Annotated in this window: 61 protein-coding genes and 2 pseudogenes (2 of these 63 only partly in view); 40 read left to right on the top strand and 23 right to left on the bottom strand. The window is 73.0% G+C overall.

What is annotated here, in order from left to right:
* Both BM051_RS04400 and BM051_RS04395 read left to right on the top strand, forming a co-directional pair.
* Window positions 1-185, top strand: partial view of an extracellular catalytic domain type 2 short-chain-length polyhydroxyalkanoate depolymerase gene (locus BM051_RS04400; protein ID WP_177216885.1) — the 3' end only. 1,087 nt of this gene lie to the left of the window's left edge; 185 of the gene's 1,272 nt are visible here — the last part of the coding sequence; the start codon falls outside the window, past its left edge; the stop codon is at window positions 183-185.
* A 112-nt stretch (window positions 186-297) separates the two neighbouring features.
* The gene (locus BM051_RS04395; RefSeq protein ID WP_092528161.1) at window positions 298-1,125 is read left to right on the top strand and encodes an SAM-dependent methyltransferase; all 828 of its coding nucleotides are present in this window, start codon (window positions 298-300) and stop codon (window positions 1,123-1,125) included.
* 61 nt (window positions 1,126-1,186) lie between these two features.
* Here BM051_RS04395 and BM051_RS04390 read toward each other — a convergent pair whose 3' ends face one another.
* Complete coding sequence (locus tag BM051_RS04390; RefSeq protein ID WP_092528159.1) at window positions 1,187-1,669, bottom strand: hypothetical protein; 483 nt, start codon at window positions 1,667-1,669, stop codon at window positions 1,187-1,189.
* Between the two features lie 134 nt (window positions 1,670-1,803).
* Here BM051_RS04390 and BM051_RS04385 point away from each other — a divergent pair, with 134 nt between their 5' ends.
* The 5 genes from BM051_RS04385 (at window position 1,804) to BM051_RS04365 (ending at window position 7,611) form a co-directional block, all read left to right on the top strand.
* Window positions 1,804-2,844, top strand: coding sequence for a LacI family DNA-binding transcriptional regulator (locus BM051_RS04385; RefSeq protein WP_166677721.1), 1,041 nt, complete (start codon window positions 1,804-1,806; stop codon window positions 2,842-2,844).
* Between the two features lie 108 nt (window positions 2,845-2,952).
* Window positions 2,953-4,242: an ABC transporter substrate-binding protein gene (locus BM051_RS04380; RefSeq protein WP_092528155.1), complete on the top strand. Its 1,290-nt coding sequence runs from the start codon at window positions 2,953-2,955 to the stop codon at window positions 4,240-4,242.
* A gap of 4 nt (window positions 4,243-4,246) precedes the next feature.
* Entirely contained in the window at window positions 4,247-5,203 is a 957-nt protein-coding gene (locus BM051_RS04375) for a carbohydrate ABC transporter permease (RefSeq protein ID WP_092528153.1), read from the top strand.
* Complete coding sequence (locus BM051_RS04370; protein WP_092528151.1) at window positions 5,196-6,026, top strand: carbohydrate ABC transporter permease; 831 nt, start codon at window positions 5,196-5,198, stop codon at window positions 6,024-6,026. Before BM051_RS04375 ends, BM051_RS04370 begins: the two co-directional genes overlap by 8 nt.
* 10 nt (window positions 6,027-6,036) lie before the next feature.
* Complete coding sequence (locus tag BM051_RS04365) at window positions 6,037-7,611, top strand: FAD-dependent oxidoreductase (RefSeq protein ID WP_092528149.1); 1,575 nt, start codon at window positions 6,037-6,039, stop codon at window positions 7,609-7,611.
* 138 nt (window positions 7,612-7,749) lie between these two features.
* On the opposite strand, the gene lexA is transcribed toward BM051_RS04365, so the two are convergent.
* On the bottom strand, window positions 7,750-8,412 hold the full coding sequence (gene lexA, locus BM051_RS04360; RefSeq protein WP_092528147.1) for a transcriptional repressor LexA: 663 nt from the start codon (window positions 8,410-8,412) through the stop codon (window positions 7,750-7,752).
* Window positions 8,413-8,607: 195 nt separating this feature from the next.
* On the bottom strand, window positions 8,608-9,210 hold the full coding sequence (locus BM051_RS04355; protein WP_092528145.1) for a TetR/AcrR family transcriptional regulator: 603 nt from the start codon (window positions 9,208-9,210) through the stop codon (window positions 8,608-8,610).
* A 134-nt stretch (window positions 9,211-9,344) separates the two neighbouring features.
* Between BM051_RS04355 and BM051_RS04350 the strand changes: the two genes are divergently transcribed.
* Complete coding sequence (locus tag BM051_RS04350) at window positions 9,345-10,577, top strand: FAD-dependent oxidoreductase (RefSeq protein WP_243859543.1); 1,233 nt, start codon at window positions 9,345-9,347, stop codon at window positions 10,575-10,577.
* Window positions 10,578-10,795: 218 nt separating this feature from the next.
* On the opposite strand, the gene BM051_RS04345 is transcribed toward BM051_RS04350, so the two are convergent.
* On the bottom strand, window positions 10,796-11,467 hold the full coding sequence (locus tag BM051_RS04345) for a TetR/AcrR family transcriptional regulator (RefSeq protein ID WP_092528141.1): 672 nt from the start codon (window positions 11,465-11,467) through the stop codon (window positions 10,796-10,798).
* 69 nt (window positions 11,468-11,536) lie between these two features.
* On the opposite strand from BM051_RS04345, the gene BM051_RS04340 reads away from it, so the two are divergent.
* Window positions 11,537-12,409 (top strand): alpha/beta fold hydrolase, encoded by an 873-nt coding sequence (locus BM051_RS04340; protein ID WP_092528139.1) that lies wholly within the window; start codon window positions 11,537-11,539, stop codon window positions 12,407-12,409.
* Here the strand turns inward: BM051_RS04340 and BM051_RS04335 are convergent.
* From BM051_RS04335 to BM051_RS04305, 7 genes are all read right to left on the bottom strand, one after another.
* A complete protein-coding gene (locus BM051_RS04335; RefSeq protein WP_092528138.1) occupies window positions 12,378-13,256 on the bottom strand; it encodes an ABC transporter ATP-binding protein in 879 nt (292 codons plus the stop codon). The genes BM051_RS04340 and BM051_RS04335 overlap by 32 nt on opposite strands.
* Before the next feature lie 16 nt (window positions 13,257-13,272).
* The gene (locus BM051_RS04330; RefSeq protein ID WP_092528136.1) at window positions 13,273-14,136 is read right to left on the bottom strand and encodes an ABC transporter permease; all 864 of its coding nucleotides are present in this window, start codon (window positions 14,134-14,136) and stop codon (window positions 13,273-13,275) included.
* A complete protein-coding gene (locus BM051_RS04325) occupies window positions 14,133-14,957 on the bottom strand; it encodes an ABC transporter permease (RefSeq protein WP_177216884.1) in 825 nt (274 codons plus the stop codon). Before BM051_RS04325 ends, BM051_RS04330 begins: the two co-directional genes overlap by 4 nt.
* A gap of 14 nt (window positions 14,958-14,971) precedes the next feature.
* Window positions 14,972-15,940, bottom strand: coding sequence for an ABC transporter substrate-binding protein (locus tag BM051_RS04320; RefSeq protein WP_092528132.1), 969 nt, complete (start codon window positions 15,938-15,940; stop codon window positions 14,972-14,974).
* A gap of 118 nt (window positions 15,941-16,058) precedes the next feature.
* Window positions 16,059-16,895, bottom strand: coding sequence for a helix-turn-helix domain-containing protein (locus BM051_RS04315; protein WP_134046164.1), 837 nt, complete (start codon window positions 16,893-16,895; stop codon window positions 16,059-16,061).
* Complete coding sequence (locus BM051_RS04310) at window positions 16,892-17,413, bottom strand: DUF6879 family protein (RefSeq protein WP_177216883.1); 522 nt, start codon at window positions 17,411-17,413, stop codon at window positions 16,892-16,894. The genes BM051_RS04315 and BM051_RS04310 overlap by 4 nt, the downstream gene beginning before the upstream one ends.
* Before the next feature lie 4 nt (window positions 17,414-17,417).
* Complete coding sequence (locus BM051_RS04305; protein WP_092528127.1) at window positions 17,418-17,621, bottom strand: hypothetical protein; 204 nt, start codon at window positions 17,619-17,621, stop codon at window positions 17,418-17,420.
* Window positions 17,622-17,803: 182 nt separating this feature from the next.
* On the opposite strand from BM051_RS04305, the gene BM051_RS04300 reads away from it, so the two are divergent.
* On the top strand, window positions 17,804-18,034 hold the full coding sequence (locus BM051_RS04300; protein ID WP_092528124.1) for a hypothetical protein: 231 nt from the start codon (window positions 17,804-17,806) through the stop codon (window positions 18,032-18,034).
* On the top strand, window positions 18,031-18,240 hold the full coding sequence (locus BM051_RS04295) for a hypothetical protein (RefSeq protein WP_134046162.1): 210 nt from the start codon (window positions 18,031-18,033) through the stop codon (window positions 18,238-18,240). Before BM051_RS04300 ends, BM051_RS04295 begins: the two co-directional genes overlap by 4 nt.
* A 258-nt stretch (window positions 18,241-18,498) precedes the next feature.
* On the opposite strand, the gene BM051_RS04290 is transcribed toward BM051_RS04295, so the two are convergent.
* Both BM051_RS04290 and BM051_RS04285 read right to left on the bottom strand, forming a co-directional pair.
* Window positions 18,499-18,801, bottom strand: a complete 303-nt coding sequence (locus tag BM051_RS04290) for a DUF3040 domain-containing protein (RefSeq protein WP_092528117.1) — start codon at window positions 18,799-18,801, stop codon at window positions 18,499-18,501.
* Between the two features lie 84 nt (window positions 18,802-18,885).
* Window positions 18,886-19,317 (bottom strand): VOC family protein, encoded by a 432-nt coding sequence (locus tag BM051_RS04285; RefSeq protein WP_092528114.1) that lies wholly within the window; start codon window positions 19,315-19,317, stop codon window positions 18,886-18,888.
* 159 nt (window positions 19,318-19,476) lie between these two features.
* Here BM051_RS04285 and BM051_RS04280 point away from each other — a divergent pair, with 159 nt between their 5' ends.
* Window positions 19,477-19,992: a hypothetical protein gene (locus tag BM051_RS04280; protein ID WP_134046160.1), complete on the top strand. Its 516-nt coding sequence runs from the start codon at window positions 19,477-19,479 to the stop codon at window positions 19,990-19,992.
* Window positions 19,993-20,064: 72 nt separating this feature from the next.
* On the opposite strand, the gene BM051_RS04275 is transcribed toward BM051_RS04280, so the two are convergent.
* The gene (locus tag BM051_RS04275) at window positions 20,065-21,324 is read right to left on the bottom strand and encodes a PucR family transcriptional regulator (RefSeq protein ID WP_134046158.1); all 1,260 of its coding nucleotides are present in this window, start codon (window positions 21,322-21,324) and stop codon (window positions 20,065-20,067) included.
* Between the two features lie 224 nt (window positions 21,325-21,548).
* Here BM051_RS04275 and BM051_RS04270 point away from each other — a divergent pair, with 224 nt between their 5' ends.
* The 8 genes from BM051_RS04270 to BM051_RS30275 all read left to right on the top strand — a co-directional run bounded on the left by BM051_RS04270 (window position 21,549) and on the right by BM051_RS30275 (window position 28,551).
* Entirely contained in the window at window positions 21,549-22,331 is a 783-nt protein-coding gene (locus tag BM051_RS04270; RefSeq protein WP_092528105.1) for an ABC transporter ATP-binding protein, read from the top strand.
* Window positions 22,325-23,029 (top strand): ABC transporter ATP-binding protein, encoded by a 705-nt coding sequence (locus BM051_RS04265; protein ID WP_092528102.1) that lies wholly within the window; start codon window positions 22,325-22,327, stop codon window positions 23,027-23,029. The genes BM051_RS04270 and BM051_RS04265 overlap by 7 nt, the downstream gene beginning before the upstream one ends.
* Before the next feature lie 34 nt (window positions 23,030-23,063).
* Window positions 23,064-23,942: a branched-chain amino acid ABC transporter permease gene (locus tag BM051_RS04260; RefSeq protein ID WP_092528099.1), complete on the top strand. Its 879-nt coding sequence runs from the start codon at window positions 23,064-23,066 to the stop codon at window positions 23,940-23,942.
* A 1-nt stretch (window position 23,943) separates the two neighbouring features.
* On the top strand, window positions 23,944-25,047 hold the full coding sequence (locus tag BM051_RS04255) for a branched-chain amino acid ABC transporter permease (RefSeq protein WP_092528096.1): 1,104 nt from the start codon (window positions 23,944-23,946) through the stop codon (window positions 25,045-25,047).
* Window positions 25,044-26,378 carry an ABC transporter substrate-binding protein gene (locus BM051_RS04250; protein WP_092528092.1) on the top strand — a complete coding sequence of 445 codons (1,335 nt, stop codon included), beginning with the start codon at window positions 25,044-25,046 and terminating at the stop codon, window positions 26,376-26,378. The genes BM051_RS04255 and BM051_RS04250 overlap by 4 nt, the downstream gene beginning before the upstream one ends.
* A 226-nt stretch (window positions 26,379-26,604) precedes the next feature.
* Window positions 26,605-27,081: a carboxylesterase family protein gene (locus tag BM051_RS04245; RefSeq protein ID WP_166677720.1), complete on the top strand. Its 477-nt coding sequence runs from the start codon at window positions 26,605-26,607 to the stop codon at window positions 27,079-27,081.
* A 146-nt stretch (window positions 27,082-27,227) separates the two neighbouring features.
* Window positions 27,228-28,145, top strand: a complete 918-nt coding sequence (gene bdeA / locus BM051_RS04240) for a bis(hydroxyethyl) terephthalate hydrolase (protein ID WP_424923278.1) — start codon at window positions 27,228-27,230, stop codon at window positions 28,143-28,145.
* A 283-nt stretch (window positions 28,146-28,428) separates the two neighbouring features.
* Window positions 28,429-28,551, top strand: a complete 123-nt coding sequence (locus BM051_RS30275) for a hypothetical protein (protein ID WP_279587044.1) — start codon at window positions 28,429-28,431, stop codon at window positions 28,549-28,551.
* Between the two features lie 19 nt (window positions 28,552-28,570).
* On the opposite strand, the gene BM051_RS04235 is transcribed toward BM051_RS30275, so the two are convergent.
* Window positions 28,571-29,350: a glucose 1-dehydrogenase gene (locus tag BM051_RS04235; protein WP_092528086.1), complete on the bottom strand. Its 780-nt coding sequence runs from the start codon at window positions 29,348-29,350 to the stop codon at window positions 28,571-28,573.
* An 83-nt stretch (window positions 29,351-29,433) separates the two neighbouring features.
* Complete coding sequence (locus BM051_RS04230; RefSeq protein WP_092528083.1) at window positions 29,434-30,300, bottom strand: helix-turn-helix transcriptional regulator; 867 nt, start codon at window positions 30,298-30,300, stop codon at window positions 29,434-29,436.
* A gap of 130 nt (window positions 30,301-30,430) precedes the next feature.
* Between BM051_RS04230 and BM051_RS04225 the strand changes: the two genes are divergently transcribed.
* The 9 genes from BM051_RS04225 (at window position 30,431) to BM051_RS04185 (ending at window position 39,783) form a co-directional block, all read left to right on the top strand.
* Window positions 30,431-31,054, top strand: a complete 624-nt coding sequence (locus BM051_RS04225; RefSeq protein ID WP_092528080.1) for a helix-turn-helix domain-containing protein — start codon at window positions 30,431-30,433, stop codon at window positions 31,052-31,054.
* A gap of 61 nt (window positions 31,055-31,115) precedes the next feature.
* Entirely contained in the window at window positions 31,116-32,303 is a 1,188-nt protein-coding gene (locus BM051_RS04220) for an NAD(P)/FAD-dependent oxidoreductase (protein ID WP_092528077.1), read from the top strand.
* A complete protein-coding gene (locus BM051_RS04215; RefSeq protein WP_092528074.1) occupies window positions 32,294-32,551 on the top strand; it encodes a (2Fe-2S)-binding protein in 258 nt (85 codons plus the stop codon). Before BM051_RS04220 ends, BM051_RS04215 begins: the two co-directional genes overlap by 10 nt.
* A complete protein-coding gene (locus tag BM051_RS04210) occupies window positions 32,548-33,903 on the top strand; it encodes an FAD/NAD(P)-dependent oxidoreductase (protein ID WP_092528071.1) in 1,356 nt (451 codons plus the stop codon). The genes BM051_RS04215 and BM051_RS04210 overlap by 4 nt, the downstream gene beginning before the upstream one ends.
* The gene (locus tag BM051_RS04205) at window positions 33,900-34,823 is read left to right on the top strand and encodes a dihydrodipicolinate synthase family protein (RefSeq protein ID WP_092528068.1); all 924 of its coding nucleotides are present in this window, start codon (window positions 33,900-33,902) and stop codon (window positions 34,821-34,823) included. The genes BM051_RS04210 and BM051_RS04205 overlap by 4 nt, the downstream gene beginning before the upstream one ends.
* A 1-nt stretch (window position 34,824) precedes the next feature.
* The gene (locus BM051_RS04200) at window positions 34,825-35,826 is read left to right on the top strand and encodes a proline racemase family protein (protein ID WP_092528065.1); all 1,002 of its coding nucleotides are present in this window, start codon (window positions 34,825-34,827) and stop codon (window positions 35,824-35,826) included.
* A complete protein-coding gene (locus BM051_RS04195; protein ID WP_092528061.1) occupies window positions 35,823-37,280 on the top strand; it encodes an alanine/glycine:cation symporter family protein in 1,458 nt (485 codons plus the stop codon). Before BM051_RS04200 ends, BM051_RS04195 begins: the two co-directional genes overlap by 4 nt.
* Before the next feature lie 29 nt (window positions 37,281-37,309).
* Complete coding sequence (locus BM051_RS04190) at window positions 37,310-38,797, top strand: aldehyde dehydrogenase (NADP(+)) (RefSeq protein ID WP_208325947.1); 1,488 nt, start codon at window positions 37,310-37,312, stop codon at window positions 38,795-38,797.
* A 110-nt stretch (window positions 38,798-38,907) separates the two neighbouring features.
* Window positions 38,908-39,783, top strand: a complete 876-nt coding sequence (locus BM051_RS04185; protein WP_092528055.1) for an alpha/beta fold hydrolase — start codon at window positions 38,908-38,910, stop codon at window positions 39,781-39,783.
* Between the two features lie 6 nt (window positions 39,784-39,789).
* Here the strand turns inward: BM051_RS04185 and BM051_RS04180 are convergent, their stop codons facing one another.
* The gene (locus BM051_RS04180; RefSeq protein WP_092528532.1) at window positions 39,790-40,545 is read right to left on the bottom strand and encodes a ZIP family metal transporter; all 756 of its coding nucleotides are present in this window, start codon (window positions 40,543-40,545) and stop codon (window positions 39,790-39,792) included.
* 170 nt (window positions 40,546-40,715) lie between these two features.
* Complete coding sequence (locus BM051_RS04175) at window positions 40,716-42,140, bottom strand: alpha/beta hydrolase (RefSeq protein WP_166677719.1); 1,425 nt, start codon at window positions 42,138-42,140, stop codon at window positions 40,716-40,718.
* A gap of 402 nt (window positions 42,141-42,542) precedes the next feature.
* On the opposite strand from BM051_RS04175, the gene BM051_RS04170 reads away from it, so the two are divergent.
* Together BM051_RS04170 and BM051_RS28325 are read left to right on the top strand one after the other, a co-directional pair.
* The gene (locus BM051_RS04170; RefSeq protein ID WP_092528049.1) at window positions 42,543-43,379 is read left to right on the top strand and encodes a metalloregulator ArsR/SmtB family transcription factor; all 837 of its coding nucleotides are present in this window, start codon (window positions 42,543-42,545) and stop codon (window positions 43,377-43,379) included.
* Window positions 43,376-43,477 (top strand): annotated as a pseudogene (locus tag BM051_RS28325) (dihydrofolate reductase family protein); the annotation flags it as partial. The gene BM051_RS04170 and the pseudogene BM051_RS28325, both read left to right, overlap by 4 nt.
* Before the next feature lie 36 nt (window positions 43,478-43,513).
* Here BM051_RS28325 and BM051_RS04165 read toward each other — a convergent pair.
* A complete protein-coding gene (locus tag BM051_RS04165) occupies window positions 43,514-43,864 on the bottom strand; it encodes a GatB/YqeY domain-containing protein (protein ID WP_092528046.1) in 351 nt (116 codons plus the stop codon).
* 279 nt (window positions 43,865-44,143) lie between these two features.
* Here BM051_RS04165 and BM051_RS30450 point away from each other — a divergent pair.
* Window positions 44,144-44,401 (top strand): annotated as a pseudogene (locus tag BM051_RS30450) (transposase family protein); the annotation flags it as partial.
* 462 nt (window positions 44,402-44,863) lie between these two features.
* Here BM051_RS30450 and BM051_RS04155 read toward each other — a convergent pair.
* Entirely contained in the window at window positions 44,864-45,454 is a 591-nt protein-coding gene (locus BM051_RS04155) for a TetR/AcrR family transcriptional regulator (protein WP_092528043.1), read from the bottom strand.
* A 135-nt stretch (window positions 45,455-45,589) separates the two neighbouring features.
* Between BM051_RS04155 and BM051_RS04150 the strand changes: the two genes are divergently transcribed.
* Together BM051_RS04150 and BM051_RS04145 are read left to right on the top strand one after the other, a co-directional pair.
* On the top strand, window positions 45,590-46,105 hold the full coding sequence (locus tag BM051_RS04150; protein WP_092528040.1) for a DUF2867 domain-containing protein: 516 nt from the start codon (window positions 45,590-45,592) through the stop codon (window positions 46,103-46,105).
* Between the two features lie 257 nt (window positions 46,106-46,362).
* Window positions 46,363-47,370 carry a TerC/Alx family metal homeostasis membrane protein gene (locus tag BM051_RS04145; protein WP_092528037.1) on the top strand — a complete coding sequence of 336 codons (1,008 nt, stop codon included), beginning with the start codon at window positions 46,363-46,365 and terminating at the stop codon, window positions 47,368-47,370.
* 144 nt (window positions 47,371-47,514) lie between these two features.
* On the opposite strand, the gene BM051_RS04140 is transcribed toward BM051_RS04145, so the two are convergent.
* Both BM051_RS04140 and BM051_RS04135 read right to left on the bottom strand, forming a co-directional pair.
* On the bottom strand, window positions 47,515-47,901 hold the full coding sequence (locus BM051_RS04140) for a VOC family protein (RefSeq protein ID WP_092528034.1): 387 nt from the start codon (window positions 47,899-47,901) through the stop codon (window positions 47,515-47,517).
* Window positions 47,902-48,012: 111 nt separating this feature from the next.
* Window positions 48,013-49,896, bottom strand: coding sequence for a toll/interleukin-1 receptor domain-containing protein (locus tag BM051_RS04135; protein ID WP_166677718.1), 1,884 nt, complete (start codon window positions 49,894-49,896; stop codon window positions 48,013-48,015).
* 85 nt (window positions 49,897-49,981) lie between these two features.
* On the opposite strand from BM051_RS04135, the gene BM051_RS04130 reads away from it, so the two are divergent.
* Together BM051_RS04130 and BM051_RS04125 are read left to right on the top strand one after the other, a co-directional pair.
* A complete protein-coding gene (locus tag BM051_RS04130) occupies window positions 49,982-50,434 on the top strand; it encodes a hypothetical protein (RefSeq protein WP_092528028.1) in 453 nt (150 codons plus the stop codon).
* Between the two features lie 22 nt (window positions 50,435-50,456).
* Window positions 50,457-51,152, top strand: coding sequence for a hypothetical protein (locus BM051_RS04125; RefSeq protein ID WP_208325946.1), 696 nt, complete (start codon window positions 50,457-50,459; stop codon window positions 51,150-51,152).
* 223 nt (window positions 51,153-51,375) lie between these two features.
* Here BM051_RS04125 and BM051_RS04120 read toward each other — a convergent pair whose 3' ends face one another.
* The gene (locus BM051_RS04120) at window positions 51,376-52,173 is read right to left on the bottom strand and encodes a maleylpyruvate isomerase family mycothiol-dependent enzyme (RefSeq protein ID WP_092528025.1); all 798 of its coding nucleotides are present in this window, start codon (window positions 52,171-52,173) and stop codon (window positions 51,376-51,378) included.
* Between the two features lie 75 nt (window positions 52,174-52,248).
* Here BM051_RS04120 and BM051_RS04115 point away from each other — a divergent pair, with 75 nt between their 5' ends.
* The 4 genes from BM051_RS04115 to BM051_RS04100 all read left to right on the top strand — a co-directional run.
* A complete protein-coding gene (locus BM051_RS04115; RefSeq protein WP_243859541.1) occupies window positions 52,249-52,836 on the top strand; it encodes a TetR/AcrR family transcriptional regulator in 588 nt (195 codons plus the stop codon).
* Window positions 52,837-53,180: 344 nt separating this feature from the next.
* On the top strand, window positions 53,181-53,303 hold the full coding sequence (locus BM051_RS30265) for a hypothetical protein (protein WP_279587043.1): 123 nt from the start codon (window positions 53,181-53,183) through the stop codon (window positions 53,301-53,303).
* Window positions 53,300-53,956, top strand: a complete 657-nt coding sequence (locus tag BM051_RS04105) for an alkylmercury lyase family protein (protein WP_092528017.1) — start codon at window positions 53,300-53,302, stop codon at window positions 53,954-53,956. The genes BM051_RS30265 and BM051_RS04105 overlap by 4 nt, the downstream gene beginning before the upstream one ends.
* Window positions 53,957-54,002: 46 nt before the next feature.
* A protein-coding gene (locus BM051_RS04100; RefSeq protein WP_092528014.1) for a phytanoyl-CoA dioxygenase family protein crosses the window boundary here: on the top strand, window positions 54,003-54,558 show its 5' portion. It continues 227 nt past the right edge of the window; only the first 556 of its 783 coding nucleotides appear in the window; its start codon is at window positions 54,003-54,005; its stop codon lies off the right edge, out of view.

The raw sequence follows: 54,558 nt of genomic DNA, 5'->3' as shown, positions 1-54,558 counted from the left end.
AGCCCCCGCCGACCACGCCCGACTGTGTCACCGCGAGCAACTACGACCACACCGTCGCCGGTCGCGCCTACGTCCGGACGGGATCGACCTACGCCCTGGGCTCCCACCAGCCGCTCGGCCTGTGGAACACCGCCACCAGCAGCACCCTGAAGCAGACCGAACCCGGTTACTGGGTCACCTGCTGACCCGACTCGGCCGGTGACCGCACCGTGCCGCCGCCCTGCCCGACCCGTTCACCGAGCGGGTCGGGCAGGGCACACTGGGCGAGAACACCGGACGAGCGAGGGAGCGTGTCGGATGCGGGACGGCGGGCGCGAGGGGCTGGCGGCGGCGGTGGACAAGCCGAGCTCGGCCCGGGTGTACGACTACCTGCTCGGCGGGAGGCACAACTACGCGATCGACCGGCGGTTCGCCGAGCAGCAGGTGGCGATGGTGCCGGACATCCGCGAGGCGATGCGGTCGAACCGGGCGTTCGTGGGGCGGGCGGTGCGGTTCGCGCTGGAGCGTGGGGTGCGGCAGTTCGTGGACATCGGCGCGGGGCTGCCGAGCCAGGGGCAGGCGCACGAGGTCGCCGACCGAGTGGCACCGGAGGCGCGGGCGCGGGTGGTCTACGTCGACAACGAGGAGATCGCGCACGCCCACGCGCGGATCCTGCTGGACGACACGGCGGACCCGGAGCGGCACAAGGCGGTGTTCGCGGACTTCTTCGACACCGACGAGCTGTGGCGGCAGGTGCTGGCCACCGGGGTGATCGACGGGACCGAGCCGGTGTGCCTGCTGATGACCGCGATCCTGCACTTCATGCCGCCGGAGCGGGAGCCGGAGAAGGCGCTGCGCCACTACCAGGACCAGCTGTGCCCTGGCAGCGTGCTGGTGCTGACGCACGGCTGCGTCGAGATCGACGAGGAGAAGGCCCGCGCGGTCGCGGCGAACTACGCCAGGACCACCAATCCCGCGCACCTGCGCAGCCGGGCCGAGTTCACCGAGTTCTTCACGGGTTGGGACCTGGTCGAGCCCGGCGTGACGTGGACCGTGGAGTGGCGCCCGGACGGTGCCGAGCCCGAGTGGTGGGGCGGGCAGCCGGCCCGCTCCCGTTACCTCGCCGGCGTTGCCGTGAAACCGTGAGCCGCACCGCGGCGGTTGGACAGTGGACTCGTTTCGTCGGGACGCCTGACTCCGGCGCCGGTCACCGTGCGGCGAAGGCGTCCCTCCCGGCCAGGACGCGGAACGGTTCGAGCTCGGTGCGCTGGTGCTCGGCCCTGGTGATCAGCTCGTCGAAGTCGACGTCCGGGAGCCGGGAGGCGAGGCCGGCGAGGTCGCGCAGGGTGGTCCAGAGCTGCTTCTTGCCGTCGATGCCCATGGTCAGCACCTCCAGCTCGAGAAACCTGCTGAGCGGCGAGTAGCCGCGCAGCCGGCCGTTGGGCTTGAGCCGGGCCAGCCGCTCGGCGGCGGTCGCGGCGAGCGGCTTGACCGGATCGGTCCGGACCGCGAGCCGGTCCATGATCCGGCGGAACGTGTCGACGTCCTCGGCGATCGCGGTCGCCACCCGGTCCAGCGCGGCACCGAGCTCGGTACCGCGGTTGTTGCGCGCCGATCGCCGGGCCAGCTCCCGCCACGCCACACCGAGCGCGAGCTGGTCGTTGAGGTAGATGTTCAGGAACTCGGTCATGCCGGCGGGTACCCCGCCACGCGTCGATCGCAACATGGTGGCGCGCGGCCAGGGTGGGAGACGGGGTTGACGAGAGCCCGCTCCACTTGCAACTCTTAGTTATGCGCATAACTGGCCAGGGCAGGCCGCGCCGCGTGTCGCAGGTGGACATCGCGCGGCGGGCGAGCGTGACCCAGGCCGCCGTGTCGCTGATCCTGCGGGGCAAGGCGGCGTCCATCCCGAAGGAGACGCGGCAGCGGGTGCTCGACGTCGCCCGCGAGCTCGGCTACCGCGCCGACCCGCTGGCCCGGCGCCTGGCGAAGGGGCGCAGCCAGCTGCTGGGCGTGTTCACCTACGAGCGGGTGTTCAGCGTCGCCCAGCGCAGCTTCTACCACCCGTTCCTGCTGGGGATCGAGGAGGCCGCCGAGGAGGCGGGGCACGACCTGCTGCTGTTCACCAGCGCGGCCACCTCCGGACCGATGCGCAGCATCTACGCCGGCGGCGAGAACAAGCTGCGGCTGGTCGACGGCGCGGTACTGCTCGGCCGCGACGAGATCCCCGCCGAGCTGGAGCACCTGGTCGTCGAGGAGTACCCGTTCGTCTTCATCGGGCGGCGCTTCCTCGACGACGGGCGCGAGGTGCCGAACGTGTCGCCGGACTACGCGGGCGCGGGCCGCACGCTGGCCGGACGGCTCGCCGCGCTCGGGCACCGCCGGATCGCCTATGTGGGCGCCAACCCGGACCTGCCGGCCACCGCCGACCGGCTCGCCGGGCTGCGCGCGGGTGCGCTCGACGTGTCCCCGCGCTTCCCCGCGGCCGGCGCGATCTCCCCGGCGTTCGTGCGCGAGCTGCGGCGGGCGGGGGTCACGGCCGTGGTCGCCGAGAGCACCGGCTACGCCGAGGAGGTGCGGATCGCCGCCGAGCGGTGCGCGACGAGCGTGCCCGGCGGGCTGTCCGTCGCCGTCGCCGGGATCCCCGAGGACGGCGAGGAGGGCGCGCGCGGCGGCTGGTCCGGCTACGGCGTCCCCGGCCGGCTGGTCGGCCGCCGCGCGCTCGAGCGGCTGCTGGCCAGGCTCGACGGCGACGAGGGCGACGAGGGCGGCACCGTTGTCGTCGAGTGCCCGGCACACGAGGGCGGCACGCTCGCCGCGCCCGAGAACACCACAGTGGACGAAGGAACCCCACACCGGGAGTGAACACCGTCAACCCCAACACCGCCGTGCGACGACCGCCGAGCATCGACCGAGCGCCAGCGAGGGAGGAGCGGAGGCGGGAGGAGCGCGGCCAGCCAACGGAGAGGCCGCATGAGAACCCGTATCCGCTGCCTGCTCGCCGCGTCCGTGCTCGCCGTGACCGCGGCCTGCGGCGTCGGTGACCAGGCGAGTGCCGGCACGCTGACCATGACCGTCTGGACGTCGAACGAGGCGCAGCTGGCCCTGCTCGACCGGCTGGCCGACGACTTCGCCGCCGAGCACGACGGCGCGGACGTCCGGATCCAGTCCGTGCCGCAGGCCGACTACATCACCAAGCTCTCGGTGCGCCTCGCCGGGGGCGACCCGCCCGACCTGGGCTGGCTGGGCGCCCCGGACGCCGTCGGCATGGCCGCCTCCGGTCAGCTCGCCGACGTCGGCCCCGCGCTGCGGGCGGACCAGGGCTACCGGTTCGACGACTTCGTTCCCGCGGCCTTCACCAACTGGCGCGACGGCGAGGCCGTGTACGGGGTGCCGTTCTCCACCAGCCCGTTCTTCGTCATCTACAACAAGGACCTCTTCGCCGGCGCGAGCCTGCCCGACCCCGCCGAGCTGGCCGCGCGCGGCCAGTGGACCTGGGAGCGGCTCGCCGGGCTCGCCCGCGAGCTGCAACCGACCCTGCCGGGCGGCGGCTTCGTGTTCCAGAGCAACGAGGGCAGCGTCTACGGGCCGCTGTCCGTGTCGTGGCCGACGCTGGACCCGCTGCTGCGGGCCCACGGCGCCGGGTTCTACGACCCGGCCAGCAAGGAGTGCACTCTGGACAGCCCGGGTGCGGAACGTGCCATCGGCGAGCTGCACCGCATGGCCTTCGTGGACGGCACCGCCGTGCCGCCGGGCGCGCAGGCCGACTTCTACGCGGGCAACGCGGCACTGACCATCACCCAGCTGTCGCGACTGTCGCAACTGGACGGTGCCACGTTCGAATGGGGTGTCGCGCCGCTGCCCGGCGGGCCGGGTGGGCAGCCGCACGTGACGGGGCAGGCCGGGCTCGTCGTGTTCGAGCAGGCCCGCAACCGCGAGCTGGCCACCGAGTTCCTCCGGTTCCTCACCAGCGAGCGGGGCGTGCGCGAGCTCGCCCAGTTCTACCCGCCGGCGCGTCGGTCCGTCCTCGCCGACGCCGAGGGCATCTCCGCCGGCAGCGCCCTGCCGCCGGAGGCGTTCGAGACCATCCTCGTGCCGAGCATCACCGAGGGCCACACGTTCCAGTACCCGCGTGCCTGGCCGGAGATCAAGACCACGGCACAGCCACTGTTCGACGAGCTGTGGTCGCCCGCCGCGGACGTGCCCGGCGTGCTGCGCAGGCTGTGCGACGCGGTCGACCCGCTGTTGCGGCAGGCGGGGTGACGCGATGGTCGCCCCACCGGTCGCTCCCGCCCCCGGCGCCGCCGCCCCCGCCCCCAGCGGGCGGGGGCGGCGGGCGCCGCGCCGGCACCGGCCGCGCGAGTCGCTGACCGGCTACCTGTTCATCACGCCACAGGCGCTCGGGTTCACCCTGTTCGTCCTGGTGCCCCTCGTGGCGATCGTGGTGCTGTCGTTCACGCACACCGACCTGCGCTCCGGCCGCTCCGAGATCGCGGGCTGGGACAACTACCGGCGGCTGCTCACCGAGGACCCCACGTTTTGGCAGTCGGTGGCGGTCACCGGGGTGTTCGCGCTCGGGCTGGTGGCCATCAACGTCGGGCTCTCGCTGGCACTGGCGCTCGTGCTGTACCGGCGCCCTCCCGGCGCAGGGTTGTTCCTCACGCTCGCGTTCCTGTCCGTGGTCACCTCGCAGGCCGCGTGGGCGCTGGTGTGGCGGTTCCTGCTGCAGGGCCAGGGCGGCGGTGTCAACGAGCTGCTGTCGCTGGTGGGCATCACCGGGCCCAACTGGCTGTTCGAGGCGAGGCCGGCGCTGGCGGCGGTGATCGTGGTGGCGGCGTTGAAGACGGTCGGGCTCAAGGCGGTGATCTTCCTGGCCGCGCTGCGCAACATCCCGGCGGAGACCCTCGAGGCGGCGCGGTTGGACGGCGCGAGCGAGTGGCGGGTGATCCGGCACGTCGTGCTGCCGCTGATCGCCCCCACCACGCTGGTGGTCGTGCTCATCACGTTCATCGGCTCGTTCCAGGTGTTCGACTACATCCAGTTGATGACGCACGGCGGCCCCTCGCACGCCACCTCGGTGCTGGCGTTCTACCTGTACGAGCAGGCGTTCGAGCTGTTCCGGGCTGGCTACGCGAGCGCGATCGCCGTCGTCCTGTTCGGACTGACGTTGCTGCTGGTGGCCGCGCAGTGGTGGGCTCGGCGGAGGTGGGTGCACGGTGAGTAGGACGCTCGCGCGCGTGGCGCTGTACGCGTTCCTGGTGGCCCTGTCGGTCCCGCTGGTGTTCCCGTTCCTGTGGATGATCTCGAGCGCGCTGAAGCTGCCCGGCGACGTGCTCGCCTCACCGCCGCAGCTGATCCCGCGGGCGATCACCTGGGACAACATCCGCGCGGTCTTCACCTTCCAGCCGTTCGGCCGGCAGATCTACAACAGCCTCTACATCGCGACGCTGGTCGCGCTGTTCACCTGCGCGCTGTCGCTGCTGTCCGGCTACGCGTTCGCCCGACTGCGCTTCCCCGGCCGCAACGTCATCTTCTTCGTGTTCCTGAGCGCGCTCATGCTGCCGGTCGAGGTCACGCTGATCCCGAACTTCACCCTGATGAAGCACCTCGGGCTTGCCGACACGCACGTGCCGCTGCTGACGCTGCCCGTGTTCGGCGCGACCGGCGTCACCGGGATCTTCCTCATGCGCCAGTTCATCCAGTCGGTCCCGGTCGAGCTGGAGGAGGCGGCGATGATCGACGGCATGGGCCGGCCGCGGATCCTGCTGCACGTCGTCCTGCCGTTGGCCCGCCCGATGCTCGGCACCATCGGCATCATCGCGTTCCTCTACAGCTGGAACTCCTTTCTGGAGCCGCTGGTGTTCGTCAACCGCAGCGAGCTGTTCACCGTGCCGCTCGCCCTGACGGCGTTCACCGACACCAGCGGCAATCCCATCTGGGGGGTGCAGATGGCGGCCACGGCCATCTCGACCGTTCCCCTGCTCATCGCCTACCTCGTCGCCCGCCGGCAGATCACCGAGAGCCTCGCCCAGACGGGCATCAAGTGAACGGAGGAGAATGCGTTCGGGACTCGACTGCGACGTTCTGGTCGTCGGCGGCGGGTGCGGTGGGGTGGCGGCCGCGCTGTCCGCGGCCCTGCTCGGCCGCCGGGTCGTGCTCACCGAGGCGACCGGGTGGCTCGGCGGCCAGCTGACCACGCAGGCCGTGCCGCCCGACGAGAACCCGTGGGTGGAGACCATCGGGAGCACCGCGTCCTACCGGCTGCTGCGCTCGCGGGTGCGGGACCGTTACCGGGCCGACCCGCGGCTGAGTGAGCGGGCCAGGGCCGTCCGGGACCTGAACCCGGGCGAGGGCTGGGTGAGCGCGCTGTGCGCCGAGCCGGTGGTGATCCGCGACGTGCTGGCCGACCTGCTCGCGCCGCTGCGGCGGTCCGGCAACCTGGACGTCCGGCACCACCACGAGCCGGTCGCGGCCGGCGTCGACGGCGACCGCGTCGAGGCCGTCACCTTCGGTACGCCCGACGGCCCGGTGACGGTGCGCGCGGCGCTGGTGGTCGACGCGACCGAGGAGGGCGACCTGCTGCCGCTGGCCGGGTGCGAGCACGTGCTCGGCGCGGAGAGCGCGGCCGAGACCGGGGAGCCGCACGCGCTCGACGGTCCCGCCGACCCGTTCGACCAGCAGGCGCTCACCTGGTGCGTCGCGCTGGAGTTGGCCCCGGACGGCGAGCACGTCGTCGAGCGGCCCCGCGACTACGACTTCTGGCGTGGCTACCGGGCGCCGTTCTGGCCGGGACCGCAGCTGGGCTGGGCCACGCAGGAGCCGGAGACCGGCCGGCCGCTGCGCCGGCCACTGTTCGGAGTGGACGGTGAGCAGGACCTGTGGCGGTTCCGCCGGATCCGCAGCGGTCGGCTGTACGACCCGCCGCTGCCGGACGTCACGCTGGTGAACTGGCCGCAGGTCGACTACTGGCTCGCGCCGGTGACCGGGGTGGGTTCCGGCGAGCGCCGGGAGCGGCTGGCGCAGGCCCGGCAGCTGACGCTGTCGTTCGTGTACTGGTTGCAGACTGAGGCACCGCGGCCGGACGGCGGCACCGGCTACCCGCGGCTGCGGCCCGCCGGTGCGCCGCTCGGCACCGCCGACGGGCTGGCCGCCGCCCCCTATGTCCGGGAGAGCCGCCGGATCCGCGCCGAGCTCACCGTGCTGGAGCAGCACGTCGGGGTGGCGGCCCGGCCGGGGGCCGCGGGGGCCGAGCCGTTCACCGACAGCGTCGGCATCGGCAGCTACCGGATCGACCTGCACCCGAGCACCGGCGGGCGCGGCTACCTCGACATCCCCTGCTACCCCTTCCAGATCCCGCTCGGCGCGCTGCTGCCGGTCCGGCTGGACAACCTCGTCGCCGGCGGGAAATGTCTCGGCGTCACCCACATCACCAACGGGTGCTACCGGCTGCATCCGGTGGAGTGGAACACCGGCGAGGCGGCGGGCGCGCTCGCGGCGTTCGCGCTGGATCACGGCGTGCCGCCGCGGGCCGTGCGGGCTCGGCCCGACCTGCTCGCCGACTTCCAGGCGGTGCTGGGCAAGCTCGGGGTCCCGCTGGAATGGCCGGAGGACGTCCGCGGCGTCCAGCGCTGAGCGGGCCGACGGGGCCGGCCCCCTCGGTCACCCCGCCGGGGCCCACCCGCTCCCGGCGGCACACCGTCCCCATGCCCACCGTCGATGGGCTCCGTGTCCGCCGCGCCGAGCCGCGGTGACGCCGGGGGAGCGGCGGGGTCAGACGCTGCGGAGCACCGAGACGACGATGCCCAGCACGACGGCCCCGTCGCCGTCGATGACGTCGTAGTCCGGGTTCCGCGGCTCGAGGTAGACGTGGCCGTGGCGCCGGCGGTACACCTTGACGGTGGCCTCGCCGTCGATCATGGCGGCGACGATCTGCCCGGAGTGGGCCTCGGGCTGCTGCCGCACCACGACGATGTCGCCGTCGCAGATCGCGGCGTCGATCATCGAGTCGCCGCGCACCCGCAGGCCGAAGACGGTGCCGCGGCCGGTGATCTCTCGGGGCAACGTCAGCACGTCGTCGACGTGCTCGTCCGCCGAGATGGGACTTCCCGCGGCGATGTCGCCGACCACCGGCACGGGCACCGAGCCGTCGGTGTGTTCCCGTGGCGAGGACGACCGGAGGAACGCCCGCACGTCGATCGGCCGGGACACCGTGGCGCCGCGCCGCAGGAACCCCTTCTCCTCCAGGCTCGCCAGGTGCTTCGACACCGACGACGAGGACCGCAGGCCGACCGCGTCGCCGATCTGCCGGGTGTTCGGCGGGTACCCGTGCCGGACCACCCAGTCCCGGATCGTGACCAGGATCTGCTGCTGGCGTCGGGGCAGGGCCGAGGCGTCCAGGTACTCGAACACGTCGAGGTCGTCGTAGCCGGTCATCCGGGGCATCGTATCGGGCGGCGGTAGGGCTGGCCGCGGCACGGACGCCGGGTTCGCCGGAGTGCCCTCGCCCGGTGGGTTCGCCAGACGCGGGCCATGCGATCGCGCAGGCTGGCCGGCGTCGTCGTCGCGGCGGTGTCGCTCGTTTCCTCGCTCCGCTGACCGCCGGCGCGCGTGCTCGGTTCGCCGCGGGGCCTACTGGTGTGGTGTCGCGGTGGTGACGCCGGCGACCAGCGCGGTGACCGTTCGCCGGACGCGGTCGTGGACGTCGGACTCGGTGCCGGCCGTGAGGACGAGGCGGTGGAGCACGCCGACGAGCGCGGTCGCCAGTGCCTCGGGCTCGGCGGAGGTGGTGACGCGGCCGAGCCGTCGCTCGCGGGCGAGGTACTCGGAGGCGGCGCTCTCGATCGCGTCGAGGCCGGCCGCCCTGTCACCGAGGACGGCGCGGACCCGGTCGACCAGCTCCGGCCGGGAGACGAGGAGCCTGGTCAACGCCAGGACGGTCGGCAGCGGTGTCGCGTGGACGGTGTCGCACAGGTTCCCGGCGACGGTTCCGCTGCCGGCCCGTTCCGGCAGGGTCGCGGCGCTGGCGGAGACGACGAAGCTGCGGTCGACGGCGTAGGCGGCCAGGAAGTCGTCGAGGTCGGCGAAGTGCGCGTACAGCAGCCCGGTCGCGACCCCGGCCGCGCTGGTGACGGCTCGACCGCTGAGCCGGCCCGGCCCGACGCGGACGATCACCTCATCGACGGCGGCGAACAGTTGCTGCCTGATCGCGGGGATGGCAACGCCTCGGGGCACGCACCCCAGTCTAGGTGTCCGACCAGGTGCTTCCGTCGGCGTGTCGCGCGGGCGGGGGACTTGCGGCGGAGTATGGACATGTGCTCATACTGGTTTGAGCAAGTGTTCATACCTGCGTCGGGATGGAGAGAACGGTGACGGGTGTCGAGGACGGTTCACTGCGCGCGGGCAGCGCGCCCGGTGGCGCGCGAGCGAGGCGGGTGGTCGTCGCCGGCGCCGGGATTGCCGGTCTGGCCACCGCACTTCGGCTGCACCGGGCGGGGTGGGACGTGCTCGTGGTCGAGCGAGCCCCGGCCCGCCGCGGCGGCGGCTACCTGGTGAACCTGCTCGGGTCGGGTTATGACGCCGCGGAGCGGCTCGGCCTGCTGCCGGCGCTGGCTCCCCGGGATCTCGGGTCGTTCACCTCGATCCTGGTCAAAACCGATGGGCGGCGGAAGCTCACGGTTCCGGCCGCGATCGCGCACGCCGCGCTCGGTGCGCGGGCGCTCACGGTGTTCCGCGGCGACCTGGAGTCCGTGCTCTACGAAGCGGTGCGAAACGTCGTCGCGATCCGCTTCGGCACCACCGTGCGAGCGGTCACCCAGGACGCCGACGAGGTCCGGGTCGCGCTGAGCGACGGCACGTCCGAGCGGGCCGACCTCGTCGTCGGCGCGGACGGCGTGCACTCCGGTGTGCGCCGGGTCGTGTTCGGTCCCGAGCCGGACTTCCGGGTGGACCTACGGCACATGGTGGGGGCGTTCCCGCTCGCCCGGGTGCCGGAGGACGTGCCGGGTGGCGCGAGCGCCACGTTCATCGGTCCGGGGCGGACCGCGGCGGTGATCAACCTGGGCCCGGGGCGGTCCTCGGCGTTCTTCACCTACCGCAGCGCCGATCCGGAGGCCGAACTGGCGCTGGGAGCACCGCGTGCCCTCACCGCGGCCTTCGGGGACCTGGGCGGTGCCGTGCCCGGCGCGCTCAGCCAGCTCGCGGCCGACCCCGCCGCCGCCTACTTCGATTCCGTCAGCCAGGTCGTGATGGACGGGTGGAGCCGGGGCCGGGTGGTGTTGCTCGGCGACGCGGCCTGGTGCGTCACGCTGTTCGCCGGCTACGGCGCGGCGCTCGCGCTCACCGGGGCCGATCAACTCGGCGCGGCGGTGGAGGAACACGGCGACGCCGTCCCCGCGGCGTTGACCGAATGGGAGGCGGGCTTGCGCCCCGAGGTCCGCACACGGCAGGCACTGGCCCGCAAGGGGATCAGTCAGTTCGCCCCAGCTGGCAAGGCCCACGTCTGGATGCGTGACCTGACGCTCCGGGCCGTCCAACTCCCGGGGATTCGCCGCATGGTCCAACGCTCCGTGCAGCGCGCGAACCGGCCCGCGAAGCGATGACCTCCGCGGCGAGTCCTCCGGCCGCCGCTCAAGGGTTCCGTGGCCGGCTCGACCGCCCGACAGGACGTAGGGGATCCGCACCGAGGTGACGCCCGCGGGTAGGCACCCGCTCGCCGCGGCCCGCCCGAGGCAGGGACAGGACGCCGCGTGCGGCGCTCCGCGCCGCCGAGGAGCCGACCGAGCTCGCCCCGCTGGTCCACGACTGGAGCGACTGCCGGTCACCGCCCGGCGCCGACCGCTCCCGACTCGGGCTCGTCCGGTTCGGTCCACGGTCCGGGGTCGGCCCGGCCTTCTGGCCGCAGACCGCCGAGCAGGGACAGGACGATGGTCTCGACATCGCCCGCCGCGCGGTCGGGATCCTCGGCCGCGGTGATGACGAGGACCGCGTTGCAGTACAGATCGAAGACCAGCTGCGCGGCGGCGTCGACCCGGACCTGCCGGATCTCGCCGTCGGCGAGGAACCGTTCGAGGGTCGCGCGGATGACCGGCAGAGCGGTTGCCTCGTCGAGCTCGCGGACCCGGTCCCAGCCGAGCACCCCGAGCGCCTGGCGCAGGATCGACCGAGCCGTGCTGTCGGACACGTAACCGCGCAGGAACGCCCTGGTCGCACGGTGCAGCCGCGCCCAAGGGTCGCCCTCCGCCGCCATCGCGTCGAGCGCCGTGCGCATGACGGCCGACTGCACGGTCGTGAAGACCTCCGCGAAGATCTCCTGCTTGTCGGCGAAGTGGTGGTAGACCGTGCCCTTGCTGGCCCGTGCCGCCTTGCCGATGTCACTGATCGCGGTGCCGTCGAACCCGCGGGTCGCGAACAGGTCCGTCGCGGCGGCCAGGATGTCCGCCCGGGTTCGGGCGGCGTACATCTGCCGCCTGCCGCCCTTGACCTCGGTCATAGGTCGTCAGCATAATCGTTGAACCCGAGTCGCTGACCGACCCGGGGTCGGTGAAGTCGGAAGGACGTGATGGTGGTGCGGGTCGCTCGGCTGTCGTCCGGTCCGGTCCGGTACCGGGACCGCGGATCCGGACCGGTGATCGTGTTCGTCCACGGTCTTCTCGCGAACGGGACCTTGTGGCGGGAGGTCGTCGACACCCTCGGCGAGGGGTTCCGCCGCGTCTGCCCCGATCTCCCGCTCGGCGGGCATGCCCTTCCCATGCGACCCACCGCCGACCTGAGCCCCAGCGGGGTGGCGCGGCTGCTCGGGGAGTTCCTCGACGAGCTGGACCTCGCCGATGTCACGCTCGTGGCCACCGACACGGGCGGTGCCGTCACCCAGCTGCTGCTGGCGGAGGGCTGCGACCGGGTGGGACGTGTCGTGTTGACCCCGTGCGACTCGTTCGACAACTTCCTGCCGCCCTCGCTTCGGCCACTGCAGATCCTGGCCCGGGTGCCCGGCTTGGCCGAGGTGGCCGTCCAGCCGCTACGACTCGCCCGGGTGCGCCGGTTCGCGTTCCACTGGTTGAGCAAGCACCCGGTCGACGCGGCCGTGACCGCGGAATGGACGCGTCCCCTGGTGAGCGACCGGCGTATTCGCCGGGACACCAGGCGGTTCCTCGCGGCCATCGACGAGCGTGCGACGCTCGCGGCCGCCGAACGGCTGCGGACCTTCGACAAGCCGGTGCTCCTGCTCTGGCCGCGCAGGCTCCCGTACTTCCCCTTCGCGCACGCCGAACGGTGGGCCGCGACGTTCCCCGACGCCCGGCTGGTCGAGGTCCCCGACAGCTACACCTTCGTGTGCCACGACCAGCCGCGCCTGCTGGCGAACGAGATCGCACGGTTCGTCCCACCGAGCGACCGCGCCCAGGTCACTCGGCGAGCTCGGAAGGCGACGCCGTGACGCCGGCGGATCGCGTCTCCGGGCGGGCGCCGCTCTTGGCCTGCTGCACCCGCGCGTAGACCTGCGCGCGCAGCTCGGTGAACCGGGGCAGCGAGCGGGTGCCGAGCTGGTCGCGCTCGTCCGGAAGGTCGACGGCGACCTCGCTGAGGACGACGGTGGGGGAGTTGGACAGCACGAGCACGCGCTGCCCCAGGTAGACCGACTCGTCGATGTCGTGGGTGACGAACAGGACGGTGACCCCGAGCCGCCGCCACAGCGCGCGCACGAGGTCCTCGAGGTCGGCCCTGGTCTGGGCGTCCACGGCGGCGAACGGCTCGTCCATGAGCAGCATCCGCGGCTCGTAGGCGACGGCGCGGGCGATCGCGACGCGTTGCTGCATCCCGCCGGAGAGCTGCCAGGGGTGGGCGTCGCGGGCCTCGGTGAGCCCGACGGCGGCCAGCGCGTCGGCGACCAGCCGGTGCCGCTCGGCGCGGGGCACCTTCTTCTCCTTCAGCGGCAGCTCGACGTTGCGCCACACCGTCAGCCAGGGGAACAGGCTGCGCCCGTACTCCTGGAACACCACCGCCATCCCGGGCGGGGGCGAGGTCACCGGCCGGCCCTCCAGCACGACCTCGCCGGCCGTCGCCGGCAGCAGGCCGGAGACGCAGCGAAGCAGCGTGGTCTTGCCGCAGCCGGACGGGCCCACCAGGCACACCAGCTCACCACCGGCGACGTCGAAGGTCAGGTCGCGGATCGCCTCCACGGAGCGCTGGTCGCCGCGGTACACCTTCCGCAGCCCGCGGACCTCCAGCAGCGGGGTGTCCTGGCCGGCGCGCAGTGCGCGGGACGATGTCTCGGGGACGGTCATGCGGATCCTCTCCACGTCACCTGCCGGAGCGCTGCGCCTCGCGCAGCCCACGGTGCCACGACAGGACTCGGGACTCGACGATGCGGAAGGCCAGCGACAGCGCGACACCGATGAGGCCGAGCAGGATGATCCCGCTCCACATCTGCGGGATCGCGAAGCCGCGCTGGAACTGGACGATGCTGTAGCCGAGGCCGTTGCTCGCCGCGAACATCTCCCCGATCACCATGAGGATGATGGCAATGGACAGCGACTGGCGGGCGCCGGTGACGATCCGCGGGCTCGCGCCGCGCAGCACCAGCTGCGCCAGCCGGGTCCGGCGCCGGAACCGGTAACAGCGTGCCGTGTCCCGGAGCACCTCGTCGATCGACCGGACGCCCTCGACGGTGTTCAGCAGGATCGGCCACACGGCGCCGGAGACGATCACCAGCACCTTCATGCCGTCGCCGATGCCGGCGAACAGGATCAGCACCGGCACCAGCACCGGGGGCGGGATGGCCCGGAAGAACTCGAGCACGGGCTCCACGACCGCGCGCAGCGTGCGGGAGGACCCGATGCCCGCCCCGGCGGCGATGCCGACCACGAGCGCCAGCGCGTAGCCCACCCCCAGCCGCAGCAGGCTCGGCAGCACGTCGTCGACCATCCTGCTCTCGAACCACGTCTCGCCGAACACGCCGAGGATCGTGGGCAGCGGCGGCCAGTAGAAGCTGCCGCCGCCCGCGGTGGCCACCCACCACGCGGCGACGAGGACGGCCGGCAACCCGGCGACGAGCAGGAGTCGCCTGGCCCACCCGAGGACGGTCTCGCCCCCTCCTCGCCGGCGCTTGTCGGCGCCGTTGCCGGGGGTGCTGTGCTCGAGGGTTCGCTCGGGAGCTCGCTTCACGCCGTGACCTCCCCGCGGACGGAGGGATGCCAGCGCAGCACGCGCCGTTCGGTGGCCCGCACGAGCAGGTTGACGGCGACGCCGATGAGCCCGGTGACGATCACCAGCGCGTACATCGCCGCGACCGCGCCGGAGGACTGCGCGACCGCGATCGACTTGCCAAGGCCGGGGCTGCCGATGACGAGCTCCCCGGTGATCTCCAGGATCAGCGCCACGGCCGCGGCCAGCCGGAAGCCCGTCATGACGTAGGGCAGCGCGGTGGGCCAGACCACCGTGCGGACCTGGGTCCACGGGGAGAACCGGTAGGAGCGCGCGGTGTCGCGGGCCACCGGGTCGACGTCGGCGACGCCGTGCAGCACCTGCACCAGGACCTGCCAGAAGCTGGCGTAGACGACGAGGATCAGGGTGGAGCGCGGGTCGGTGCCGAACAGCAGCACCGCGAGCGGGATCAGCGCCACCGACGGGATCGGCCGGAGGAACTCGATGGTGGAACTGGTGGCGGCCCGCAGCACGGGCACGCTGCCGATCACGATGCCGAGGGTGACGCCGGCGACCATCGCGATCGCCAGCCCGGTCGACCAGCCGCGCAGTGTCGCGGTGAGCGCCGGCCAGAACGCGGCCGACCCGAGCTGGTCGCCGAGCGCGGCGGCCATGTGGCTGAACGGCGGCAGGAACCGCGCGTCGACGAGACCGGCGCGGGGCACCACCTCGAGGAGGGCGGCCAGGCCGGCGAGACCGGCCGCGCCCAGCACGACGCCCGGCACCTCGCGCCGGGTGGCGCCGGGAGGGGTCGCCGGTGACCCCGGTGTTCCCGGTGTCACCGGTGTTCCTGGTGTCACCGCAGCAGGTCCCGCACGTTCGGCTCTTTGGTGATCAGGCCGTCCCTGACCGCGAGGTCGGCCAGTCGCTGGATCGAGGCGACGTTGATCTCGGTGGGCCAGCGCGGCAGCGTGAGCGACGCGGCGGTCTCGGCGTCGATCTGGGTGTAGGTGCCCAGGATGCGGCGGGCCTCGTCCGGGTGGTCCCGCGCGTAGCGCAGCGACTCGTTCATCGCCTCGGTGAACCGCTGGACGAGGTCGGGGTCGGAGTCGATGAGCTGCTGCGAGGTGAAGTAGGCGGCGACCATCAGCTCCGGGTCCGTTCCGGCGAAGTTGGCGGCGACGGGGCGGGCCCCCTGCCGGGTGGTGACGGTCAGGAACGGCTCCACCACCCAGGCGGCGTCGACCCGGTGCTGCTGCACCGCCGCCGGCATGTCGGGGAAGGGCAGCTCGACGAACTTGATCGTGGTCGGGTCGCCGCCCGCCTGCCGAACCACCTCCCGGATGGTGGTGTCGCCGATGTTGTTCGCGGTGTTCACCGCGACGGTCCGGCCGGCGAGCCCGGCGGCGTCGGTGATGTCGCTGTCCGCTGGCACGACGACCGCGCCGAAGTCCTTCTCGGCGTCACCGGTGGTGCTGTTGCCCGCGGCGACCACCTTCAGCGGGAGGCCCTTCGATCGGGCCAGCAGCAACGAGGTCACGTTGGAGAAACCGAACTGAAACTGTCCACTCACGACACCGGGAACGATGGCCGCGCCGCCCTGCCCGCTCTCCAGGGCGAGCTCGATGCCGCGGTCGGCGAAGAACCCCTGCTCCTTGCCGAGGTAGATCGGCGCGACGTCGACGATGGGGATGACGCCGACCCTGACCGTGCCGGTGCCGTCCTGGCCTCCGGTTCCGGCGGAACCGCACCCGGCGGTCAGCGCGAGTGCCGCGCCCACGGCCAGCACCCTGAGGGACCTGGGGGACCTGAGGGGTCGTGTCATCGGGGCTCCTGCTGTCGGCCGGTCGGTGTCGGTGGAACGTAAGCAGCGACACAGCGCCGGTCAACGTGTCCCTTCCACTCAGTGGAAGCGTGAGTACACACCCGAGGCCGGTTCGTGGTCAGCCGCGGAGCTGGTCGGCGACCCTCGCCAGCAGAGACCGGGCCGCCTCGCCTTCGACGGCCGCGGACCAGAGCCGGTCGGTCAGGGTGTTGTAGATAGCGACCTGTTCGGGATCGCGGATGCGTAACTCGTCGGTGATCGTCTCGACGAACACCACGTCGTCGACGACCCAGTAGCCGTGCCAGAGCACGTGCGGCAGCTCGGTGCCCATCGGCAGGATGCCGAACCGGACGCCGGGCAGGCCGACGGCCGCGGTGAGCCGGTCGAGCTGTCCGACCATCACATCGGCCGGGCAGGAGATGTTGTGGAGCGCCGTCTCGGCCATCAGGATCTCGATGGTCTTGCCGGCCGCGTAGAGAACGCTCTGCCGCTGCATCCGGGCGCGCACGGCGTCGTCGATGTCGTCGGCGACGCCGAGGAGCCCGGACTGCGTCCGGAAGATGTGCCGGGCGTAGTCCGGGGTCTGGAGCAGGCCGGGCACGGCGGCGGCCTCCACCGCCCGGATGGTGGTCGCGGCCTGCTCGTCGAGCGCGTCTTGTTCCTGCCGGCTGCGATGGCCTTCGCGGAGCTGGCGACGCCACGACAGCTGCCGGACGCGGAGTTCGCGGAGCCGGTCACGCATCTCCGCGATCTCGTCGTCGGGCGTGTCGAGCGCTTCGAGCCAGTCGACCACGTCGGAGTCGGTGGGCGTTTGCCGGCCGCGTTCGATCTTGCTGACCTTCGAGTTCGTCCAGCCGAGGAGGTCGGCGAAGTCACGTCCGGTCAGCCCGGCCCGCTCGCGCCGGCGACGCAACTCGTCGGCGTACTCCATGCGGAGTTTCTCGAAGTCGCTCACGCTCTCCCGGCCCACTGGTGGTAGGGGACGGCGCCGGCCGACGCGCGCCGCTTCCGCTCGAGGAACTCGGCGACCCTACCTGGTTCGGTGATCAGCTCGACGCCAGAGACCCCGTGGTCACCGAAGTGGAGCACGGCGACCTGGGCGTCGTCGAAGATCCAGAAGTCCTCGCGCGGCAGGCCGAGCGCGTCGAACTCGTCCGGCGCCAGGAGCCGGATGTCCTCGCCGGCGTCGACGGCCGGCGGGGTGAGCCGGCCGAGCTCGAAACGGAGATAGTCGGTGAGGGGTTCGGTGAGCACCCGGACGCGGCCGATGGTGCGGCCGGATGCTCTGGCACCGCGAACCCACTCCGGCCAGTCGGCGTACCACGCGAGGTCGTCCGGCTCGCCGGCGAGGAACCGCCGTAGCGGCTCGGCCTCCTCGGGCTCGCGGTAGACGCCCTGGCACTCCAATCGCCAGGCGGACTCGGTGAAGGTGTCGAACAGGGCTTCGAAGTCGGCTCGCGGTGTCAGCTGCATTGGATCAGGCCGTGGTGAGGTGCTGGACGAGCGCGGCCGGGATCTCGACCGCGGTTTCGTGGTCGGGCAACCCCCGACGCTGCAGCTCGGCGAGGGCTTCCGGGTCGGTGACGCGCCACCCCTGGATGACGTAGGTGCCGCGGTCCGTGGTGAACGCCGAGGGGCAGCCAGTCTTTCCAGACTTGGTGGCGATGTGGGTGAGCTTCATCAGGGCCCTTCTCTCGCGTAGATGTTGCTCCTATTGCCCATTGAAGACCAGCGCATGGCGTCCTGTTGTCCTCCAAACGAGCGAATCCTGGCTTGGTTTTCTGATTTTTCTTGTTTGTATCGAGTTTGTTGCTTCACGGTAGGAGGGTGACGGGCAGTGGTGAAACGACGGAGGCGAGGGCAGTGAGCTTCCACGTCGATCAGCGCGGTGACAGCGAGGTCGTGGACGACCGGGAGCCGGCCGGCCCGCGGTACTACGCGTTCGACGGCCGACGGCACGTGATCGCGTGGTCGCACCAGAACCGCGACGGGGCGGTGGTGCACACCCGCTGCGGCATCGCGCACACCGCTGCCACCGAGGACGCTCGCTCGGCGCGGCGGCCGTGTGCGGAGTGCGAAGCGTGCCCACGATGAAGTCGCCACCGCGCTGGCGAGTGGCGGCGCAACAGCGTCACGTCCTCGTGGAGGAGCGCGACGGCGGCGCGATGCTCACCGGGTGCGGCTTCCTGGTCTGGCCCAACGCCTACGACGCTCGAATGGTCGACCCGCCCATCTGCATCACCTGCCGCTACCTCTACAGCGAGGACGACACCGGCCGGGCCGATGTCCGGTCTCCCTGATCCCTCGGCCGGCGTGAGCGTCAGCCCGGCCCGGGCACTCCCGAGACCCCACGCCGGCCGAGTGCTGCCGGGTACGGAACTCCCGGCAGCGGCCCCGGCGCCACGAGCGGCCGGCGATGTGGCGCCGGGGCCACTCCACTCCCACCGCTGAGGAAGACCACGAGCGCTGATCGACCGGCTACGAGCGAGCTGACCCGTCTCGCCCTCATCCGCGCCGTCCGCGTGGCGACGGTCTCGCCCGCTGGCGTCGCGGTCGGGTCATTCGGTGCTCGGCCGGGGTCGCTCGCGTCGGCGGGCGTGGGCGCGACCGTGGTGGGTGCAGTGCATGCAGGCGGCCACCATGAGGACCACGCAGGCGATGCCGACCAGCACGACGTCGGTCAGCAGTGCGGCCACCACGAGGAGCCCGCCGGCGAGGTCGAGGCCGGCGGCCAGGACGGGATGGTCCCGGGCGGCCCAGGACACCGTGCCGTCACCCAGCCGCTCGGCGAGCCGCGGGTCGGCGCGTTCCAGCCCACGCTCGATGCCCCGTAACTGCCGGTGCTCGCGGTCGAGGACCATGGGCCCGCCCTGATGTCGTCGCTGCCGCTGCCCCGAGGGCTACCCGGGTCGGCCGGTGCGAAACGGGCGGAGCGCAGCGCGGGGTCAGCCGGCGAAGACCTGGCCGTCGTCGGCGAACGCCTTGAACTCCAGCGCGTTGCCGGCCGGGTCGAGCAGGAACATCGTCCACTGCTCGCCGGGCTGCCCCGCGAAGCGCACGTAGGGCTCGATGACGAACTCGGTGCCAGCCGCACGCAGCCGGTCGGCCAGTTCGTGGAACTCCGGGATCGTCAGGATCAGGCCGAAGTGCGGCACCGGGACGTGGTGGCCGTCGACCGGGTTGTGGACCGCTCGCGGCCGGTCCGGCACCAGGTGGGTGACGAACTGGTGGCCGCGCAGGTTCCAGTCCACCCAGGTGTCCGCGCTGCGGCCCCGCGCCAGACCCAGGACCTCGCCGTAGAAGTGCCGCGCGGCGGCGAGGTCGTCGACCGGCACGGCGAGGTGGAACCGCGGGATCGGGGAGTCGGGAACGCGCATGGGCCTGCCCTCCTGCAACGACGCCGCTTTGTCGTGATGTCAACATTACGACAGGTACGGGGGTGACGAGGTGGCGGCCGATCGGAAGGATGCCCCCCTCGGCGGTCGCTCTCGATCGTGGCACCCGATTAGGCTGGGCCGGCGACGTCAGGAGTGCCCGTGACAGTGGTCTCGCCGTACACCTTCGAGGTCGACCTCGGCCGATACCGGGAACGCGGGGTGGTCCCGCCGGACACCCCCAACCCGTACTTCCACATGTTCCTCCTCGACCACGGCCGCGCTCCCGGCGTCCGCGCCGTGGCGGACCGGTACCGCGGCACGCATCCCGCGGAGGAGACCTGCCCGAACGGTATCGCCGTCCGGAGCACACCCGCGGAGAAGCGGCGCTGGATCAACACCCAGCACGCCGTGCTGACCGCGTTGCGCAAGGCCGCGGAGGAGCTCGTCCGTGAGCTCGACTCCGCGACGGCGGTCGCAACCGAGGCACTGCACCGCTGCGATGCCGCGTTCCAGGCGGTCGGCGAGGAGCACGAGCCGGTGTGGCTGGAGATCTGGGGCCGGATCGACGAGGCCCAGTCGCGGGCGCCGTGGCCGGTCGAGCGCCCCGACACCCCGCAGCGCCGGGCGCAACGCGAGTACAACCAGAGGTACGGAAGCGGCTACAGCTCCGGCTGAGGCGCGGGCTCCTCCGGCTGCTCGAGCGCATCGCGCCAGCCGAGAAGCGGGTGCGCCTCACGGTGCGGCTGGCTAGCGGCCCTCGAGGTCCCGGCCGGTGGCGAGCAGGCCGAGCGTCAGCTCCAGCTTGTCCCGTGGTCGCTGCAGGCACCGCCCGGTGAGCGACTCGATCTGCTTCATCCGGTAGATCACCGTGTTGCGGTGGCAGTACAGCGCCTCCGCGGCGTGCGTGGGAGAGCCGTCGGAGGCCAGCAGCGCGCTCAGCGTGCGCAGCAGCGTCTCCGCCTGGGGGCCGGGCTGCTGCAGCAGCGGACCCACCGTCTCGGCGACCAGCACCGGCACCACCTCCGGGCTGCCGGCCAGCAGCACCTCGGGAAGGCGGTCGGCCACCGACACCAACCGCGGCGTGCCCCGGGGCAGCGACTCGGCCGCCCGCGACGCGAGCTGGTAGGCCGTGGCGAACCCGGTGAGCCCGTCGGGGCAGTGGGCGAGCCCCACCCGCCCCGCCACGCTGGGGTTCAGCGCCCCCACGAGCTGCGCCACGGTGAGCAGCCCGCACGGCACCAGCCCGAAGTAGTTGCCGCCGCGGACGTGCCAGTGCGAGCTGACCCCCAGCCGTTCGAGCCGGTCCTCCGGCGCCCGCAGCGGCTCGTCGAGCGGGTCGTCGAACGGCGCCACCACGCACGCCACCGCCTCGTCCGGGCCGAGCCCCAACTCCTCGCGGGCCTCCCTGGCGAACTCCGGGTCCGCGCCCCGCCCCTCGACCAGCCCGTCCAGGAAGTTCTGCTGGCGCTGCAGGTTCCGCCGCTGCAACCGGGCGGCCTCCCGCCGGTAGGAGTCCACGAGTACCGCGTTCTGCACGTCCAGCGCCGCCCACAGCTTCTGCCCGGCGAGCAGCAGCACGTGCTCCTCGATGTCGAGCTTGCGTTCCCACCCCTGGCGCAGCAGCGCCTCCCACAACGTTCGGGTGCCCAGCGTGTACGCGTTGAGCACCCGGTCCATCGGCACGCCCTGCCGGGCCCGCTGCTTGCCGGTCTCCCGCCAGAAGTCGGTGGCCCGCTGGTCGGGATCGGCGAGGCCCGCCATGGCCCTGATCCCGCGCCGGACGTGCTCCCGGGTACTCGCCCGCAGGTCGGCCTGGCGGTCGGCACGCTGCTCCGACCAGTACGGATCGCGCTCGATCAGGGTGAGCGTGATGTCGTCGCCGATGGCGTCGGCTTGGTCGAGCATGCCGGCCCAGGCGCGGGCGATCTTCCGCTCCACGGCGGGCTCGAGCGTCGGGACCCGGGGGGCGCGGGGCCGCGCCGGCGTTGTGCCGCTCGTCACATCCATCGCTGGAAGGGTGACACCCCGCGCACGGAGGGACCACCCCCGGCGCCCGATTTGGGTTGTGTCGCACCACTGATTCTGTGCGGTGTGCCCATGTCCTCGCTCGTGCGGAGAGTCCAAGGTGGTGCGCACCACACCATCGCGCACCGCCGCCGGCGAGGGAGTTGCCCGTGCCAGAGTCCGGATCGACGGCCGTCCCGCCTCCCCGAGCCGACGCCGGGTTCGTCATGTCCGGCGTCTCGGTCGCCTTCGGCGGCCTGGTCGCCCTCTCCGAGGTCTCCCTCGAGGTGGCGCCCCACCAGGTCCTCGGGGTGATCGGTCCGAACGGCGCGGGCAAGACGACGCTGTTCAACGTCGCCTGCGGGTTCGTCCGTCCCGACACCGGCACCCTGTACTGGCGTGGGCGGGAGCTGCGCGGCCTGCGCCCGCACCGGCTGGCCGCGCTCGGCATCTCGCGCACCCTGCAGGGGCTGGGCCTGTTCGACCGGATGACCGTGCTCGACAACGTCATGGTGGGCGCCCACCGACACGCCCGCGCCGGGTTCTGGTCGGCGTTGTTGGCGCTGCCCCGCGGCGGCCGGGAGGAGCGGGAGCTGCGCGCGCGGGCGCTGGCCGTGCTCGGCGAGCTCGGCGTGGCCGACCTCGCCGGCCGGGTGCCGACCGGCCTGCCCTACCCGGTGCGCAAGCGGGTCGCCCTCGCGCGGGCGCTGGTCGCCGACCCCGACCTGCTGCTGCTGGACGAGCCGGCCAGCGGGCTGTCCGCCGAGGAGATCACCGAGCTCGGCGGAACCATCCGCCGGCTCGCCGGCCGGATGTCGGTGATGCTGGTCGAGCACCACATGGACCTGGTGATGAGCGTCTGCGACCACATCGTGGTGCTCGACTTCGGCCGGCTGATCGCCCGGGGCAGCCCGGACGAGGTGCGGGACCACCCGGCGGTGCTGGCCGCCTACCTGGGCGAGGACGTCCCGCACGACACCGCCGAGCCGACGGGCGGCTCGCGATGCTGACCGTCCGCGACCTCACCGCACACTACGGGCCCGTCCGCGCGCTCGACGGGGTGAGCTTCACCGCGCCGCGCGGCCAGGTCACCGCGGTGCTCGGGGCCAACGGCGCGGGCAAGACCACCCTGCTGCGCACCATCTCCGGCCTCGTCCGCCCCAGCCGGGGCACGGCGCTGCTCGACGAGCGCGACCTCGGCCGGGTGCCGGTGGAGGACATGGCCGGGATCGGGCTGGCCCACGTGCCCGAGGGCCGCGGGGTGATCACCCAGCTGACCGTCGAGGAGAACCTGCGCCTCGGCGCGCTGGCCCGGCCGGGCCGGGTCACCGCCACCAACCTCGACCGGGCGTACGCGCTCTTCCCCGTCCTCGGCGACCGGCGGGCCAAGCCGGCCCACGTGCTCTCCGGCGGTGAACGGCAGATGCTGGTGATCGCCCGCGCGCTGCTGGCCGAGCCCGCGGTGCTGCTGCTGGACGAGCCGTCGCTCGGTCTCGCCCCGCGCGTCGTCGTGCAGATCTTCGATCTCGTCCGCGACCTGGTGGAGACCGAGGGGCTCACCGTGGTTCTCGTCGAGCAGAACGCTCGCAGCGCACTGTCCATCGCCGACCGCGGTGTCGTGCTCCACCTCGGCCGGCTGGTGGTCCAGGACGCCGCGGCCGAGCTGGCCACCGACGACACGCTCCGCCACGCCTATCTCGGGTTCTGACGACCTTCCGACCACCACGACCACGGGAGCCGCCGTGCAGCAGCTGCTCACCACGACGTTGACCGGCCTGACCCTCGGCATGGTCTACGCCGCCTTCGCGCTGGCCCTGGTGCTGATCTGGCGCTCGACCCGGATCGTGAACTTCGCGCAGGCCCCGATGGCGATGATCACGACCTACGTCGCGCTCGTCCTCATCGACGCCGGACTGTCCTACTGGGTCGGTTTCGTCGTGGCCCTGGTGTCCGGCTTCGTGCTCGGCGCGGTGCTCGAACGGGTGGTGATCCGGCCGGTGGAGGGCAAGGCGCACATCAACGCGGTGATCGTCACGCTCGGGCTGTTCATCGTCCTGCACGCCGTCGCGGCGTTGGTGTTCGGCGCGCGTTACCGGTCGTTCCCCGCCCCCTTCGGGGTGCGCGGCTTCGAGGTCGGCGGGGTGACCGTCGCGCTCACCGGGTTCGGCGTCTTCACCATCGTCTCGGTCGTGGTGGTGATGCTGCTGCTGGTGGCGTTGTTCCGGGGCACCGATCTCGGGCTGCGGATGCGCGCCGCCGCCTTCGACCAGGAGGTGGCCCGGCTGCTCGGGGTGAAGGTCGGCCGGATGCTGACCCTCGGCTGGGCGCTGGCCGCGCTGGTCGGCTCCCTCTCCGGGCTGCTGATCGCCGGAGGCGGCCTGGTCCATCCGTCCTACATGGACGGTGTGGTGGTCTACGGCTTCGTCGCCGCGGTCCTCGGCGGACTGGACAGCCCGGTGGGCGCCGTCGTCGGCGGGCTGGTGCTGGGGCTGTCGCTGAGTCTCGTCAGCGGTTTCGTCGGCGCCGAGCTGGTCCCGCTCGCCGCGTTGGTCATCCTCGTGGCGGTGCTGCTGCTGCGCCCCGGCGGCCTGTTCGCCCACGTCCAGGAGCGGAGGGTCTGACATGCTGGCACGCATCGACACGCCGTTGCGGCGGCACCTCACGCTGGCCGCGCTCGGGCTCGTCGCGGTGGTGCTGGTGCTGGAGAACACCACCCCGTTCCGCAACGCCCAGCTCGCCACGATGGCCTACCTGGCGATCGCCGCCGGTGGGCTGACCGTGCTGACCGGGCTGAACGGGCAGCTCTCCCTGGGGCACGGCGCCCTCATGGCGGTCGGCGCCTACACCACCGCCGTGCTCTCCTCGCGCGCCGACGCCCCGTTCCCGCTGATCGGCGTGCTGCTGGTCGCCACGGTGGTGACCCTGCTGGTCGGGGCGGTGGTCGGGGTGGCCGCCGCCCGGCTGCACGGTCCCTACCTCGCGGGCGCGACGCTGGCGTTGGCGATCGCGGTGCCCGGCATCCCGGTCTTCTTCGGCGAGACCCTCGGCGGTGAGCAGGGGATCACCGTGCGGCCGCCGGCGGCGCCGGACTGGTTCGCCGACGCCGTCTACTTCGTCACCGGCAACGAGCTCACCCCGAGCCGCTATCTCGCCTACCTCGGCTGGGGCGCCCTGATCGTCGCCTTCGTGCTGCTGGCCAACCTGTCCCGCGGCCGGGTCGGGCGGACCTGGCGTGCCGTGCGGGACGACGAGGTCGCCGCCGAGATCGCCGGCATCGACCTCGGCAGGGCGCGGGTGCTCGCCTTCGTCGTGAGCGCCGGCTGCGCCGGGTTGGCCGGGGCGTTGATGGCACTGGCGGTGCGGGTCACCGCGCCGAGCGGCTTCACCCTGACCCTGTCGCTCGCCCTGCTCAGCGCGGTGGTGCTCGGCGGGCTGGGCAGCCTGCTCGGCGCGCTGCTCGGCGCGGCACTGATCACCTTCCTGCCGCAGGTGGTGACCGCCATCGGGCAGGACCTCGGGCTGTCCGACGTGCAGGCCGCCGAGCTCGCCCCGCTGGTCTACGGCCTGACCACGGTGCTGGTCATCCTGCTCGCCCCCACCGGGATCGTCGGCGCGCTGCGCTCGGCTTGGTATCGGCGGCACCGGCGGCACCGGCGGCGGGCCATCCGGCCGACCCACTCGGACGCGCACTCGAACTCCCCCGGCACAGAGGAGGCAAGCAGATGACCCGATGGCACGGACGGGTGGCGCCGATCATGGTCGCGCTGACCACCGCGGCACTGGTGGCCGCGTGCGGCGCGGGCGGGCGGCCCGACGACGGCGGCGGTGCCGCGGCGACCGGCATCACCGAGGACACCGTCCGGATCGGTGGCCACTTCCCGCTGACCGGGGTGGCCGCGCCCGGCTACAGCGAGATCCCCAGCGGCCACAAGGCCTACTACGACTACGTCAACGCGAACGGCGGCGTGCACGGTCGCACGATCGAGTTCATCGTCCGCGACGACGCCTACAACCCGACCAACACCAGCCAGGTCACCAACGAGTTGGTGCTCTCCGACCAGATCTTCGCGATGGTCGGCGGCCTCGGCACGCCCACGCACAGCGCGGTGGTCGACTTCCTCAACGGCGAGCGCGTGCCCGACCTGCTGGTCTCGTCCGGTTCGCTGCAGTGGGGTGACGCCCCGGGGGCCAAGCCGTTCACCTTCGGCTGGCAGCCCGACTACGAGATCGAGGGCAAGATCATCGGCCGATGGGTGCGGGAGAACCTGCCCGACGCGCGGGTCGGGCTCTTCCTGCAGGACGACGACTTCGGCCGGGACGGCGAGCAGGGCGTGCGCCGTTACCTCGACGACCAGATCGTGGAGGTCACCCGGTACACCTCGGGCAACACCGACGTCGCGCCCCAGATCGCGGCGTTGCAGGCGGCCGGCGTCGATCTGGTCCTCGGCTTCAACACCCCGTCCTACACCGCACTGACCCAGCTGGCCTCCCTCAAAACCAACTTCGAGCCTCGCTGGTTCTACAGCAACGTGGGCTCCGACCCCGCGCTCGTCGGCTCCCTGCTGGCCCGGTTCTCCGAAGGCGCGGTGCGGGACGGCGCCAGTCTGCTCGACGACGTGCTCACGACGGAGTACATCCCGGGTGTGGACGCGCCGGACGACCCGTGGATGCGGTTGTGGCGACAGGTGTGGGACACGCACGGCGCGGAGGGTGAGCTGACCAACTACCGGGTCTTCGGCATGTCCCAGGCCTACACCTTCGTGCAGGCGCTGCAGGCGGCCGGGCCGAACCCGACCCGGGAGGGCATCGTCGAGGCGCTCGAGAAGGTCGGCGGCGGCTTCTCCGGACCCGCGCTGGCGCCCTTCCGGTACTCCGCGGACAGCCATCTCGGCATCTCCGGGATGCAGGTGATCGAGCTGCACGGCGGGGTCGGCCAGGAGCTCACGCCGGTGCTGGTGACCGACATCGGCGACGCGCCCATCAGGGAGGACGACTCGGCGGCGGACGACGCGCCGCCGGGCGACGGGATCCCGGACGTCCCACCCGCGGTGGGCTGAGCGGACCATGATGGGACGCCTGAGCCGCCGCTGTTCCTCGCGGTCGCGCTGGTGGCCGGGACCGCGTTCGCCGGCGGGCCGGCCGCGGTCCGCCCGCCGGCGGAGCCGCCCACGATCGTGGCCACCGACAAGGGATTGGTCCGCGGGGAGGCGCTCCCCAGAGCCCATCTCGGCCGAGCGGTACGTCGACATCATCCGGTCCAGCTACGGCGCGGCCGCCGACGAGATGCTCGCCCGGTACCCGGTGGAGGACTACCCGGAGCCGCGGATCGCGCTGGCCGCGGTGCGCACCGACGCCGGGAGCCCGCTGTCCACACGCGACCACCTGGCGGCGTACCGGCTGCTCGCCGCCGCGCGGGTGCCGGTCTACGCCTACCAGTTCGCCGACCGGACCGCGCCACCACTGATCGACGTGCCGGGCTTCGCCGAGGGGGCCGAGCGCGGCACCGAGCCGAGCTACCTGTGGCCCGAGCTGCTCGGCCCGCTCGACCCGGCGCAGCGGCGGTTGTCCGACGACATGGTGCGGTACTGGACGTCGTTCGCGCGCACCGGGCGGCCCACGGCGCGCTCTGCGCCGCACTGGCCGCGGTTCCGCACGGCCGGCGACGTGCTCTCCCTGGCGCCAGGCTCCGGGGGCATCCGCCCGACCGATGTCGCCCGGCGGAGCGACTGCGCGTTCTGGGAGTCGCTCGGCGATCGCTGATGCTTGGGCGGGCGGACAGGGGGTTCTCGGTCCGAGTGCCCGAAGACATCACGTGTTCGGGTCACCACACTGAGAGAACGGTCGCAGGGCGTCGGCTCGCCGGTGCCCACCCTGCGCGACCCCGCAACGAGAAGGAGTACAACGACGTGGCTCCCCGAATCACCATCGCGGATCGGGTCCGCCCGCTCCGCTCCCCCCACCGCGGCATCCTGGCCGCACTGACCGCCGTCGCCACCGCCGCCACCATCGCCGCCGGCGGCGTCACCACCGCGACCGCCGCGGAGAACCCCTACGAACGCGGGCCCGATCCCACGGTCGCCAGCATCGAGGCGCCGCGTGGTCCGTTCGCGATCGCCGAGACGCGGGTGTCGTCACTGTCCGTGCGTGGCTTCGGTGGCGGCACCATCTACTACCCGACCAGCACCCGAGAGGGCACCTTCGGCGCCGTGGCGATCGCCCCCGGCTACACGGCCGACCAGTCCTCGATGAGCTGGTACGGCCCGCGGCTGGCATCGCAGGGCTTCGTGATCTTCACCATCGACACCAACAGCCGGTACGACCAGCCGGCCAGCCGCGGCGCGCAGTTGCTGGCCGCGCTGGACTACCTCGTGCGGGAGAGCTCGGTGCGGAGCCGGATCGACGGGAACCGGCTGGGCGTCATGGGGCACTCGATGGGCGGCGGCGGCGCGCTGGAGGCGGTGAACGACCGGCCCGCGTTGCAGGCGGCGATCCCGCTCACCGCGTGGAACCTCGACAAGACCTGGCAGGGGGTCCGGGTGCCGACCATGATCATCGGTGCGGAGAACGACTCGGTCGCGCCGGTCCGCTCGCACTCGATGCCGTTCTACACCAGCCTTCCCTCTACTTTGGACAAAGCTTACCTCGAGCTGGACAACGCCAGCCACTTCGCGCCGAACGTCTCGAACACCACGATCGCGAAGTACAGCATCTCCTGGCTCAAGCGCTTCATCGACAACGACACCCGCTACGAGCGGTTCCTCTGCCCCGCACCCCGGGACTCCACAATCTCCGAGTACCGCGACACCTGCCCGCACTCCTCCTGACCCGTGCGCACCCTACCCCGGCGGTCGCCCTCCGGCCGCCGGGCCAGGGTGTGTCGCCGCGACGAGACTCGGGGAGTCAGGCGCTGTACCCCTTCGGCGAGATCAGGGTGGCGGGAGGCCGATCGCCGGCACGAGGTCGAGCCGGTCGACGACCTCGACGAGCTGTTCGCGCTCACCGAGCGGGTGCAGGAGCGCGTCCGCTGGCTCGACCGGCCGCCCTACCGCAGCGCGCCGGCCCGGTTCGCCGCGCAGGAGGGCCCGCGGCCAGGCGGACGGCGGTCGGGTGAGCTACCGGACGCCGTACCACCAGGCTGTGGTCCGGCGCATCACCGCACTGCTGGACCGGCTCGGCGCGACCACCCGCTTCCAGGCCGGCGTGCAGGCCGCGCACCGCGGCTGGCTCTGACCGGAGGCGCGCACCAGGGCTACGTCATCGACAGTGCGGCGGTGGCGACCAGCCCACCGTCGACGATCAGATCCTGCCCGTTGACGTAGGACGCCTCGCCGGAGGCGAGGAAGGCGACCACGGTGGCGACGTCCTCGGAGGTCCCGGTCCGGCCGCTGGGCACCGCGGCGACGGCGGCGGTTCGCGCCTCGGGAGAGACGTTGTCGTGGAACATCGGGGTCTCGATGTAGCCGGGGCTGACGGAGTTGACCCGGATTCCGCGGTGCCCCAGCTCGGCCGTGAGGGTGTGGGTCAGGTTGCGCACCGCGGCCTTGGTCGCCGCGTAGAGGGAGGCGCCGGGCAGGCCACGGTGCAGTGTCCACGACGCGTTGATCACGATGGTGGCGTGGTCGGACAGCAGCGGGAGGGTCTTCTGGATCGTGAAGAACACTCCCTTGACGTTGACGTTCACCACGCGGTCGAACTCGGCCTCGGTGATGTCACCGACCGGATGGAACGAGGCGACACCGGCGTTGGCGAAGACCACGTCCAGCCGCCCGTACCGGTCCCCGACCACCTCCACCAGCGCGTCGAGATCGGCGAGGCGCGCCACGTCGCCGCGCACCGCGAGGACGCGGTCCCCGTCGTCCAGATCGGCCAGGTCTCCGACCGCGACGTCCAGCCGGCCCTGGTCGCGCCCGGTGATGACCACCCGCGCGCCCTCGGCGAGCAGCCGGCGTGCGGTGGCCAGGCCCATTCCGCTCGTGCCACCGGTGACGAGCGCGATCGTGTCCGTGAATCGAGAGGCGTTCCGCGTCATGGCATCAGCGTGCCGGCCGGCGTGCCCGGGGAACAGTGCGTGCTGATCCTGGGAGCGGCGCCACCACCTTCGGCGGAGGGTGCTCAGGCCGGGTCGGCGAGCGGCACCCGTGACAGCCGGTCGAGCCGGTCCGCGGTGCCGGTGCCGGGCCGTGGATTGAACAGCTCCAGGTACCAGTCCGGATGGTCGGCCACCACCAGGGTGGTCTTGTCGAAGACCAGGTCACCGGCCTCGGGGTGGCGCACCGCCTTCACCGCCTGGCCGGGGCCGCCGACCTGGTGCCGGGCCCACAGCTCGGCGAACTCGGGGCTCACGGCGCGGAGCTCGTCGACCACCCGGTCGAACTCCGGGTCGTCGGGAGAGTGGGCCGCGTCGGCCCGGAAGGCGGCGACGACGTCCGGCGCCACCGACGCCCAGTGGGCGTGCGCGGCCCGGTACCGGGCGTTGGTGAAGAACGAGATCAGGCAGTTACGGTCGGTGTCGTCGTAGTCGAACACCGCTCGCGTGGCGTCGTTGATCGCGAGCAGGTTCCAGTACCGGTCCCGCAGGAGCGCGGGCCGCGGGGCCCACGCGTCCAGCAGGTGCCGCAGCTCCGGGCCGACCGGCGCGCCGCGGGCCTCGCCGGCGGGTGGCGGGTTGAGGCCGGCCAGCAGGTACAGGTGCGCCCGCTCGCGCTCGGTCAGCCGCAACGCTCGGCCGATCGCGTCGAGCACCTCGGCCGAGACGTTGATGTCGCGGCCCTGCTCCAGCCAGGTGTACCAGGACACGCCGACCCCGGCCAGCATGGCGACCTCCTCGCGGCGCAGGCCCGGAGTCCGCCGCCGGCCCACCGCCGGCATGCCGACGTCGGCCGGGGTGAGCCGCGCCCTGCGGGTACGCAGGAAGTCGCGGAGCTGCTCGCGGCGGCGCCGTGTCGTCGAAGGAGTCGTCGAGGGGGGCGCACTGGTCACCCGATCACGGTAACCGGCCGCCACCGCACGCGGCCGAGGTCCGACCGGCACGCGCGGGGCGGCGCCGCGCTCCGGCCCGACCCCGTCGGGGCGCGGGGTAGCCTTCGGCCGGACGCGCGAAGGAGGTCAGGTGGTCCGGGAACAGGCTGGTCGCGTGCTGGGGGCGAACCTGAGGGCGCTGCGGGAGAAGGCCGGGATGTCGCTGTCGGAGCTGGCGCGGCGCTCGAACATCGCCAAGGGCACGCTGTCCCAGCTCGAGTCCGGGAACGGCAACCCGACCATCGAGACGGTATTCAGTTTATCGAACGCTCTGGGTGTGCCGGTGTCCTCGCTGCTGACCGAGCGGGCCGATCCGGACGTGCTGCTGGTGCGTTCGGCCGGGCTCGAGGTGCTGAGCAGCAACGCGGTCGACCTGCGGATGCTGCGCCGGATGGACGTCACCGAGCGGGTGTTCGAGCTGTACGACCAGCGCGTGCGCCCCGGCGAGGTCCAGCACTCGGCCGGCCACCCCGGCCGCGAGCACGTCGTGGTCACCTCCGGCGTGCTCCGGGTGGGTCCCCCGGACGCCCCGTACGAGCTCGGGCCCGGCGACTACGTGTGCTTCCCCGCGCAGGGGCCGCACATCTACCAGACCGTCGGCGGCCCGGTGGTCTCCGTGCTGCTGCTGGAGTACCCGGCGGACGCGGGACCGCCGAGGTTGGGCGCCTCGTGCGCGGCGACCGGCGCGGACGAGGGGGCCGAATCCCGGGGTTGACGCGGGTCACACCACGCACTTAACCTCCGCTTGTTCATTTTAATGAACGAGCGGAGGTGTCATGGCGCACCCGGACGTCGTCGTGGTCGGCGCGGGCATCGTCGGCGCGGCGTGTGCCGAGGCGCTCGGCGCCGCGGGGCTGCGAGTGACCGTGCTCGACCGTGGCGCACCCGCGGGCGGCACCACCGCCGCGGGCGAGGGCAACGTCCTCGTGTCCGACAAGGAACCGGGGCCAGAGCTGGCGCTGGCCAGGCTCTCCCGCCGGCGCTGGCCGGAACTGCTCACCGCGCTGCGCGACGAGCTCGGCCCCGACCTCGCCGAGGTCGAGTGGGAGCCCAAGGGCGGGCTCGTGGTCGCGACGACCGAGGGCGCGGCCGGGCCACTCGCCGCGTTCGCCGAGGCGCATCGGGACGCGGGGATCCACGCCGACGTGGTGGCCCCCGAGGTCGCCGCGGAGCTGGAACCGCACCTGACCAGGCGGGTGACCGCGGCCGTCCACTACCCCGAGGACGCGCAGCTGCAGCCCGTGCTGGCGGCGACCACGCTGCTCGCCGCCGTCCGCGCCCGCGGTGGCGAGGTGCGCTCGGGAGTGCGGGCGATCGGCGTGCGGCGCGGCGCCGCCGGAACGGTGGCCGGGGTGCGCACGAGCGAGGGGCCGATCTCGTGTGCGGCGGTGGTGAACGCGTGCGGACCGTGGGCGGGGGAGTTCGCCGCACGGGCCGGTGCCCCGATCGCCGTGCTGCCGCGCCGGGGCATGGTCCTGGTCACCGCGCCGTTGCCGCACACCGTCGCGCACAAGGTCTACGACGCCGACTACGTGGGTGCGGTGGCCAGCGGGGACGCCGACCTGCAGACCTCCGCCGTGGTGGAGTCGACGCGGGCCGGCACCGTCCTGATCGGATCCAGCCGGCAGCGGGTGGGGTTCGACGAGACCGTGCGCGTCGACGTGCTGCGCGAGCTGGCCCGCAAGGCCGTCGCGCTCTTCCCCGTGCTGGCGGGCGTCACCGTCATGCGTGCCTACGGCGGCTTCCGCCCGTACGCGCCCGACCACCTGCCGGTGATCGGCGAGGACCCCAGGCTGCCCGGCCTGTGGCACGCGACCGGGCACGAGGGCGCCGGGATCGGCCTCGCCGCCGGCACCGGCCGGTTGCTCGCGGACCTCCACACCGGCGGGGAGCCGGAGCTGGACCCTCATCCGTTCCGAGTGGACCGTCCCGCGGTCGTCGAGGAGGTACCGGAATGCGGGTGAAGGTGGACGGAAGGGCGGTGCCCGCGCGGCCGGGGCAGACGGTCGCCGGCCTGCTGCTGGGCCTCGGCCGCACGTCGTGGCGCACCACCCGGCACGGTGGCCGGCCGCGTGGCGTCTTCTGCGGCATCGGCGCCTGCTTCGACTGCCTCGTCGTGGTGAACGGGGTGCCCGACGTCCGGGCCTGCCAGCGGGTGGTCGAGGACGGCGACGACGTCCGCACCCAGCACGGCGCGGAGCTGCCGTCATGAGGCGCGTCGTGGTGGTCGGCGGCGGGCCGGCCGGGATGGCGGCCGCGCGGGCCGTGGCGCGGACCGGCGTCGCGGTCACCCTCGTCGACTCCGCGCCCCTGCTCGGCGGGCAGTACCACCGGCAGGACGCGCTGCGGGGGAACGAGCGGTTCGTCCTGCCGGCCGGTGTGGAGCACCGGCGGAGCACCGTGGTCTGGGCGCTGGAGCCGGTTCCCGGCGGGCACCGCGTGCACCTGCGCACCGGCCCCGCCGACGCGCCGGCCCGCCGGGGCGACGCGATCGACACCGCGGCGCTCGTCCTGGCCACCGGGGCCCACGACCGCGCGTTGCCGTTCCCCGGCTGGGAGCTCCCCGGCGTCTACACGGCCGGGGCGGCCCAGGCGCTCGTGAAGGGGCAGCGCGTCGCCGTCGGTGGCAGGGTGCTGATCGCCGGCACCGGACCGTTCCTGCTCCCGGTCGCCGTCTCGGTCCTGCGCGGAGGCGCCGAGGTGGTCGGCGTCCACGAGGCGAACGACCCGGTCCGGGGCTGGCTGTCCACGCCGCCCGGGGTGCTGGCCGGGTGGCGCAAGGGCGGTGAGCTCGGCCGGTACCTGGCGCTGCTCGCCCGGCACCGGGTGCCCTACCGCCTGCGGAGCACGGTGATCGCCGCGCACGGCGACGACCGGGTCGAGGCGGTGACGACGGTCCGGTTGGACCCGGACTGGACCGTGGTCGCCGGCACCGAGCGGCGGATCGCGGTCGACGCGGTCTGTGTTGGTTTCGGCTTCACCCCGCAGCTCGAGCTGGCCGTCGCCGCCGGCTGTGCCGTCCGCGACGGGGCCGTCCTCGTCGACGCGGCGCAGGCGACGAGCGTGCTCGGCGTGTTCGCGGCCGGTGAGTTGACCGGGATCGGCGGTGCCGACCTCGCCGCCGCCGAGGGCGCCGTCGCCGGTGCCGCCGCGGCCCTCCGGGTCGGCGGGCGCGCCGTGCCACCCGTGGCCGCGCTGCGGCGGGTCCGCGCCGGCCGTCGGTTCGCCGCCGCGCTCGACCGGGTCCACCCGGTGCGGCCGGGATGGCGTGGCTGGCTGCGCGACGACACCCTCGTCTGCCGCTGCGAGGAGGTCGGCTACGGCGAGCTGCGCCGGGCCCTCGCCGACCGCGACGCCAGGGGAGTGCGCTCGCTGAAGCTGGTCAGCCGGGCCGGCCTCGGCCCGTGCCAGGGCCGCGTGTGCGGCCCCACCGTCGCCGAGCTGGCCGGGCTTCCCGGCGGCGCCGCCGCGTTCGCCCGGCGGCCCGTCGCCGCGCCGCTGCGGCTGGGCGAGCTCGCCGACACCGTGTCCGGAGAGGACGGAGAGGACAGGGAGAAGGAATGAGCAAGGAGAAGCTCGACGGCGTCATCGTCGCCACCGCACTGCCCTACGTGGAGGACGTGAGCGCCCCGGCGGGACTGCGGGTGGACCTCGACCGCTACGCCGAGCACTGCCGGTGGCTCGTCGACAACGGCTGCCGCGGGGTCGGCCCGAACGGCTCGCTCGGCGAGTACTCCTCGCTCACCGACGCGGAACGCCGGGCCGTGGCGCGCACCGCGATCGAGGCGGTCGGCGACGACGGGATCGTGGTGGTCGGCGTGCACGGCGTCGGCGCGCACCAGGCCCGCGCATGGGCGGAGAAGGCCGCCGAGGACGGCGCGCACGGCGTGCTGTGCCTGCCGCCGACCATGTACCGCGCCAACACCGCGGAGATCGTCCACCACTTCGAGCAGGTGGCCGGCGTCGGCCTGCCGGTGATGGCCTACAACAACCCGATCGACACGAAGGTGGACATGCTGCCGCCGGTGCTCGCCGAGATCGCGCGGCTGGACAACGTCGTGGCGGTCAAGGAGTTCTCCGGCGACGTGCGGCGGGTGCTCGAGCTGCGCGAGCTGGCGCCCGACCTCACGATCGTGGCCGGCGCCGACGACGTGGCGCTCGAGGCGCTGCTGATGGGCGCCACCGGCTGGTTCGCCGGGTTCCCCAACGTCTTCCCCGCCGAGTCGGCGCACCTGTTCTCCCTGGCCCGCAAGGGAGAGCTCGCCGCGGCACGCGCGCTGTACGAGCACCTCGTCGCCGCCTTCCGGTGGGACTCGCGCACCGAGTTCGTGCAGGCCATCAAGCGCGGGATGGAGGTCGTCGGCCGCTACGGCGGGCCGTGCCGGCCGCCCCGGGGGCCGCTGAGCGCCGAGCAGCTGAGCGCGCTCGACGCCGACCTGCGCCGCGCCGTGGACCACCTGGCCGCGCACCCGGTGGCGGTGTGAGATGCGCGCGTCCCGGTACTTCTCCGCGGTCGACTCGCACACCGAGGGCATGCCGACCAGGGTGGTGACCGGCGGTGTCGGGGTGATCCCCGGCGACACGATGGCCGCCCGGCGGGAGTACTTCGTCGAGCATCTCGACCACATCAGGAAGCTGCTGGTCAACGAGCCACGTGGGCACGCGGCGATGAGCGGCGCGATCCTGCAGCCGCCCACCCGGCCGGACGCCGACTGGGGCGTGCTCTACATCGAGGTGTCCGGCTGCCTGCCGATGTGCGGGCACGGCACCATCGGCGTGGCCACCGTGCTCGTGGAGACCGGCATGGTTCCGGTGACCGAGCCGGTCACCACGGTGCGGCTCGACGCGCCGGCGGGGCTGGTGGTCGCCGAGGTCGCCGTCGAGAACGGCAGGGCGAGGTCGGTGACCATCCAGAACGTGCCGTCGTTCGCCGTGGAGCTGGACGCCGAGGTGGAGGTGCCCGGATTGGGCCGGGTCCGCTACGACATGGCCTACGGCGGCAACTTCTACGCCATCCTCCCGATCGCCGAGCTCGGCATCCCCTTCGACAAGGCGCAGAAGGGCAGGATGCTGGCCGCCGGTCTGTCCATCATGGACGCCATCAACGAGCGGAACCGGCCGGTGCACCCCGCCGACCCCACCATCGGCGGGTGCAAGCACGTGCAGCTGGTGGCGCCGGGCGGCGAGCACAGCGACGCGCGCAACGCGATGGCCATTCACCCCGGCTGGCTCGACCGCTCACCCTGCGGCACCGGCACCTCCGCCCGGATGGCCCAGCTGCACGCGCGGGGCGAGCTCGGCCTGCGGCGGGACTTCGTCAACGAGTCGCTGCTCGGCACCCGGTTCGTCGGCCGGCTCGTCGAGGCGACCACGGTCGGCGGCGTGCCGGCCGTCGTGCCGACGGTGACCGGCGGCGCCTGGATCACCGGGATGGGCCAGTACCTGCTGGACCCGACCGATCCGTTCCCCGAAGGGTTCGAGCTGTGACCGACGTCCTCGCCTCCCTCAACGAGTGGTTGTGGAACCCGCTGGTGGTCCTCGCGCTCGGGCTCGGTGTCCTGCTGACCATCCTGACCAGGGGAGTCCAGTTCCGGCGGATTCCCGACATGATCCGGCAGCTCCGGGTCGGGCAGGGGTCCGCGGCCGGCATCTCGTCGTTCCAGGCGCTGACGCTGACCCTGTCGAGCCGGATCGGGGTCGGCAACATCGCCGGTGTCGCCACCGCGATCGCCGCCGGCGGACCGGGCGCGCTGTTCTGGATGGCGGTGATGGCCTTCCTCGGCGGCGCGACCGCGTTCGTGGAGTCGACCCTCGCGCAGATCTACAAGACCGAGGCCGGTGGCAAGTACTGGGGCGGGATCCCGTACTACATCGAGAAGGGGCTGGGCAGGCGGTGGCTCGCGGTCGTCGCGGCCGGCGCCGCGCTGGTCCTCTACGGCGTGCTGGCCCCCGGTGTGCAGTCGAACAACATCGCCGCGAGCGTCGACACCGCGATGGGCGTGACCCCGTGGGTCACCGGCGTGGTCGTCGTCGGCCTGTTCGGGTTCGTCGTCCTCGGCGGCCGCAGGCGGATCGTCGCCGTCGCCGACACCGTCGTCCCATTCATGGCGGTCGGTTACGTGGTCGCGGCGCTGGTCGTCGTGGCGGCCAACGCCTCCGCGGTACCGAGCGTGGTCGGCCTGGTGCTGGCCAGCGCGTTCGGGGCCGACTCGGTGTTCGGCGGCATCGTGGGGGCCGCGGTCGCCTGGGGTGTGCGCCGCGCGCTGTTCTCCAACGTCGCCGGCGTCGGTGAGGGCACCTACGGCTCGGCCGCGGCGGAGGTGTCGCACCCGGTGAAGCAGGGCCTGGTGCAGTCGTTCTCGATCTACGTCGACACCCTCTTCGTGTGCATGGCCACCGGCCTGATGATCCTGATCACCGGGCGGTACAACGTCCAGGCGGGTGACGGGGGAGCGCTCGTCACCAACGTGCCGGGCGTCGAGGCCGGCCCCGCCTACACCCAGGCGGCCATCGACTCCGTGTTCGCCGGCGTCGGCCCGCACTTCGTCGCGCTCGCGCTCGCCCTGTTCGCGTTCACCACGCTGGTGGCCTTCGCCTACATCGCGGAGACCAGCCTGACCTACCTGACCCGCGGCAGGCAGCGGAAGGGACCGCGAACCGTCGTCCACCTGGTGATGGTCGCCGTCATCTTCTACGGCTCGGTCGAGTCGGCCGACCTGGTCTGGGCGATCGGCGACGTCGGCTACGCCTCGCTCGCGTGGGTCAACATGGTCTGCCTCGTCTTCCTGGCCAGGCCGGCGCTGATCGCGCTGCGCGACTACGACCGGCAGCGGCGGCAGGGACTCGACCCGCGGTTCGACCCGGTGCGGCTGGGGATCCCCAACGCCGACTTCTGGGTCGCCAGCACCGGCGAGGCGGCGCGCCACGAGGTCCGCGAATGAGCCCGGCCAACTCGAGCAGAGGGAGGACCATGACCACCAACGGCACCGACACCAGGGACGTCACCGAACTGACCGCCGCGGCCGCCGCCGCGGCCCCCGTCCTCGACGCGCGGGGCAGGGCGTTCCGCGCCCGGCTGCTCCGCGCCGTCGCCGAGGCGATCGAGGCACACCGGGACGACATCGTGACCGTCGCCGACCGTGAGACGTCGATCGGCGCGACCCGGCTGCGCGGCGAGCACGCGCGCACCGCCTACCAGGCCCGCCTGTTCGCCGACGTGCTCGACGAGGGCTCCTACCTCGAGGCGACGATCGACCACCCCACGGACACCCCGATGGGTCCGGGACCCGACCTGCGGCGGCTGCTCGTCCCGCTCGGCCCGGTCGCCGTCTTCGGGGCGAGCAACTTCCCACTCGCGTTCTCGGTGCCCGGTGGCGACACCGTGTCGGCGCTGGCGGCCGGCTGCCCGGTGGTCGTGAAGGCGCACCCCTCCCACCCGCGGACCTCGCGGCTGACGTTCGACCTGCTGGCCGGCGCCGCGCGGGACGTGGGCGCGCCCGAGGGAACGCTCGGCATCGTGTTCGGGCAGCGGGCCGGCGCGGACCTGGTGGCCGACCCGCGGATTCGGGCCGTCGCGTTCACCGGGTCCCTGCGCGGCGCCAGGGCGCTGATGGACGTCATCGCCACCCGCGCCGAGCCGATCCCGTTCTACGGCGAGCTCTCCAGCCTCAACCCGGTGGTGGTCACCGCCGGCGCGGCCGGCCGCCGGGGGCGGGAGATCGCCGAGGGCCTGGTGGCGTCGTTCACCACCTCCGCCGGGCAGCTGTGCACCAAGCCGGGGCTGGTCCTCGTGCCCGCCGGTCCCGACGGTGACCGGCTGGTGGCGCACGCCGCCGACCTGGTGGGTGGGGCCGCGCCGGGTACCGCGCTGAACGACGGGATCTCCACGGCGTACGGGACCATCGGGGAGCGGCTGGCGACGTCGCCGGGCGTGTCGGTGCTCGCCGAGGGAGTGCCGGTGCTCGCCGAGGGCGGGCCGGCGGAGCCGGAGCGGGTCGTGCGCCCGCGGCTGCTGTCGCTGCCGGCGAGCGAGCTGCGGCCGGAGGTGACCGAGGAGTGCTTCGGCCCGCTGGCCGTCATCGCCCGCTACCGCGACGACGATGAGCTGCGCGCGGCGATCGACCGGCTGCCCGCCTCGCTGACCGGGACCCTCCACGCCGAGCCAGAGGAGCGGGACCACGTCGTGGAGCTGACCGACCTGCTGAGCGCCAGGGCCGGGCGGGTGGTGTTCGACGGCTTCCCGACCGGTGTGCTCGTCTCCTGGGCGCAGACCCACGGTGGTCCGTGGCCGGCCACCACCAGCCCGCACACCTCCGTGGGCCCGACCGCGATCCGGCGCTTCCTCCGCCCGGTGACGTGGCAGAACGCGCCGGCGTACGCCCTTCCCCCCGAGCTGCGTGACGGTGCGGTCGACATCCCGCGCCGGGTCGACGGCCGCTGGCAGCCACCCGGCCAGTGATCGCGGTTGACATCGGACGCCGGCGGCACGACGGTACTGACCGGGGGTCACTGGTCCATGCTGTCGCCGGCGCTGCCCCCGAGCGCGCGGCGAGCTCGAAGGAGACATCGATGGTCGAGCCGATGACCCGCACCCTGGACGCTCCCGGCGCCACGCTCACCTACGACGTGCGGGGCGAGCTGGCCGGCGACGCGGCGGGCCGCGTGCTGATGATGGTCGGCTCGCCGATGGACGCCAGCGGCTTCGGCACGCTCGCGGCGCGCTTCACCGACCGGCCGGTGGTGACGTACGACCCGCGCGGCACGGGGCGCAGCCCCCGCACCGGCGGCGCGCCGGAGTCGACGCCCGACGAGCACGCCGACGACCTGCGTCGGGTGATCGAGGCGCTCGGTGTCGGCCCGGTGGACCTGTTCGCCAGCAGCGGGGGCGCCGTCAACTCGCTCGCCCTGGTGGCGAAGCACCCCGACCTGGTCCGGACGCTCGTCGCGCACGAGCCGCCGGTGGCGCGGTTCCTGCCCGACCGCGACGTGGTGCTCGCCGTGTGCGCGGACATCCACGCGACGTACCAGCGCGACGGCCTGGGTCCCGCGATGGCCAAGTTCATCGCGTTGACCAGCCAGCGAGGCCCGCTGCCGGCGGGCTACCTCGAACGGCCCGCACCGAACCCGGCCGACTTCGGCCTCCCCACCGCCGACGACGGCTCCCGCGACGACCCGCTCGTCGGGCAGAACATCCGCACCTGCTCGGCCCACGAGCACGACCTCGAGGCACTCGCCGCCGCGTCGACGCGGATCGTCATCGCCGTCGGGGCGGAGTCCCGGGGAGAGCTGGCGGCCCGCGGTGCCGAGGCGCTCGCGGAACGCCTCGGCACCACGCCGGTCGTGTTCCCCAGCCACCACGGCGGCTTCCTCGGCGACGAGTTCGGCATGCCCGGCGACCCGGACGCCTTCGCCGCGACACTTCGCGACGTGCTCTCCGCCCGCTGATCTCACTCAGTGGCCGAGCCGTTCGATGGTGAAGGCGGCGAGGAACCCGACGGTGGTGATCAGTCCGGTCAGGACGTGGGTGCGCTCGAACGCCTCGGGGATCATGGTGTCGGCGATCATGGCCAGGATCGCGCCGGCGGCGACGGCGGTGATGACGGCGATCGTCGCCGGCGACGCGCTCTCCAGGGTCAGGTAGCCGAGCAGGGCGGCCACACCGCTGGCGGCGGCGATGCCACCCCAGACGCCGAAGACGTAGCCGGGGCCGCGGCCGGCGCGCTTCATACCGGCGGCGCTGGACAGTCCTTCGGGGACGTTGGAGATGGCGATCGCGGCCAGCACGGCGAGGCCGACGGTGCCCCCGTGCAGCAGGGACACGCCCAGCACCACCGATTCGGGGATGCCGTCGAGCAGCGAACCGACGGCGATGGCGATGCCGCTGCCCTTCTGCTCGCGCGGCCCTGGTTGGTGCCCGCCGGAACGCTTGCGGTGGCGGGCGCCGTGCCGGTCGAGGGCGACGTTGGCCAGCACGTAGGCGCCCGCGCCGGCGAGGAAGCCGACCGCGGTGGGCAGCAGGCCTCCGGTGCGCTCGGCCTCGGCGACGAGCTCGAACGCCAGCGCGGAGATGAGCACCCCGGCGCCGAACGCCATGATCGCCGCGACCACCTGGCGGGGCACCCGGACCCACCAGGCGATCGCGGCGCCGAGCACGAGCGCGCTGCCGGCGAGCAGACCCCACGCTCCGGCCTCCAGCCACGCCGGCACCTCACCCACCGCCTTCCTTCGATCCGCCGGTCTGTTCCCGAACCGCGCCCGCCCCAAACCTGGCCGGCGGCCGATCCGGTGGCAAGCAGCCCGAGGACGATGGAGGCCGGCTGCCGGCGCCCGTGGGGCCCACCCCACGAGCCGCCCTCGCCGAACCGAACGTCGACCGGTCAGGGCAGCGGCTCGGCGGGGCAGTGCGTTCCCCGCGGTGGCATCGTGCCGTCGACGAGGTAGGCGGTCACGAGGCCGCGCATGCACCGCCCGCGGACCGCCGCGCCGTGCCCGAGGCCGTCGTAGGTGACCAGCACGGCGTCGCCGATCTGCTCCGCGACCCGTCGCGCGTTCTCGTGCGGAGTGGAGGCGTCGTAGCGGGAGTTGGTGACCAGGATCGGCGGCGCGTCCTCGACGTCCAGCTCGTGCGGCGGGTTGGTCGTCTCGAACGGCGGGTTGACGCACAGGAGGGGGACACCGTGCGTGCTGGTTCTCACGTCCGGTGCGACCGCGCTCTCCAGCCGCCGCAGCCGGTACAGGTCGGCATAGGACCGTGTGCTGTTGCGGTGATCGGCGCAGTAGAGGTAGATCGGTAGCGGGACGGTGGCCGCCGAGGAGCCCTGGGCACTCTGGTCCGCGGACCGCGGCGCGGGCGAGCCCGCGAGCGCGGCGATCCGGTTCGTCGTCTCCACCACGTCGGCGTTGCCGAGCGGGTCGAGGATCTCGTGCGCCAGCTCCCCCCGGTCCAGGGTGCGCGCCGGATCGGTCGGATGGGTCAGCTCGCCCGCGTCGGCCTTGGCGTAGAGGTCGGCGACGATCGCCCGCACATCCCGCCCGTGCAGCACGCACGCCTCACTCGTGGCGCACCAGCCGAGCACCACCTCGAAGGACTCCTGCGCGGCGCGTGCGCCGGTGACGTGAATCCGCTCGGTACCGACACTGTGGTCCACAGTGGCGTCGAGCACCATGGTGCGGATCCGCTCGGGGAACGACTCCGCGTACATCTGCCCGAGCACCGTGCCGTAGGACAGCGCGTAGATGTTCACCCTCTCCTCGCCGAGTGCCGCCCGCAGCGCGTCGAGGTCACGCGCCTGGTCGGTGCTGTCCAGGTGATCGATCACGGGGCCGGTGAGCTCCCGGCAGCTGCCGCCGAGCGCGGCCTGCGCGTCGAGGAACCGCCGGAACTCCCGCTCGCCGCGCACCGGCATGTCGAGCGCGTCCACCAGCGCCGCGGAACACCGGACCGGGTGACTGCGGCGCACGCCGCGAGGGTCGAAACTCACGATGTCGAACCGCTCGGCCTGCTCCGGGGTGAAGAGCAGGTCGAAGACCTGCTGGTTGGTGAGAGCGTCCACACCGGAGCTGCCCGGACCCGCCGGGGCGTAGACGAGCGTGCCGAGCCGCCTGGCCGGGTCGGCGGCGGCTCGCCGCGCCACCGCGAGGTCGATCGCCGGCCCGTCCGGGGCGGCCCAGTCGACGGGGACGGCGACGCTCCCGCACTCCACGGACGCGTTGTCCGCGCACGGGCCCCAGTGCACGCTCGGCGGCGCGGCGGCCGTCGCCGCACCCGGTGCGCACCCCGCCGCCGTCACCGCCAGCGCCACCAGCGCCGGTCCTGCCGTCCGAAAAGCCGATCCTGCCCACATGTCTGCTCGTCCTCCTCGCCGACGGATGGTCCCGGCGGCGCTCGACCGCCCGGACCAGCCATCGTCGGGGCGTCCTCCACACCGCGCCTCCGCCGCGGGGCCGCACCGCCTCCTCCTGGTGGAGGAGACCAGTTCCTCCCGAGGGAGGGGGCGGGGCAGGCCGGTCGTGGCGCCCGGTCGGGTGCCGAGTCGCCGGTCCGGTGGACCTCGCGGTCCCGGGCGTGGATCTCGCGGTCCCCGACGTGGATTTCGCGGTTCAGTTCCTGGTAGTGCCGCGGCGCCCTCGCCATCGACGGCTGATCCAGCCCATATTCGAGGTATTCCTTGACGCGAATATTCACGTTAGTGAAACTTCGACCCATGGAGCGGATCGCAGCAGCACTGGGGGACGGCGCGCGGTGGCGCATCGTCGAGCTCCTCGCCGAGCGACCCCGGTCCGTGGGCGAGCTGGCCGAGCTGGCCGGCTTACGGCAGCCACAGACCACCAAGCACCTCCAGGCCCTCGCCCGGGTCGGCCTGGTCACGGTCTATCCGCTCGGGCAGCGTCGCGTGTACGCGGTCGAGGCGGCGCCGCTGAAGGCCCTCGAGCGGCGGCTGCGGGAACTGGTCGAGACCACCGAGTCGAACGAGGGCGAGCGAAACGTGATCGCGCGCTACCGCGCGGCCATCGAGGCGGAGTCCGCGGTCGCGGACCGGGACCGGTGGGCGGACGGGCGCATCTTCTCGTTCGAGCGCGTGCTGGCCGCGCCTCGGGACGTGGTCTGGCGGCACTGGGTGGAGCCGGACCTGCTCGCGTCCTGGTGGGCGCCACCGTCGCTGACGGTCACCGACAGCGCCCTCGAGCCGGCGCCGGGTGGTCGCGCCGTCCTCGAGTACCGCGACGCCGAGGGGCGGTACCGCTCCGAGGGGCGGGTCCACACCGCGAGGGAACCCGAGCACCTCGTGTTCGACCTCTCGGTGCTGGACGCCGCGGGAGCGGTCTCGTTCACCGGCCACTACGACCTGACCCTCGCCGCGGTCCCGGACGGCACCCGGCTGCGGCTCGGCCTGCGCATCACCGACACGACCGTCGAGGCGGTCCCCTACATCGCGGGGATCGCCACCGGTTGGGGTCAGGTGCTCGACAACCTCGCCGACGCCGTCGGCGCGTTCCGGCGCACCACGACATCGACCAAGGAAACGGAAGGGCAGTCATGAGCAACTGGACCGGCCGCAGGGTCACCGCGAACCTGAGCCTCACCCTGGACGGGCGCTACCACGGTCCCGGCGGGCCCGCTGACCTGGGGGCGATCGTCTCGACCCGGCCGCCGTGCTGAGCGGGTGAGGCCGGGTTACCGAGGTGGGCTCAGGTGTTGGCTCAGGATGTCGGCCTCCGCACGGAGCCGTTGAGCGCGGTCGTCGCGTCCGTGCCGCTCGTACTCCGCGGCGGCCACCCGTCGCTCGCGGATCTCCTGCTCGAGGATCGACCGAAGATCCTCCTCGGTGAGGAGTCGACGTTCCGCTTCGGCCGATCCCAGCCCGACCGCCGCTCCCGCGACGTGCTCGCTCCCGGCCACAGGGCCGTCGAGGGGGATCGCCTCGGCGTTGTCGATGGCCGCCAGCGCGGAACGGAGCGCCGTGATGGCGACCCGGTCCCGCGACCTGAGCGCCACTCTGAGGTCGTCACGCAAGCTCTCCCGCATGCGCCAGGAGGCTAGTTTCCCCGGCGACGGCGCGGCAAAGGAATTTCGCGACTCGACCTTTCGTCCCGAAAACGACACGAACGGAGCCGCCGAACCGCGACGTTGTCCACATTCTCCGCAACCCCCTCCACGCACCCCCACCCCACCGATAGGCTGGAAGCGGGGCCGTCCCCCTTCGAATGGGCAGGGTTCCGGCAAAGTCGTTCACCCTGAATGTGGGGTGGGCACGGTCGCTGTTGATCTGTGAGTGTCGAATTCGCATGATCGTGGAGGAGAGCCGTGCCCGCTGTGTCATCGTGCCCTGTTCCTGCTGGGTTGGATCGTGTGGCCCGGTCGGGGGAGGTTGGTGCTGGCCAGGGGCGGGTTGCTGATCTGCGGCGGCGGTTGGCGCGGGTGCCGAATCCGCGGGATCGGCGGGGTGTGCGGCATTCGACGGAGTCGATTCCGTCGGTGGCCGCGGCGGCGGTGCTGGCCGGAGCGTGGTCGTTCACCGCGATCGGGGAATGGGCCGTGGACGCACCGCAAGGGGTGCTGGCCGCGGCGATGTGGCGGGCGGCGATGTGGCCGGGGCGGCTCCGCCGGCGGTCGGGGTGTCCTCCGCCGCTTTCAGTGCGTCCGCGGCAGCGGTTTGGCCGGGCTGATCCAGCCGCCACGCCGGCCCGATTTCGCGAATCGCCGCCTCAGCCTCGTCGGCCGCCGCAGCCGCATCGTCACGGGTCTGCTGCGCCGGTTCGGCCGCCGCACGCATCGGTGCGCCGGAACCTGGCACCGGCTCGCGCTCCGCCACCCGAGCCCCGAACTCTCGCTGCGTCGCGTCCCAGGTCGAGAATCCCGGCGCCGCGTCCCCCTGACGACCGGAGGCCGAGCCCGAGCAGCCGAGGAGGCCGCGCCGTCCCCGACTCTGATGGGTCGGGAGCGTGTGTTCCTCGCCGACAGGCGCACCGCTGTGCCCGCGGTCGGCGGGCGCAGCCCTGGGTCGGCGCACACCCGAAGCGGCGGTCAGGACCGGTCCGCGTCGGCCGCCGCGTCCAGCGCGCCCCGCAGCGCGCCGAGGCAGACCTCCCGGAGCTCTTCGCGGGAGAAGGTCTCGTTCGCCAGCCATTCCACGCAGATCGCGCGAACGAACACCAGCCAGGCGTGCAGAGCGGGCGCGGCGACGTCGCGGCGAATGCCGCTGAGCTCGGCCGATTCGAGTATGCGCTGCCGGAGCTGCGCCATCTCGTCCGAGATGATCGCTTGGATCATCGGGTCTCCCGCCAGCACCCGGTTCGCGGCCAGCACGGTCAGCCGGTTCGCGACGAAGTAGTCGATGTGCGCGTCCAGCCCAGCCGACACCTGCTCGATCACCGGTTCAGCAGGATCGACACGGACCGCCGCCAGCAGGTCGTCGGCCGCCCGCCGGTAGATCGCGGCGAACAGGTCGCGCTTGCTCGGGAAGTAGCGGTAGAGGTTGGCGCGCGACACCCCGGCGTGCTCGGCGACGTCCTCCATCAGCACCTCGTCGTAGGGCCGGGTCGCGAACAGCCGAGCCGCCGCGTCGAGCAACTCGTCGCGACGTCGCTCGGGTGTCAGCCGTCGTCGTGCTCCCATGCGCGGCACCTTAGTTGACGTGTGTCTCGCAGTGTCCGTAAGCTTCCCGCTGCTGGACATGTGTCTAGTAGCGGCACGCGAGTCCGCACGACCGCTGTGCCGGTGAACGGCGGACGTGGCAGAGGAAGCGTTGCGATGACGAACACCGAGCGAGCGGGCCGGCGCGCGAAGCGGACCGCGGTACCCGACGATGTCCGATCGCGCACAGCACTGCGCAGGGTCGACTATCAGGACGCGTTCATCGTTCACACCGGTGCGGCCGGCCGCGGTAGCGCCGAGGACTGGATCCGCGGAGTGTTCGAGTCCGCGCCGGCGCCTCTTCGGTCATCTCTCCGGCTCGGCTGGCGGGTGGTCGGCGCGCGACTCGGCCCGTTCCCGTCCCGCGCGCACGTGGTGGGCTGGCGCATCGGCGAGAACACTGCCGACGGCATCCGGCTCGATGTGGACTGGAGGATCGGGTTGCGAGCCAACCTGGTGCTGCGCACCCGGCCGTCCTCGGTGACACTCGCGACGTTCGTCGAGCACGGTGGTCGTGCCAGCCGGATCGTCTGGTCGGCGCTCCTGCCGGTACACGTTCGGACCCTGCGCTACCTGCTGACCCGCGCCGCGCGCGTCCACGACTCGGGGAGGCCGCGCCGTCCGCGACTCTGACGGACCTGGGTCAGGTCACGTTCCGGTTGGGCGGCGGGGACGAGAGCGTCACCGCCGTCCTCGGGGACGTGTCCCTGGCACCCGAGTGAGGGACACGCGCCCCTTTACAGGGGAGCCTGTTTTGTCCGATACTCGCGCGGAGGGGAGTACTTCCCGAGGCCCTGGCCGGTCAGTACGGACACCCCATGGTGTCCTCGGCGGGGCGCCCGCTCCGGGTGAAGGAGACCTCGAGCACCGACCGTGCTCGAGGAGGCCGCGTGTTCCCCCGTTCCGCTGTCCTGGCCTCCCCGCCGTCGCCGTCGATCGGCACACCGGGGCTGTGGATCATCAGTATCGCCGTCCTGATGGCCCTGCTGGTGACCGACTTCCTGGTGACCCGGCGCCCGCACGAGGTGTCGCTGCGGGAAGCCGTCGGGTGGTCGTCGTTCTACCTCACCCTGCCGCTGGTGTTCGCCTGCTGGCTGTGGACCGGATTCGGCGGCGATCAGGCGCTGACGTTCGTCACCGGGTTCGTCGTCGAGAAGTCCCTGTCGGTCGACAACCTCTTCGTCTTCATGCTCCTGCTGGCCGGGTTCGCCGTGCCCGCCCGGGTGCAGCAGCGGGTCCTGCTCTACGGCATCGTTGGCGCGCTGGTGCTGCGCGGCGTCTTCATCGCCGCCGGCGCCGCCATGCTGCGGTCGGGCACCTGGGCGTTCCTGGTCTTCGGCGCGATCCTGTTCGGCTCGGCGATCAAGATCCTGCACGAGGCCGTCACCGGGGCGGCGTTCGACCGAGACGTGTCCCGGATGCGCTCGGTTCGGCTGCTGCGCAAGCTGACACCGGTCACCGACGGCTACCGCGGCACCCGACTCGTGGTCCGTGAACGCGGGCGGCGCGCGCTGACCCCGCTGGCGCTGGTGGTGGTGGCCGTCTTCGCCACCGACGTGGTGTTCGCCGTCGACTCCGTTCCCGCCGTCTACGGCATCACCGAGGATCCCTACCTGGTGTTCACCACGAACGCCTTCGCGTTGCTCGGTCTGCGCGCGTTGTACTTCGTGCTCCACACCACGCTGGCCAAGCTCACCCATCTCAACCACGGGCTCGCCGTCATCCTGGCGTTCATCGGGGTGAAACTGGTGCTGCACTGGGCGCACGGGATCTGGCCCGCGGTGCCGGAGATTCCCACTCCGCTCTCCTTGGCCGTCATCGTGCTCACCCTCGCCACCGTGACCCTGACCAGCCTCTGGCCCCGGCACCGCGTCCGGACCAGCACCGCCCGGAGCTGACCATGCTCGACACCCTGATCGACGCCGGCCTCGTTCTCCTGCTCGTCATCGCCGCGATCATCACCGCCGCGGTCCTGATCGACACCCGACCACCCCACTGACCACGACGTCGAGTCGCGCGGGGGGAGCCCGAAGACCGCGACCTCAGCAGGAACTGGTGTGTTGGTCGGTTGGCTCGAACAACTCCACGGGATTGCCGGCCGGATCCTCGATCACGACGTACTGCCCCTCGCGGTCCTGGACGGACTCGCCGCGAATCGCGACCCCCGCTCGCTGGAGCATCCGCACCTCCGCGGCGAGGTCGTCGACCTCCAGGCGGATCCGGTTCCAGCCACCAGGCTTCGGCACCTCGTCGCGGTCCCCTCCGCCCGCGCCGTTCGGTGTGCTGAGCAGCAGCCGAAGCGCTCCCTTGACCAGCAGCGCGACCCCGGGGGCATGCCGCACGGTCAGGTCGAACCCGAGATGGGTCACGTAGAAGTCGACGGTGGCGTCGACGTCGTCCACGATGTAACGGACTCTCGCGACCGACATGAACGACTCCCCACTGGCCCGGCCTGGGTGGTTTCCGTGCGGAATGGATCCTGCCACAAGGATCGGCGTTCGCCGGACTGTCCTGTCTGCTGTGTCCAGTGGCGAGTTCCCTCACGCTTCGCGCCGGTCGGCCGAGGGCAGCCCGTAGTCGCTTCCGGTGGTGGTGGCGAGGTCCTGGATGATGCCGGCCAGCGGCTGCCGGAGCCCGACCAGTGCGGCCTTCAGCTCGGGGTAGTGGCTCCACTGCCGTTCGTGGCTCAGGAAGTCGGCGTGGCCGCGCGTGGACTCGTGGCTGAGCAGTCGCGGGTGCCAGGTGGTGAGCAGGGGCCGCAGGTGGCGGTGGAGCAGCTCGGCGGCGATGGTGGCGGTGGTGGGGGTGGGGCGGGGTGGGCCGCTGGTGCGGAGGAGGTCGCGGACCACGTCGAACAGGGTGTGCAGGGAGGACAGCGCGGCGCGGAGCGAGCCATGCCGGTCCGCGCCGGGCAGCGCGGCCAGCCGGTGGGCGATCTCCACCTGGAGCTTCCAGGCCAGGACGTGTTCCTGGGCGGTCGGCCGGGTCGGTTCGGGCCCGGCGGCCGGTTGGGCGACGAGGAGCCGAAGGGTGCTCTCCCGAACGTCGTGGTAGCGGTGCGGGTCGTGGTAGGCGCGGATGAGGTGGCCGAGCAGCGGTGGCGCCGCGATCGGGCTGGTGGAGGTGAGGAGCCCGTGGCCGAGGAGGGTGCGCAGGATCCGCCGCGCCTCCGGGGCGCCCAGCTCCGGGTACCGCTGCCGCAACAGGGATTCCACGACCCGCGTCGGCGTGCTGGCCGGCTGCAGCGCGGCGATGGCGCAGAGCGCGTCGACCGCCGGATCGTCCAGCGGGTCGAGGACCCGCAGGTAGTCCTCGGCGAGGGTGGCGAGCGCGGTGGGCCGGTCGAGCGTGATCGCCGCGAGCGGGTCCGGGTCGTGCTCCTGCCGGGCGAGGACGGCGAGCGCGTGCGGGTGGCCGCCCAGGACGCGGACCAGGTCGGTGGCCCGGGACCGATCGGCGTCCGCACCGCCAGCGTGAACGTGGGTGACCAGGTGGGTGCCGTCGTCGGCGGCGAGCCCGTCCAGGTGCAGCCCGACGCCCAGCCCGGTGTAGCGGGCGTCCCGGGTGGTGATGACGCCGCACTCGCCAGGGGAGGCGCGCAGCGCGGCCGCGACCGTCGCGGGGTCGAGCCCGGGCGGCACGTCGTCCACGACCCGGACCGATCGCGCCGTGCCCGGCGGCGGGGCTGCGGGCGGGGTGTCGGTGAGCAGGTCCCGCCCGGCGCACCAGACGACCCCGCCGGGGTAGGCGGTGTGGAACCGGTAGAGATACTCGGTGACCAGGGTGGACTTGCCGATTCCGGGGGCGCCGTGCACCACGGCGACGGGGGCGCTGGGCTCGGCGGTGAGCGGCGCGTCCTCGGGCGTGAGGATCGAGTGCAGCCGCCACAGCTCGGCCAGGCGCCCGACGAACCGGGCCGGTCGGGCGGGCGCGGACCCGGCCGCCCATCTCGGCGGTGCGCCGGGTTCCCCGGTCCCGATCGGGGTGTCGATGTCGGCGAGGTGGGCGGTGACCAGGTCGGCGACGGTGGCGAGGTCGCGGCGCGACCGGGGTGCGGGCACGTGCTTGGCGTCCCGTAGCTGGACCGGGTGAATGTGATCGCTGTCCCGTTCCGGGTTGATGACCAGGACCCGCCGGCTCGGCCGTCCCTCGGCCTGCCCGGCGAGGAACGCGGTGGTGAGCTCGTGCTGGCAGGCGCGCCGGCGAGGGTAGGCGGCCGAGAAGTAGGCCAGCAGCACCCGTGCGGCGCGCAGGGCGTCGAGGATCGTGGCGGAGATCGCCTGGAACGGTGCTACGCCGTGTTCGTCGACGAACACCCGCAACCCGTGCCGCTCCAGCGCCCGGGCCACCGCCAGCGCCGGTCCGGCGTCGTCGGCTCTGCTGTAGCTGACGAACACGTCCCACCGCGCCGCGCGCGCCTGCATGCTCCCCTCCGCTTCTCCGTCTCCTCCGCCAGACGCTATCGCGCCGAGCGGCACGGTCGGACCGGTCGGCTCTACGATGGCCGGCATGGGACAGGGGTCGGGCCTCGCCGAGCGGGTGGCGTGGGAGCTGCACGTCGAGCTCGCCACCCGGATCGCGGTCGTCCCGCTGCCCGAGGGAGAGGGACTGCTCGTCGAGGCGGTGGCGAGCCTGGACGAGCTGGGCGTGCGCTGCCGACGGGTGGTGCAACGGCTTCGCCCGCAACCCTACCCGGACAGTGTCGGGTTCCGGGTGGAGTCGCTGGCCAGGCGGCTGCTGGTCGACCTCGTCGACCCGTTCCTGCGGCGGTGGAAGCCGGAGACGACCGCGTGGACCGAGCGCCGCCCACCGGGCGCGGGACCGCTGGAGCACGAGGCCGCCTGGACCGAGGCCACCGTGTTGCGGGCCGAGCTCGGCCGGCTACGCGAGCAGCTGCGCCCGATCGCCGTGGAGCTGGCCGAGCTGGCTGGCGCGGCCCCGTTGACGGTGTCCGCGGGGTAGCCGAGCCGAACAGGAGGGGCCGATGCGAGGACGACGACGTCGCCGCCGAGCACCACTGCGGCCGAGCCAGGTCGCGGTCAAGCTCAAGCTGCCGTTCCTCGGGGAGATCAGCGGCACCTGGGAGCCCGGGCGGGCCGAGGCGGAGGCGGCGTGGGAGCTCTACGTCGAGCTGATCACCCGCGTGACGGTGGTGGAGCTCCGCCCCGACGAGGGTGTGCTGCGCGAGGCGTTGAGCAGCCTCTACACCTTGTTCCCCACCACCCGGGAGATCCTGCGCAAGTACGGGCCGGAGGTCGCTCCGCGGACCGCGCCCGGCAGTGTCACCTTCGGCATCCTCGCGGTCGGGGTCCTCAACGGCGCGCTGCGCCCCCTCCTCACCCGCTGGCACCCCGCCCTGCAGGCCTGGGAGGCGCGGCGAGACCGCGAGGTCGACCCGCTGACCCACGAGCGCTCCTGGGACCGGCACGACGCGCTGCGTGCCGATGTCGCCGCCACCCGCGCCACCCTGGCCGAGCTCGCCAGGGTGTTGGCGGACGTGGCCGGCGCCGACTACCTCCTACCGGAACTCCGCGACGGGAATCCCGCCCCGACAAGGAGCGGGGGGGGGTATGGGGTATGCGCGCGACACCTGACCCTCCGCGGGGTTGACGCCGTCCAGCGCGTCCCACTCCCACGCACGACGCACGTCATTCCGGTACTGGCCTCGACGTCACGGTAGGAATCGCCTCGGGCGGTGGTGCGTGGCTCCGTGCCACCTCCGCACGCCCGAGCCGCCGAAACTCTGGTCCAAGTCCCCAGCTTCCAGGGGATCCTCGAGGCCGCGGCGGTACACCTTCCGCACCGTGGTGCGGGGTGCGCACCGTCGCCGGAGCGGTCGACACCGACGGCGCCGACAAGGCGGCGCGGTTGGCACACCGGCGACACCAGCACCAACGACCTCCTCACGCCGAAAGGAACCGGCGCGTCAGGCCCGCGGCGAGCCAGGGACGACGACCCCACGCCACGAGCCTGCCGGTCAACGCCGCCCGCAGCTGACCGGCCTGACCGATCCGGCCGTAGGTCAGCAGCAGCGCGGTCACCGGCTCGGCACTGATCCGCACGTCCACCCGCTCCGGCTCCGGCGGCTGGACCGTCAGCCGCCCGTCGCGGAACTCGTAGACGTAGCGCTCCCCGCCGCGTAACCGGAACTCGTAGGTCGCGGTGTGCCCGGCAGCCCTGCCGGAATCGACCCAGCCGGGCATCACCTGGTGCTGCCCGCGCAGGATCAGCGGCACCACCTCCGGCCTGATCGGCCACGCCCGCCCCGCCGCCCGCGCGATGTCGTGGCCGTGCACCACGAACTCGCCGATCAGCGTGCCCAGTGCCAGGTCGGCCCGCACCCGCTGGTTGCCGTCGAAGTTCATCCACGGCGGGTCGTCACTGAACCCTTCGATCGTGGTCAGCAGCGAGCCCAGGCCCTCCCGCAGGATCGCGGTCAGCTCGGTGAGCCGCCTGGTCGGCAGCGTGCGCACCTGCTCGGCATTGAACGCGGGCAGGTCCGCGGCGCGAGCGGGCCACTCACCCCGGCCAAGCGCCAGCTCGCGGTACCGCGCGGGTTCCATCGCCACATGCCCGACCACGTCCGTGACCGACCACCCCGGCGTCGCGGGCACCGGCTGGTCCGGGTCGGGCACCGACAGCGCCAGCGCGACGAAGTCCTCGGCGGTGGCCGCGGCCTCCCGTAGCAAGTTCGACAACATGGCTCAAGTGAAACAAATTGTTCCAGTTATGCCAAGTATTGAAACACGCTGACTCGGTTGTTAGGGTGACCGATCGTGCCAGCCGAGCACTCCGGGCAGAACAGACGTACCGCGCTCCGTACGGACGCGGAACGCACCGTGCACACGATCCTCGAGGCGGCCGAACAACTCCTGGCCCGAACCCCCACCGCGACCATGGCACAGATCGCCGAGGCCGCCGGGGTCTCCCGCACCACCGTGCACCGCCGCTTCGCCACCCGGGAGGCCCTGCTGGACGCCATGGCCGAGTCCGCGCTCCGGCAGCTCAGGGACGCCGTCGAGGCGGCCGATGTCGACACCGCCCCACCGCTCGTCGCGCTGCACCAGGCCACCGTGAACGTGCTCGAGGTGAAACTGGGCCGGCGGATCGCGTTCCGCCACCTTTCCCCCACCAACCAGGCGGCCGCCGCCATCCAGGCCGACCTGGCCCGCATGTCCGACGCCTGGTTCGCCCGGATGCGCGAGTCGGGTCTGATCGAGACGGAACCCTCCTGGGCGCGCCGCGTCTACTACGCCCTCGTCAACGAGGCATTCCAGGACACCGGCGGCACCGATTCGCACACGCTGGCCGACCGGGTCGTCCAGACCTTCCTCCGCGGAGTGGCCCCCGGCCACCCCGCCTAGCGGACGCACCGACACCGGCGACGCGGTCGCGAACGTCGCCATGGACAGGACGCTCTCCGCCCGCGGCGTCCCGCGGGGGCCGGTGGGGGAGAACCTGGCCGAGGGCAAGCCGATCGAGGCGTCGTCGGCGGTGCGCTCCACCGGGGACCGCGAGCCTTCGTCGGTTCGGCCTTGGTCCATGGAGTGGTCCGAACCCCGCGCCGGTCTCGACCCGCCCGGCCTGGCGGCGCGTGCTGGGTGGGTGGTGCCGTGTCTCGCGAGGGCTTGACCCTCACCCCGGGGGCAGACCATACGGTCGCGATCGACCACCGATCCGACGGGTCACCACATCGGGAGGTACGACCGTGACCTGCACGTACACCAGCGGAGGCGCCGCCGAGCCGGGCCGGCCGGGTGGCGCCCTCGACCTCGGCGACGACCGGTCCCGCACCGGGATGCCGCGCGACGAGCCGGAGGGCTCGCGATGACCGAGCTTCCCGACCTGGGACTGAACAAGAGCGAGGCCGCCGCCGCGCTCACCCCGGCGGCGCGGCGCCTGCACCGGTTGGCGCTGACGGCGTTCGCCGAGGCCGGCCGCGCGCCCCGGCGGGCGGACCTGGAACGCGACGCCCGCGACCACGGCATCGATCCCGGCCCCGCGCTGGCCGAACTGACCGAACGTGACGTTCTGGCCGTCGACGAGCGGGGCGAGATCCGTGCCGCCTATCCGTTCTCGCCCGTTCCGACCCGGCATCACGTCAGCTGGGACGGTGCCGCGAGCACCGTGTACGCGATGTGCGCCATCGACGCCCTCGGCGTCTCCGCCATGCTCGGCATCCCGATCACCATCAGCAGCACCGAACCCGACACCGACCGCACCGTGACCGTCCACGTCGATCAGCGCACCGCGCGCTGGCGCCCCGACACCGCGGTGGTCTTCGCCGGCGCCACCGAAGACACCTGTTGCCCATCGGTGGACCGCACCTGCGGGTACATCAACTTCTTCACCAGTCCCGACGCCGTGCGGCGGTGGACCGCGCGGAATCCCGGGGTCACCGGGGTGGTGCTGGACCAGGACCAGGCGCTCGCCAGCGCGGTCGCGGAGTTCGGCGCTCTCCTGCGCCGGGAGGGCCAGCGATGAGGAACGAGTTCCACGGCACCCCTACGACCCCTGATCGGAGCCTGACATGACCACCACCGACACCACGCACGCCGCGACCGGCCGGGCCGTCGAGGACTTCCGCGAGCGCGGGTTCGTCCACGTACCGGACCTGCTCACCGCCGACGAGGTGGCGCGGTTCCGCGCCGCGGCCGAGGCGGCCCTCGCCGCCCGCAGCCGCACCGACGAGGAGTTCGGCACCCGCATCGTGGCCACCACCGACGCCTGGGAACACCACCCCGCGCTGCGCGAGCTCGCGCTCCACCCCCGCGTCGGCGCGCTCGCCGAGCGCCTGGCCGGGATGCCGCTGCGCGTGTGGGGCGGCGAGGTGTTGCGCAAGGATCCCGGGCACAGTGCGCCCACCGGCTGGCACGACGACCTGACCTTCGCCCTGCTGGACTCCCGCCTGATCTTCAACGCCTGGATCGCGCTGGTCGACGTGCCCGCCGAACGCGGCTGCCTGACCTTCCTGCCGGGTTCGCACCGCCGCGGCGGGCCGCACCGGGTCGAGTTGGCCGAGCACGCCGCCGACCCGGACAACTACCTGTTCTCCCACTGGCCCGAGCTGCGCTGGAGCCCGCGCG

Source organism: Amycolatopsis arida, from assembly GCF_900115565.1.
In the GTDB taxonomy this organism is placed as follows: Bacteria; Actinomycetota; Actinomycetes; order Mycobacteriales; family Pseudonocardiaceae; genus Yuhushiella; species Yuhushiella arida.
The sequence above is the reverse complement of the archived record's forward strand: the minus strand, read 5'-3'. Positions and strand labels throughout refer to the sequence as shown.

Coding starts and splice junctions, on each gene's coding strand:
- BM051_RS04290 (WP_092528117.1), bottom strand. CDS start 18,801: ATGGTCCTCGACCGCGAGCACCGGCAGTTACGGGGCATCGAGCGTGGG.
- BM051_RS04170 (WP_092528049.1), top strand. CDS start 42,543: ATGGAGCGGATCGCAGCAGCACTGGGGGACGGCGCGCGGTGGCGCATC.
- BM051_RS04155 (WP_092528043.1), bottom strand. CDS start 45,454: ATGGGAGCACGACGACGGCTGACACCCGAGCGACGTCGCGACGAGTTG.
- BM051_RS04375 (WP_092528153.1), top strand. CDS start 4,247: ATGGTCGCCCCACCGGTCGCTCCCGCCCCCGGCGCCGCCGCCCCCGCC.
- BM051_RS04120 (WP_092528025.1), bottom strand. CDS start 52,173: ATGTTGTCGAACTTGCTACGGGAGGCCGCGGCCACCGCCGAGGACTTC.
- BM051_RS04365 (WP_092528149.1), top strand. CDS start 6,037: ATGCGTTCGGGACTCGACTGCGACGTTCTGGTCGTCGGCGGCGGGTGC.
- BM051_RS04105 (WP_092528017.1), top strand. CDS start 53,300: ATGACCGAGCTTCCCGACCTGGGACTGAACAAGAGCGAGGCCGCCGCC.
- BM051_RS04130 (WP_092528028.1), top strand. CDS start 49,982: ATGGGACAGGGGTCGGGCCTCGCCGAGCGGGTGGCGTGGGAGCTGCAC.
- BM051_RS04210 (WP_092528071.1), top strand. CDS start 32,548: ATGAGGCGCGTCGTGGTGGTCGGCGGCGGGCCGGCCGGGATGGCGGCC.
- BM051_RS04270 (WP_092528105.1), top strand. CDS start 21,549: ATGTCCGGCGTCTCGGTCGCCTTCGGCGGCCTGGTCGCCCTCTCCGAG.
- BM051_RS04275 (WP_134046158.1), bottom strand. CDS start 21,324: ATGGATGTGACGAGCGGCACAACGCCGGCGCGGCCCCGCGCCCCCCGG.
- lexA (WP_092528147.1), bottom strand. CDS start 8,412: ATGACCGGCTACGACGACCTCGACGTGTTCGAGTACCTGGACGCCTCG.
- BM051_RS04310 (WP_177216883.1), bottom strand. CDS start 17,413: ATGCAGCTGACACCGCGAGCCGACTTCGAAGCCCTGTTCGACACCTTC.
- BM051_RS04345 (WP_092528141.1), bottom strand. CDS start 11,467: ATGACCGAGGTCAAGGGCGGCAGGCGGCAGATGTACGCCGCCCGAACC.
- BM051_RS04335 (WP_092528138.1), bottom strand. CDS start 13,256: ATGACCGTCCCCGAGACATCGTCCCGCGCACTGCGCGCCGGCCAGGAC.
- BM051_RS04285 (WP_092528114.1), bottom strand. CDS start 19,317: ATGCGCGTTCCCGACTCCCCGATCCCGCGGTTCCACCTCGCCGTGCCG.
- BM051_RS04320 (WP_092528132.1), bottom strand. CDS start 15,940: ATGACACGACCCCTCAGGTCCCCCAGGTCCCTCAGGGTGCTGGCCGTG.
- BM051_RS04140 (WP_092528034.1), bottom strand. CDS start 47,901: ATGTCGGTCGCGAGAGTCCGTTACATCGTGGACGACGTCGACGCCACC.
- BM051_RS04255 (WP_092528096.1), top strand. CDS start 23,944: ATGCTGGCACGCATCGACACGCCGTTGCGGCGGCACCTCACGCTGGCC.
- BM051_RS04190 (WP_208325947.1), top strand. CDS start 37,310: ATGACCACCAACGGCACCGACACCAGGGACGTCACCGAACTGACCGCC.
- BM051_RS04380 (WP_092528155.1), top strand. CDS start 2,953: ATGAGAACCCGTATCCGCTGCCTGCTCGCCGCGTCCGTGCTCGCCGTG.
- BM051_RS04305 (WP_092528127.1), bottom strand. CDS start 17,621: ATGAAGCTCACCCACATCGCCACCAAGTCTGGAAAGACTGGCTGCCCC.
- BM051_RS04235 (WP_092528086.1), bottom strand. CDS start 29,350: ATGACGCGGAACGCCTCTCGATTCACGGACACGATCGCGCTCGTCACC.
- BM051_RS04200 (WP_092528065.1), top strand. CDS start 34,825: ATGCGCGCGTCCCGGTACTTCTCCGCGGTCGACTCGCACACCGAGGGC.
- BM051_RS04395 (WP_092528161.1), top strand. CDS start 298: ATGCGGGACGGCGGGCGCGAGGGGCTGGCGGCGGCGGTGGACAAGCCG.
- BM051_RS04250 (WP_092528092.1), top strand. CDS start 25,044: ATGACCCGATGGCACGGACGGGTGGCGCCGATCATGGTCGCGCTGACC.
- BM051_RS04390 (WP_092528159.1), bottom strand. CDS start 1,669: ATGACCGAGTTCCTGAACATCTACCTCAACGACCAGCTCGCGCTCGGT.
- BM051_RS04215 (WP_092528074.1), top strand. CDS start 32,294: ATGCGGGTGAAGGTGGACGGAAGGGCGGTGCCCGCGCGGCCGGGGCAG.
- BM051_RS04205 (WP_092528068.1), top strand. CDS start 33,900: ATGAGCAAGGAGAAGCTCGACGGCGTCATCGTCGCCACCGCACTGCCC.
- BM051_RS04220 (WP_092528077.1), top strand. CDS start 31,116: ATGGCGCACCCGGACGTCGTCGTGGTCGGCGCGGGCATCGTCGGCGCG.
- BM051_RS04165 (WP_092528046.1), bottom strand. CDS start 43,864: ATGCGGGAGAGCTTGCGTGACGACCTCAGAGTGGCGCTCAGGTCGCGG.
- BM051_RS04265 (WP_092528102.1), top strand. CDS start 22,325: ATGCTGACCGTCCGCGACCTCACCGCACACTACGGGCCCGTCCGCGCG.
- BM051_RS04125 (WP_208325946.1), top strand. CDS start 50,457: ATGCGAGGACGACGACGTCGCCGCCGAGCACCACTGCGGCCGAGCCAG.
- BM051_RS04340 (WP_092528139.1), top strand. CDS start 11,537: ATGGTGGTGCGGGTCGCTCGGCTGTCGTCCGGTCCGGTCCGGTACCGG.
- BM051_RS04245 (WP_166677720.1), top strand. CDS start 26,605: ATGCTCGCCCGGTACCCGGTGGAGGACTACCCGGAGCCGCGGATCGCG.
- BM051_RS04150 (WP_092528040.1), top strand. CDS start 45,590: ATGACGAACACCGAGCGAGCGGGCCGGCGCGCGAAGCGGACCGCGGTA.
- BM051_RS04295 (WP_134046162.1), top strand. CDS start 18,031: ATGAAGTCGCCACCGCGCTGGCGAGTGGCGGCGCAACAGCGTCACGTC.
- BM051_RS04185 (WP_092528055.1), top strand. CDS start 38,908: ATGGTCGAGCCGATGACCCGCACCCTGGACGCTCCCGGCGCCACGCTC.
- BM051_RS04135 (WP_166677718.1), bottom strand. CDS start 49,896: ATGCAGGCGCGCGCGGCGCGGTGGGACGTGTTCGTCAGCTACAGCAGA.